General features: G+C 53.8%; 49 protein-coding genes, 2 tRNA genes and 1 pseudogene (2 of these 52 cut by a window edge). 27 read left to right on the plus strand and 25 right to left on the minus strand.

Features of this window, described 5'->3' with window-relative positions; genetic code table 11:
* A protein-coding gene (locus EJ361_RS02240) for a zinc-binding alcohol dehydrogenase family protein (RefSeq protein ID WP_126243714.1) crosses the window boundary here: on the minus strand, positions 1–508 show its 5' portion. The gene continues 503 nt to the left of window position 1, outside the view; only the first 508 of its 1,011 coding nucleotides appear in the window; the start codon lies at positions 506–508; its stop codon lies off the left edge, out of view.
* A gap of 87 nt (positions 509–595) precedes the next feature.
* Here EJ361_RS02240 and EJ361_RS02245 point away from each other — a divergent pair, with 87 nt between their 5' ends.
* Together EJ361_RS02245 and EJ361_RS02250 are read left to right on the plus strand one after the other, a co-directional pair.
* A complete protein-coding gene (locus tag EJ361_RS02245; protein ID WP_126243715.1) occupies positions 596–1,453 on the plus strand; it encodes an AraC family transcriptional regulator in 858 nt (285 codons plus the stop codon).
* A 79-nt stretch (positions 1,454–1,532) separates the two neighbouring features.
* Positions 1,533–2,450, plus strand: a complete 918-nt coding sequence (locus EJ361_RS02250; RefSeq protein ID WP_164714044.1) for a glycerophosphodiester phosphodiesterase family protein — start codon at positions 1,533–1,535, stop codon at positions 2,448–2,450.
* Here EJ361_RS02250 and rph read toward each other — a convergent pair.
* Both rph and EJ361_RS02260 read right to left on the minus strand, forming a co-directional pair.
* Complete coding sequence (gene rph / locus EJ361_RS02255; protein WP_126243717.1) at positions 2,388–4,988, minus strand: rifamycin-inactivating phosphotransferase; 2,601 nt, start codon at positions 4,986–4,988, stop codon at positions 2,388–2,390. The genes EJ361_RS02250 and rph overlap by 63 nt on opposite strands.
* The gene (locus EJ361_RS02260; RefSeq protein ID WP_126243718.1) at positions 4,978–5,463 is read right to left on the minus strand and encodes a MarR family winged helix-turn-helix transcriptional regulator; all 486 of its coding nucleotides are present in this window, start codon (positions 5,461–5,463) and stop codon (positions 4,978–4,980) included. The genes rph and EJ361_RS02260 overlap by 11 nt, the downstream gene beginning before the upstream one ends.
* A 209-nt stretch (positions 5,464–5,672) precedes the next feature.
* On the opposite strand from EJ361_RS02260, the gene EJ361_RS02265 reads away from it, so the two are divergent.
* The 5 genes from EJ361_RS02265 (at position 5,673) to EJ361_RS02285 (ending at position 12,425) form a co-directional block, all read left to right on the plus strand.
* On the plus strand, positions 5,673–6,404 hold the full coding sequence (locus EJ361_RS02265; protein WP_126243719.1) for an ImuA family protein: 732 nt from the start codon (positions 5,673–5,675) through the stop codon (positions 6,402–6,404).
* Position 6,405: 1 nt separating this feature from the next.
* Positions 6,406–7,905: a Y-family DNA polymerase gene (locus tag EJ361_RS02270; protein WP_126243720.1), complete on the plus strand. Its 1,500-nt coding sequence runs from the start codon at positions 6,406–6,408 to the stop codon at positions 7,903–7,905.
* 17 nt (positions 7,906–7,922) lie between these two features.
* Positions 7,923–11,090 carry an error-prone DNA polymerase gene (locus EJ361_RS02275; RefSeq protein ID WP_126243721.1) on the plus strand — a complete coding sequence of 1,056 codons (3,168 nt, stop codon included), beginning with the start codon at positions 7,923–7,925 and terminating at the stop codon, positions 11,088–11,090.
* A gap of 94 nt (positions 11,091–11,184) precedes the next feature.
* The gene (locus EJ361_RS02280) at positions 11,185–12,114 is read left to right on the plus strand and encodes an alpha/beta fold hydrolase (RefSeq protein WP_126243722.1); all 930 of its coding nucleotides are present in this window, start codon (positions 11,185–11,187) and stop codon (positions 12,112–12,114) included.
* 77 nt (positions 12,115–12,191) lie between these two features.
* Complete coding sequence (locus EJ361_RS02285; protein WP_126243723.1) at positions 12,192–12,425, plus strand: hypothetical protein; 234 nt, start codon at positions 12,192–12,194, stop codon at positions 12,423–12,425.
* Here the strand turns inward: EJ361_RS02285 and EJ361_RS02290 are convergent.
* Positions 12,422–12,985: a DUF1003 domain-containing protein gene (locus tag EJ361_RS02290; protein ID WP_126243724.1), complete on the minus strand. Its 564-nt coding sequence runs from the start codon at positions 12,983–12,985 to the stop codon at positions 12,422–12,424. The two genes, EJ361_RS02285 and EJ361_RS02290, sit on opposite strands and share 4 nt — an antisense overlap.
* Before the next feature lie 177 nt (positions 12,986–13,162).
* On the opposite strand from EJ361_RS02290, the gene EJ361_RS02295 reads away from it, so the two are divergent.
* The 3 genes from EJ361_RS02295 to EJ361_RS02305 are packed head-to-tail and all read left to right on the plus strand — an operon-like array spanning position 13,163 to position 16,576.
* Positions 13,163–14,338 (plus strand): hypothetical protein, encoded by a 1,176-nt coding sequence (locus EJ361_RS02295; protein WP_126243725.1) that lies wholly within the window; start codon positions 13,163–13,165, stop codon positions 14,336–14,338.
* Positions 14,335–14,793, plus strand: coding sequence for a DUF72 domain-containing protein (locus EJ361_RS02300; protein WP_126243726.1), 459 nt, complete (start codon positions 14,335–14,337; stop codon positions 14,791–14,793). The genes EJ361_RS02295 and EJ361_RS02300 overlap by 4 nt, the downstream gene beginning before the upstream one ends.
* 4 nt (positions 14,794–14,797) lie before the next feature.
* Positions 14,798–16,576 carry a DUF4091 domain-containing protein gene (locus EJ361_RS02305; protein WP_205686905.1) on the plus strand — a complete coding sequence of 593 codons (1,779 nt, stop codon included), beginning with the start codon at positions 14,798–14,800 and terminating at the stop codon, positions 16,574–16,576.
* Between the two features lie 64 nt (positions 16,577–16,640).
* On the opposite strand, the gene EJ361_RS02310 is transcribed toward EJ361_RS02305, so the two are convergent.
* From EJ361_RS02310 to EJ361_RS02345, 7 genes are all read right to left on the minus strand, one after another.
* The gene (locus EJ361_RS02310) at positions 16,641–17,564 is read right to left on the minus strand and encodes a molybdate ABC transporter substrate-binding protein (protein ID WP_240646523.1); all 924 of its coding nucleotides are present in this window, start codon (positions 17,562–17,564) and stop codon (positions 16,641–16,643) included.
* Between the two features lie 11 nt (positions 17,565–17,575).
* Complete coding sequence (locus EJ361_RS02315) at positions 17,576–18,046, minus strand: DsrE family protein (RefSeq protein WP_126243727.1); 471 nt, start codon at positions 18,044–18,046, stop codon at positions 17,576–17,578.
* A 5-nt stretch (positions 18,047–18,051) separates the two neighbouring features.
* Complete coding sequence (locus tag EJ361_RS02320; RefSeq protein ID WP_240646524.1) at positions 18,052–19,074, minus strand: c-type cytochrome; 1,023 nt, start codon at positions 19,072–19,074, stop codon at positions 18,052–18,054.
* A 434-nt stretch (positions 19,075–19,508) separates the two neighbouring features.
* Positions 19,509–20,795 (minus strand): efflux RND transporter periplasmic adaptor subunit, encoded by a 1,287-nt coding sequence (locus EJ361_RS02330; protein ID WP_240646525.1) that lies wholly within the window; start codon positions 20,793–20,795, stop codon positions 19,509–19,511.
* A gap of 19 nt (positions 20,796–20,814) precedes the next feature.
* Positions 20,815–25,137 (minus strand): CusA/CzcA family heavy metal efflux RND transporter, encoded by a 4,323-nt coding sequence (locus tag EJ361_RS02335; RefSeq protein WP_126243729.1) that lies wholly within the window; start codon positions 25,135–25,137, stop codon positions 20,815–20,817.
* A gap of 188 nt (positions 25,138–25,325) precedes the next feature.
* Positions 25,326–25,637, minus strand: coding sequence for a DUF6660 family protein (locus EJ361_RS02340; RefSeq protein ID WP_126243730.1), 312 nt, complete (start codon positions 25,635–25,637; stop codon positions 25,326–25,328).
* A 70-nt stretch (positions 25,638–25,707) separates the two neighbouring features.
* The gene (locus tag EJ361_RS02345) at positions 25,708–27,111 is read right to left on the minus strand and encodes a S41 family peptidase (RefSeq protein ID WP_126243731.1); all 1,404 of its coding nucleotides are present in this window, start codon (positions 27,109–27,111) and stop codon (positions 25,708–25,710) included.
* A gap of 264 nt (positions 27,112–27,375) precedes the next feature.
* Between EJ361_RS02345 and EJ361_RS02350 the strand changes: the two genes are divergently transcribed.
* The 3 genes from EJ361_RS02350 (at position 27,376) to EJ361_RS02360 (ending at position 29,959) form a co-directional block, all read left to right on the plus strand.
* Positions 27,376–28,266, plus strand: coding sequence for a lysophospholipid acyltransferase family protein (locus EJ361_RS02350; protein ID WP_126243732.1), 891 nt, complete (start codon positions 27,376–27,378; stop codon positions 28,264–28,266).
* A gap of 9 nt (positions 28,267–28,275) precedes the next feature.
* Positions 28,276–29,295 carry a fatty acid desaturase family protein gene (locus EJ361_RS02355; protein ID WP_126243733.1) on the plus strand — a complete coding sequence of 340 codons (1,020 nt, stop codon included), beginning with the start codon at positions 28,276–28,278 and terminating at the stop codon, positions 29,293–29,295.
* 154 nt (positions 29,296–29,449) lie between these two features.
* Entirely contained in the window at positions 29,450–29,959 is a 510-nt protein-coding gene (locus EJ361_RS02360; RefSeq protein ID WP_164714046.1) for a VOC family protein, read from the plus strand.
* Positions 29,960–29,994: 35 nt separating this feature from the next.
* Here the strand turns inward: EJ361_RS02360 and EJ361_RS02365 are convergent, their stop codons facing one another.
* Positions 29,995–30,480: a transposase gene (locus EJ361_RS02365; RefSeq protein ID WP_126243735.1), complete on the minus strand. Its 486-nt coding sequence runs from the start codon at positions 30,478–30,480 to the stop codon at positions 29,995–29,997.
* A 131-nt stretch (positions 30,481–30,611) separates the two neighbouring features.
* On the opposite strand from EJ361_RS02365, the gene EJ361_RS02370 reads away from it, so the two are divergent.
* Together EJ361_RS02370 and EJ361_RS02375 are read left to right on the plus strand one after the other, a co-directional pair.
* On the plus strand, positions 30,612–31,313 hold the full coding sequence (locus EJ361_RS02370) for a MarR family winged helix-turn-helix transcriptional regulator (RefSeq protein ID WP_126243736.1): 702 nt from the start codon (positions 30,612–30,614) through the stop codon (positions 31,311–31,313).
* Between the two features lie 33 nt (positions 31,314–31,346).
* Positions 31,347–31,883: an NADPH-dependent FMN reductase gene (locus EJ361_RS02375; RefSeq protein ID WP_126243737.1), complete on the plus strand. Its 537-nt coding sequence runs from the start codon at positions 31,347–31,349 to the stop codon at positions 31,881–31,883.
* Between the two features lie 13 nt (positions 31,884–31,896).
* On the opposite strand, the gene pdxR is transcribed toward EJ361_RS02375, so the two are convergent.
* Positions 31,897–33,345, minus strand: a complete 1,449-nt coding sequence (gene pdxR, locus EJ361_RS02380) for a MocR-like pyridoxine biosynthesis transcription factor PdxR (protein ID WP_126243738.1) — start codon at positions 33,343–33,345, stop codon at positions 31,897–31,899.
* An 87-nt stretch (positions 33,346–33,432) separates the two neighbouring features.
* Between pdxR and EJ361_RS02385 the strand changes: the two genes are divergently transcribed.
* The 6 genes from EJ361_RS02385 to EJ361_RS02410 all read left to right on the plus strand — a co-directional run bounded on the left by EJ361_RS02385 (position 33,433) and on the right by EJ361_RS02410 (position 37,390).
* On the plus strand, positions 33,433–33,879 hold the full coding sequence (locus tag EJ361_RS02385) for a GNAT family N-acetyltransferase (protein ID WP_126243739.1): 447 nt from the start codon (positions 33,433–33,435) through the stop codon (positions 33,877–33,879).
* A 14-nt stretch (positions 33,880–33,893) separates the two neighbouring features.
* Positions 33,894–33,967: transfer RNA gene (locus tag EJ361_RS02390), tRNA-Cys, on the plus strand.
* A 6-nt stretch (positions 33,968–33,973) separates the two neighbouring features.
* The gene (gene pdxY, locus EJ361_RS02395) at positions 33,974–34,837 is read left to right on the plus strand and encodes a pyridoxal kinase (protein ID WP_126243740.1); all 864 of its coding nucleotides are present in this window, start codon (positions 33,974–33,976) and stop codon (positions 34,835–34,837) included.
* A 21-nt stretch (positions 34,838–34,858) separates the two neighbouring features.
* Complete coding sequence (locus EJ361_RS02400; RefSeq protein WP_126243741.1) at positions 34,859–35,596, plus strand: AAA family ATPase; 738 nt, start codon at positions 34,859–34,861, stop codon at positions 35,594–35,596.
* Positions 35,597–36,016: 420 nt separating this feature from the next.
* The gene (locus tag EJ361_RS02405; protein ID WP_240646526.1) at positions 36,017–36,385 is read left to right on the plus strand and encodes a cold-shock protein; all 369 of its coding nucleotides are present in this window, start codon (positions 36,017–36,019) and stop codon (positions 36,383–36,385) included.
* 141 nt (positions 36,386–36,526) lie between these two features.
* Positions 36,527–37,390, plus strand: coding sequence for a glycerophosphodiester phosphodiesterase family protein (locus EJ361_RS02410; protein ID WP_164714047.1), 864 nt, complete (start codon positions 36,527–36,529; stop codon positions 37,388–37,390).
* Positions 37,391–37,400: 10 nt separating this feature from the next.
* Here EJ361_RS02410 and EJ361_RS02415 read toward each other — a convergent pair whose 3' ends face one another.
* The 5 genes from EJ361_RS02415 to EJ361_RS02435 are packed head-to-tail and all read right to left on the minus strand — an operon-like array spanning position 37,401 to position 41,354.
* On the minus strand, positions 37,401–37,814 hold the full coding sequence (locus EJ361_RS02415) for an arsenate reductase ArsC (RefSeq protein WP_126243744.1): 414 nt from the start codon (positions 37,812–37,814) through the stop codon (positions 37,401–37,403).
* Positions 37,815–37,830: 16 nt separating this feature from the next.
* Entirely contained in the window at positions 37,831–38,913 is a 1,083-nt protein-coding gene (arsB, locus tag EJ361_RS02420) for an ACR3 family arsenite efflux transporter (RefSeq protein WP_126243745.1), read from the minus strand.
* A 32-nt stretch (positions 38,914–38,945) separates the two neighbouring features.
* Positions 38,946–39,791 (minus strand): arsenite methyltransferase, encoded by an 846-nt coding sequence (locus tag EJ361_RS02425; RefSeq protein ID WP_126243746.1) that lies wholly within the window; start codon positions 39,789–39,791, stop codon positions 38,946–38,948.
* Between the two features lie 54 nt (positions 39,792–39,845).
* Positions 39,846–40,175: an ArsR/SmtB family transcription factor gene (locus tag EJ361_RS02430; protein ID WP_126243747.1), complete on the minus strand. Its 330-nt coding sequence runs from the start codon at positions 40,173–40,175 to the stop codon at positions 39,846–39,848.
* A 54-nt stretch (positions 40,176–40,229) separates the two neighbouring features.
* Entirely contained in the window at positions 40,230–41,354 is a 1,125-nt protein-coding gene (locus EJ361_RS02435) for a hypothetical protein (protein ID WP_126243748.1), read from the minus strand.
* 39 nt (positions 41,355–41,393) lie between these two features.
* On the opposite strand from EJ361_RS02435, the gene EJ361_RS02440 reads away from it, so the two are divergent.
* The gene (locus tag EJ361_RS02440) at positions 41,394–41,852 is read left to right on the plus strand and encodes a hypothetical protein (protein WP_126243749.1); all 459 of its coding nucleotides are present in this window, start codon (positions 41,394–41,396) and stop codon (positions 41,850–41,852) included.
* A gap of 504 nt (positions 41,853–42,356) precedes the next feature.
* Positions 42,357–42,602, plus strand: a complete 246-nt coding sequence (locus EJ361_RS02445; protein WP_126243750.1) for a cysteine-rich CWC family protein — start codon at positions 42,357–42,359, stop codon at positions 42,600–42,602.
* A gap of 158 nt (positions 42,603–42,760) precedes the next feature.
* On the opposite strand, the pseudogene EJ361_RS26115 reads toward EJ361_RS02445, so the two are convergent.
* The 5 genes and pseudogenes from EJ361_RS26115 to EJ361_RS02470 form a co-directional block, all read right to left on the minus strand.
* A pseudogene (locus tag EJ361_RS26115) lies at positions 42,761–43,143 on the minus strand (hypothetical protein).
* Between the two features lie 121 nt (positions 43,144–43,264).
* Positions 43,265–43,525 carry an Imm32 family immunity protein gene (locus tag EJ361_RS02455; protein ID WP_126243751.1) on the minus strand — a complete coding sequence of 87 codons (261 nt, stop codon included), beginning with the start codon at positions 43,523–43,525 and terminating at the stop codon, positions 43,265–43,267.
* A gap of 8 nt (positions 43,526–43,533) precedes the next feature.
* On the minus strand, positions 43,534–49,062 hold the full coding sequence (locus tag EJ361_RS02460; protein WP_126243752.1) for a DUF6443 domain-containing protein: 5,529 nt from the start codon (positions 49,060–49,062) through the stop codon (positions 43,534–43,536).
* A 9-nt stretch (positions 49,063–49,071) separates the two neighbouring features.
* Positions 49,072–52,440, minus strand: a complete 3,369-nt coding sequence (locus EJ361_RS02465; protein ID WP_164714048.1) for a hypothetical protein — start codon at positions 52,438–52,440, stop codon at positions 49,072–49,074.
* A gap of 463 nt (positions 52,441–52,903) precedes the next feature.
* Complete coding sequence (locus tag EJ361_RS02470) at positions 52,904–53,722, minus strand: exo-beta-N-acetylmuramidase NamZ family protein (protein WP_126243754.1); 819 nt, start codon at positions 53,720–53,722, stop codon at positions 52,904–52,906.
* Between the two features lie 32 nt (positions 53,723–53,754).
* On the opposite strand from EJ361_RS02470, the gene EJ361_RS02475 reads away from it, so the two are divergent.
* The gene (locus EJ361_RS02475; RefSeq protein WP_126243755.1) at positions 53,755–54,075 is read left to right on the plus strand and encodes a hypothetical protein; all 321 of its coding nucleotides are present in this window, start codon (positions 53,755–53,757) and stop codon (positions 54,073–54,075) included.
* Between the two features lie 173 nt (positions 54,076–54,248).
* On the opposite strand, the gene EJ361_RS02480 is transcribed toward EJ361_RS02475, so the two are convergent.
* Both EJ361_RS02480 and EJ361_RS02485 read right to left on the minus strand, forming a co-directional pair.
* Positions 54,249–54,321: transfer RNA gene (locus tag EJ361_RS02480), tRNA-Lys, on the minus strand.
* Positions 54,322–54,411: 90 nt separating this feature from the next.
* Positions 54,412–55,353: an alpha/beta hydrolase gene (locus tag EJ361_RS02485; protein ID WP_164714049.1), complete on the minus strand. Its 942-nt coding sequence runs from the start codon at positions 55,351–55,353 to the stop codon at positions 54,412–54,414.
* A gap of 123 nt (positions 55,354–55,476) precedes the next feature.
* Here EJ361_RS02485 and EJ361_RS02490 point away from each other — a divergent pair, with 123 nt between their 5' ends.
* The 3 genes from EJ361_RS02490 to EJ361_RS02500 form a co-directional block, all read left to right on the plus strand.
* Complete coding sequence (locus tag EJ361_RS02490; RefSeq protein ID WP_126243757.1) at positions 55,477–56,013, plus strand: GNAT family N-acetyltransferase; 537 nt, start codon at positions 55,477–55,479, stop codon at positions 56,011–56,013.
* A gap of 94 nt (positions 56,014–56,107) precedes the next feature.
* A complete protein-coding gene (locus EJ361_RS02495) occupies positions 56,108–57,481 on the plus strand; it encodes an alpha-L-fucosidase (protein ID WP_126243758.1) in 1,374 nt (457 codons plus the stop codon).
* A gap of 115 nt (positions 57,482–57,596) precedes the next feature.
* On the plus strand, positions 57,597–57,671 hold the 5' portion of the coding sequence (locus EJ361_RS02500; protein ID WP_126243759.1) for an XrtN system VIT domain-containing protein. Its footprint extends 2,424 nt past the window's final position; the window shows 75 of its 2,499 coding nt (coding positions 1–75); it begins with the start codon at positions 57,597–57,599; the stop codon falls past the right edge of the window.

Consider the following 57,671-nt stretch of genomic DNA (forward strand, 5'->3'; position numbering starts at 1 on the left):
CCAGCTGGATGGCGATGGACCCCACGCCGCCGGCGCCGCCGATGAAGAGGATGGTTTTGCCTTTGTCGCGCCCGCCGATCCCCATGCGGTCGAACAGCAATTCCCAGGCCGTTAGCGCGGTAAGGGGAATGGCGGCGGCCTCCGCAGCACCAAGCCGCGCCGGCGCTTTCCCCACGATCCTTTCGTCCACAAGCTGGTATTCGGCGTTGCTGCCGGGCTTGCGGATGTCTCCGGCATAATACACGGCATCTCCCGGCTGGAAGAGCGACGCCGCCTCGCCAACGGCTTCTACCACACCGTACGCGTCCCAGCCGATGATCTTCGGTACGGGTAAGGGCTGGTCTTTGGCGGCATTGCGGCGTACTTTATAATCGACCGGGTTCACGGAGGCCGCGACAATCTTCACGAGGAGTTGCCGGCCGGAGGGCACCGGTTTATCGGTTTCGAATTCGATGAAACTGTCTGTCCCGGTAATGGGCAACGATTGCCTGAATCCTATGGCTTTCATGTGTGCTAGTTATTTTAAGCAAATTTATACCAGTAAACATGATGTTTATCAGTACTATTCTACCATAATATTGTATAATTTCGCTCCATGCGCACACAACAATTATACGGGCCTTACGCTTTCCAGGTGGAAACGCTGGATGAAATGCCGGTATTGATGCCCAACAAGCACTTTTTCGAACTGGTATATATCCTGTCCGGAACGGGCCGGCATTGCATCAACCAGCATACATTCGATTACGGCGCCAATCATATGTTCCTCATCACCCCGCAAGATCGCAGCCGGATAGACATCGCGTCTACCACCACGTTTTTCTTCCTCCGGTTCAGCAATATCTACCTCAAAACGAACGCCCTCGCCACGGAAAACATCCGGCGGCTGGAGTTCATCCTGCAAAACGCCAACCACAAACCCGGTTGCATTCTGAAAAACCTGGCCGACAAGCAGCTCATCCGCCCCATGATCGAGGGCATCATCCGCGAGTCCGTGAACCAGGACCTGTACGACCGCGAAATCATCCACCAGCTCGTCAACAGCATCATTTTGCTGGTAGCCAGGAACATCGCCAAATACCTCCCCGAAAAGGTGGACGCCAATTCGGAAGAGAAAATCCAGGATATCATCGGCTACATCCAGCAACATATCTACGAGCCGGAAGCCCTGCGCACCGCGGCCATCGCACAGCATTTCGGGATGTCGGAAAATTACCTGGGGAAATACTTCAGGAAGCACTGCAACGAAACGCTGCAATCCTACACCGCCAATTACAAACTCACGCTCATCGAGCACCGCCTCCGCCACAGCGACCGGCGGATCAACGAGATCGTGCATGAACTGGGGTTTAACGACGAAAGCCACCTTAATAAGTTCTTCAAACAGAGAAAGGGCGTCAGCCCCCGGCAATACCGGCTGGAGCTGCAAAACGCGGCCGGTCATGAATCTTAACAGGAAATAAACATTTCCCGGCAAAACTTTCCCGAAAAAGTTCCGCATCTTGGGAAGAGAAACAATGCTTCGCGCTATCATGAAAACGATCCTCTTTTCCCTGGTGGCACTTTTCGCCGCCTATACCGCCAACGCACAGACATCCCGTGCAGACAGCATCCTGAAAGATTTCAAGAAAAACCCAAACCACGTGCTGGTAGCCGCCCACCGTGCCGCACATACGCACTTTCCCGAAAATTCCATCCCGGCGATCCGGGAAGCCATCCGGCTCGGGGTCGATATCGCCGAACTGGATGTACAGCGCACGAAAGACAGCGTTTTCGTGTTGATGCACGACCGCACCATTACGCGCACCACCGGCCAGCCGGGCTCCGTGGCCGACTACACGCTTGCCGAACTGCAAAAATTCCCGCTGCTCCATAATGGTCGGCCGACGAAAGAACGCATCCCCACTTTCCGCGAGGCATTGCTGGCCGCGAAAGGCAAAATACTGGTAGATGTGGATTTTAAGGTAGACGGGACCGGCGCTGCGAAAGACTGCTTCGTCCTCATCCATAAAACCGGCATGGCGCCATATGTTCTTTTCTTCCTGTACGACCACCCCGATGCGGCCATCCTGCGCGCGCACGACGCTTCCATCCCCATCATGCCGCGCGTCCGCGATGCGGCGAGCACGCATGAAACGCTGGGATATGGCAAGTTTCCGGCGCTGCATCTCGACGAGACCTTCTATTCCGACCGCCTGGCAGACAGCGTCCGCGCCACCGGCGCGCGTGTATGGATGAACGCGCTGGGCGATTTCGATAAAGCGGAACAGGCACAACCAGGCGCAGGGTTCGACAGGTTCTTCCAATCCTTTCCCCGCACCGGCATCGTGCAAACCGATTTACCCGGCGAGCTGATCAAATATCTCCGCAAGAAAGGGAAACACCGTTTACAGCATCTCGATAAACCCGTCCGTTCCGTTCACGCGGATCCGCTGCCCGTCGGCAATTAGGCGGGTAGCATTGTCTACGCCCACCACGGCCGGCAATCCATATTCCCGGGCGATGACGGCGCCATGGGTCATGAGCCCGCCTACTTCGGTGACGAGGCCGCTGATGGCGACGAACAGGGGCGTCCAGCTGGGGTCGGTGAACGTGGTAACGAGAATGTCTCCCGGTTCGAGGACGGCGGCTTCCATATCGAGGACCACGCGGGCGCGGCCTTCGATGATGCCGGAAGACACCGGCAATCCGGCGATGGCGCCTGCAGGGAGATTTTCGCGACGGTAATTGCCGGTCAGTACTTCGCCTTCGGAAGTGATAACGCGGGGCGGCATAAGTTTTTCGTAAGCGATAAAATCGTCCTTTCTTTTCCGGAGAAGCTGTTTGTCGAATCGACGGGTGCGGATGAGTTCCCGGATTTCTTCCAGCGAACAATAGAAAATATCTTCTTTTTCAGCTAAAACCTGCGCCTGCACCAGCTTCTCCGCTTCTTTCAGCAATGCTTTCTTATACAGGGAATAATGGCTTACGATGGTGTATTTCGGGTATTCCCGGAAGCCGATGAGGTTGCGCATGAGGCGGATCATACGATGCGTTTCGGCAGCTTTCCTGTCGCCGTCGGGCAAAGTACGCAGTTTTTGGAGGAGGCGCCGCTCCGTGTCTTCCGCTTCCCGGCGGCCCTGTTCGAACTTTTGGCGTGCGGCGCCGTGGGTAAAAGCGCGGACGTTGCCAAGCAGGATCGGGACCAGCGCTGCGGGATGCTCGTGCCAGCGGGGCCTGGTGATGTCGATTTCGCCGGGGCACCGCATGCCGTAGGTTTCCAGGAAAGCTAAGAGTGCTTCGTGTACCCCGGCACCGCCTTCAAGCTGTAAAAGGGAATCGGGAAATCCGTCCAGCCGTCCTTTTTCGAGGTAGCCGACAATTGCCGGAAAAGGGCGGATCGTGTCGGCCACGTCCATCAGGGCCAGCCCCATTTCGGAAGTGATGTTGTTGGGGACGGATTGGGTGAGCATATCGGCCACGTTCGTTTCCCCGAGCCATTCTTTTATATGGTCGTTGATCCAGTGCGTGGCGTTCATACCCGTCATCACGACACCGAAAAAATCAGGGGCGGAGCGGCGCTCTTTCGCCCGGCGGCTGTCTTCCACGATAAAATCGATCAGCTCCACACCGGATTTCGTACTGATCGTTTCCGCCAGTTCGGCGATGGCTTTGTTCCCGCTTTCCATGAGCGCCGTTACGATCGCCGGATCGTAGGTGTTTAGCGTTTCGTAATCGGGCGGCTGGATGCCGGGGCCGGGAGCGGGGAGGGGTTCGCTTTCGGGACCGGGGATGAAATTGCCGCGGTCGATGAGGGATTGAAGGGCGTCGCGCATGAGGGGGTCGGATTTCCCGAAAAGGTTGAGCATGAATGCACGCCGGGGCGAGGCCAGCTCGGGCATCACATCCACGAAAATCCTGCCGCCGGCCGTGGCCATGGGCCTCCCGGCGGTTTGCATGAAGAACGATATGCCGAGGGGTTTCATCGCGTCGGTCATCATTTGCTGGTGGCCGGTAGATAGATACACGCGATTTGCGTCGTCGTTTTCTTCCGGGACCGGGTACAGCGTGGTGATGGGCCGGCTTTGCACGATGTAGCATTTCCCGTCAGACAAACACCATTCGATGTCCTGCGGTGCTTTAAAATGCGCTTCGATCCGTTTGCCCGTGCGCGCCAGTTCCCCGATTTCATCGTCGGTCAAAGCCTGTTCCCGCTGGCGTTCCGGAGCGATCGGCCGTTCTTCGGTGCCGCCGTTTTCCACAGCGAAAATCCCCAGTTGCTTGGCGGCAATATGCTTTTCCAGGATCCGCCCATCCCTTACCTTGTACACATCCGGGTTCACTTTTCCGCCAACGAGGGCTTCGCCCAGGCCGAAACCCGCGTCGATAGACACTACTTTCCTGTTTCCGGACACCGGATCAGCCGTGAACATGATCCCCGATACTTCCGGGAAGATCATTTCCTGTACAACTACCGCCAGCAACACTTTCCGGTGACCGAATCCGTGCTGTATCCGGTAAACGGCAGCCCTTTCCGTAAACAGCGAAGCCCAGCATTTGCGGATGTTCGCAAGGATGTTTCCCATGCCGGAGATGTTGAGGAACGTGTCTTGCTGCCCCGCGAAAGACGCCGTGGGAAGGTCTTCCGCCGTTGCGCTGGACCGTATGGCGAAGGCTGTTCCTTCGCTGTAATCCGCCAGTTTTTTTGTTATCGCAGCGATAAGCTGTTCAGATAGCGGTGCGGTTTCGATGGATGAACGTATCGCGGCGCTGATGCGGGCGATGGACGGGTGGTCGCCGGGTCGGGCGCGTTCGAGTGCCGCAATTTCCATTTGGATATCTGTATGTCCGGCGATGAGGGATCGGAAGGCTTCCGTTGTGACACAAAAGCCCCGCGGCACGCGGAGCCCTTCAATTTTTCCCAATTCCCCGAGGTTGGCGCCTTTGCCGCCGGCCAGGGAAACCATGGAAGCGTTCGCATCCTGCAAATCGAGAAGGTTACTTTCCATTTGTTTGTTGGGTTTTGGTAGGTGGATGATTGAGCGATTGCGTGGTGGATTCCATAAGCGCGATCGCCTTTTCGAAATACGTTGCGATGACCTGCTGTTCCGCTTCCGAAAATGAAGCCAGGAGCGCCGTGGATTCCTGGCGAAAATCCCGGTAGAGGGGCTCCAGGAGCTGCTGTATTTTTTGGGTGACGGGCTCGATGATCACTTTACGGCGGTCATTTTCCGCGAAGCGCCGCTTCACCAGTTTTCTTTTTTCGAACCGGTCGATCAGACCCGTTACGGCGCCCGTGGTGAGCCCGGTAAGGGCAGCAAGCTCGCCGGCCGTCATTTGCCCTTTCTGGATGAGGAAGCCCAGGTACTTATGGTCCGTCCCCGATAGACCCGCTTTACGGGCCACTGCTTCGTGCAGCTGGATCGACGAAAAAGCGAAGTGCTGGCTGAGTTTCCGGAGGAAGGAGATATCGCCTGTTTCCATATTTTATCTTATTGAATTAATATCTTTGTTACTAAGATAATATTTTCCGGTGACAAAAGGGGAGATTAACGGATAAAATCTTCATAAACCCGGGATTTTCGAATCAACTGAAGCTACTGCTGGGTCAAAGCCCAATTTCTGCAAACAACTTTGAATTGCTAATATTTTTAGTATTTTTGCTAAAGAATCACGTAAGTGATCATTGGCGCATGGGACCGGCAAAACACGATATCATCCAGGATTTGCGGAGGGAGATCCTCCGGCTCCAGGGCTTAAAGGCAGCCACCACCGAAATCCCGGAAGATTTTGGTCTCGGCGCTATCAGCCATGTTTTCCCGCAAGGCGTTTTCCCGACCGGAGTAATTCATGAACTAACAACTGCCGAATCACCCATGTCCGCCACCAGCGGCTTCGCCTGTTATCTACTGAGCCACCTCATGCGCAGGGGCACCGTTTCCGCCTGGGTCTCCACACACCGCACCTTATTCCCGCCCGCGCTGGCCGGCTACGGCATCGAGCCAGACCGCATTCTATTTATCGACGCCGCCAGCGGCCGCGATGCGCTCTGGGCCATGGAAGAAGCCCTTCGTTGCTATCAGCTGGCCGCCGTGGTCGGAGAAGTCCGCGACCTCGATTTCACCGCCTCCCGCCGGTTACAACTCGCGGTGGAGAAAAGCAAAGTCACCGGCCTGGTATTACGCCCCCACGGCAGCCCGCTCGTACAAAACTCCTGCGTTTCGCGATGGCACATTTCCTCCCTGCCCAGCACACCTACTGCCGGCCTCCCCGGCGTCGGGCACGCCCGCTGGAAAGTGGAACTCCTTAAAATGAGAGGCGGCAAAACCGGGATGTGGGAAATGGAATGGTCGCCCGAAACATTGCACATCCTTCCTCCGGCCCAAACACCGGCCACCGCAGCCGAATGGAGAAAAATCGGGTAGCATGGAACAGCGGTACGTTTCAATATGGTTCCGTCACCTCCTGACGGACTGGAAGGCCATCCGCACCCCCGCGCTCGCGGGAACAGCCTTCGTATTCACCACCAAAGACAGGGGCAGGAACATGGTTTCCCATGCCAGTGCCGCTGCGCAATCCGCCGGCATTGCGCCCGGCATGCTGCTCACCGATGCGCGGGCACGGGTGAACGGGCTGCAGGATTTCGAATTGCCCGAAAACCAGGAAACGCACATCCTCCGGAAAATCGCCAACTGGTGCCTGCGGTTCACGCCTGCCGTGGCCCTGGACGCGCCCGATGGACTGTTGATGAACGTGACCGGGTGTGCGCATCTGTGGGGCGGGGAAGCGGCTTACCTTGCTGATTTGATGGAAAAACTCACCGCATTCGGGTACATCCTGAACGCGGGCATGGCGCCTGCGCCCGGGAGCGCCTGGGCGATAGCGCGTTTCGGCACCGCCGGACAGATCATTCCCAACGGCGATCAGCTCAAAGCTTTGAGCGGTTTGCCCCCCGCTGCATTGCGCCTCCAGCAGCACACCGTAAACCGCCTCTATCAACTGGGCCTGGAGCGGATCGAAGATTTCATCAAAATGCCGCGCCCCATGCTCCGCCGCCGGTTCGGACCGTTGCTGCTCACCCGGATCGACCAGGCGCTGGGGTACGGGGAGGAACCGCTGACTTACATCCAGCCACCTGTTCCTTACAACGAGCGCCTCCCGTGCCTGGAGCCAATCATGACCGCCACCGGCGTCACCATTGCACTGGAGCGCCTGCTCGAACACCTTTGCGCGCGCCTCCAGGCCGAAGGTCAGGGCCTCCGGAAAGCTACGCTGCTGGGCTACCGCATCGACGGCAAAACCGTTTCCATCCAAATCACCAGCAATCATGCTTCCAGCCATGCCGCGCACCTGCTGCACCTGTTTTCCATCCGCATCCCGCAACTGGAGCCAGGCCCCGGCATCGAAACCTTCGTATTGCAAGCCGAACGCGTACAACCCGTAGCCTCCACCCAGGAAGGGATATGGCGCAGCAACGGCGGCTTGCAGGATGTGGCGATCGCTGAAATGCTGGACAGGGTTTCCGCCAAGCTCGGGCCCAGCGTCATCCGCCGGTACATGCCGCAAGCGCAGCATTGGCCGGAACAATCGTTCCGGGTTACCGACAGTCTGACCGACAATCCATCCATCCCCTGGCCGGAAAAACTGCGCCCGGTTTCCCTGCTCGCAAAACCCCAGCCCATCACCGTCACCGCCCCGATCCCGGATTATCCGCCCATGCTCTTCATCATGAACGGAAAAATCCACACCATCAAAAATGCCGACGGACCGGAACGCATCGAACGGGCGTGGTGGACAGACGCCGGCGAACACCGTGATTACTACATCGTGGAAGACCAGGAAGGCCGGCGCTTCTGGATTTTCCGGCTGGGGCATTACGATCCTGAAAAACCCGCCGGGTGGTTCGTCCATGGTTATTTCCCCTGAATCGAAAAAATAACGGTATGGCATATACGGAATTACAAGTCACCAGCAACTTCTCCTTCCTGCAGGGGGCCAGCCACCCCGATGAACTGGTGGAAGAATCGGCGATCCTGAAGTATGGCGCGCTCGCTATTACCGACCACAATACCATGGCCGGCATCGTGCGGGCGCATACGGCTGCGAAGGCTTTCGGCATCCGGCTCATCGTGGGCTGCAGGCTCAACCTGACGGACGGGCCCAGCCTGCTGGCATTTCCGACGGACGCAGCAGCCTACGGCAATATTTCAACGCTGCTGTCTACCGGGAACATGCGCGCAGAAAAGGGGAGATGTGATATTTCGCGGTCGGACCTGACAAAATATGCGAAGGGAAGCCGTTTCATCGTTATTCCCCCGGCCACCCTCAACCGCTCCTACACCTTCGATCCCGTTTTCGAACAGCAAATGGGCGATTACCACGATCTCCTCGGCGATCAGCTCTACATTGCGGCCAGCCATGGTTATATGGGAAACGACCGCAAGCGGATTTTCCGCATCCAGCAATTGGCGGAACGCTTCAAAGCGCCTATGGTGGCTACGAACGACGTACATTACCATATTGCCGAAAGGCGCCAGTTGCAGGACGTGCTGACCTGTATCCGTAACAAATGTACCATCGCTACGGCGGGCTACCTGCTGCATCCCAACGCGGAGCGGCATCTGAAGGCTTCGCATGAGATGGAGCGCCTGTTCCGCCAATACCCCGACGCCATTGCGCGGACGCAGGAGATCGCGGAGGCGGCGCGCTTTTCACTCGACCAGCTCACTTACGTATATCCCCGGGAAATCACGCGGGAAGGGCGTTCCCCGCAAGCGGAACTGGAAGTGCTGGCCTGGGAGGGCGCGCATGAACGGTATGGACAAATCATCCCCCAACAAATCCAGACCGACATCCGGAAGGAGCTGGATTTCATCGAAAAAATGGAATATGCACCGTTTTTCCTCACCGTGTACGATGTGGTCCGGTATTGCAAAGCGAATGAAATCCTTTGTCAGGGGCGGGGATCGGCGGCCAATTCCACCGTTTGTTTCGTAACGGGCATTACGTCCGTCGACCCTACCAAATTCTCCCTGCTGTTCGAACGCTTCGCATCCGCCGCCCGCCGCGAACCGCCCGATATCGATCTCGACATCGAGCACGAGCGGCGGGAAGAAGTGATCCAATACCTCTACAACAAATACGGCCGGCACAGGGCCGCCATCATCGCTACCGTTACCCAACAACGCACCAAAGGCGCCATTCTCGATGTGGGCAAGGCGATGGGACTTTCCACGGAAACGACCGGCAAGCTCGGCGGCCTCGTCCATGAAGAAGATGACGAACATGCCGGTGAAGTGGCGATGAAGGAACTGGGCCTCAACGCCAAAGACCCGCATCTGCAGAAAGTGCTCGCCATTACCCGGCAGTATGTCGGTTTTCCGCGGCAATTGGGCCAGCACGTCGGCGGGTTCGTGATCACGGACGGCAGGCTGTCTGACCTCTGTCCCGTTTTCCCGGCGCGCATGGAAAACCGCAGCAACATCGAATGGAACAAAGACGATATCGATGAGCTGGGTTTCGTGAAGGTGGATGTGCTGGCGCTGGGGATGCTGACCTGCATCCGTAAATCGTTCCAGCTGCTGAAAGCACATTATGGACAGGACCTCACGCTGGCCACTGTTCCGCAAGACGATCCGGCGGTATACAAAATGATCAGTGCGGCGGATACGATCGGGGTTTTCCAGATCGAAAGCCGTGCGCAGATGTCGATGCTCCCCCGGCTGGCGCCTAAAACATTCTACGACCTCGTGGTGGAAGTAGCGATCGTACGGCCCGGGCCCATCCAGGGCAACATGGTACATCCGTATCTGCGGAGGCGCATGGGCCTGGAGCCGGTCAGCTATCCGTCGCCGGAGCTGGAGCAGATTTTGGGGCGTACTCTCGGCATCCCGCTCTTCCAGGAACAGGCCATGAAAATCGCCATCGTGGCGGCGGGGTTCACGGCAGAGGAGGCAGACCTGTTGCGCCGCAGTATGGCCAGTTTCAAGGTGAACGGAACGTTATTCAAGTTTGAAAAGAAATTGGTGGAAGGGATGACTTCCCGCGGGTACGACCGCGAATTTGCGCAAAATATCTTCGAGCAGTTGAAAGGGTTCGGGAGCTATGGGTTCCCGGAAAGCCATGCCGCATCTTTCGCGCTGCTGGTTTACATTTCAGCCTGGATCAAATGCCATTACCCGGATGTGTTCGCCTGTGCTTTGCTCAACGCCCAGCCCATGGGTTTTTACGCGCCCGCCCAGATCGTCGCCGATGCGAAACGGCATGGGGTAGAGGTGCTGCCTGTTGACGTGAATATCTCCGAATGGGACAATACCCTTGAGCCCTCCAACGGAAAATACCATGCCATGCGCCTGGGCCTCCGGCAGGTGAAAGGCGTGCAGCAGGCGGAGATGGAAGTAATGGTAGCGCACCGCAAAACCGGCTATCAGCGCGTTTCACAACTACGGGACGCAGGCGTAAGCCAGGCCATGATCGAAAAGCTCGCCGAAGCCGACGCGTTCCGGTCTGTCGGCATCGACCGGAGGCGGGCGCTGTGGGAAGCCGCGGCGTTGACAGACCGGCCAACGGGCATGTTCGCCGGTCAGGCCGTAGAAACGAAACCGGAATCGCAACTGTCGCTGCCGCTGATGACCGACGCCCAGCACGTGGTGCAGGATTACGCCACCACCTCGCTTTCCCTCAAAGCCCATCCGCTGAACTTTTTACGCCCGCGGCTGGAGATGCTGGGCGCCGTCACCTCCGCCGCGCTCGGCGCCCTGGGCCAGGGCGCCTTCGTTAAGCTGGCGGGCCTGGTGCTGGTACGCCAGCGCCCGCCCACTGCCAAAAACGTCACGTTCATTACACTCGAAGATGAATCGGGAAGCTGCAACCTCATCGTTTATGAAACCGTTTTCGAAAAGTTCAGGCATGCAATTTTGCAGGCGGATTTATTGCTGATCGAAGGGAAAGTGCAGCGGGAGCAAAAAGTGATGCACATCGTGGTAAGCGCGGCGCATGACATTAGCAAAATGCTGGCGGGATTATCGAAATCCGGCAAACGTGTATACGACGGCGGCGGGGAAGAACGGCCGAAAGGGAAGGTGTTCCCAGGGTCGAGGGACTTCAAATAAAGCTGTCGTTTTCAACCCCGGTAATTGTCGCATCTGCACAGTAACCAATAGGAGATAGTTCACGAGTTTTGTTGCATCATTTAAACGAAACTATATGAACAAGCACATCCTGGCCCGCATCGTCCTCATCCTCACGGTAGCGGCCGTTTCCTGCCAACAGGCCACTAAAGAAAACCCGGCCGGCGTATCCAAAGGTCCCGCCACCGATCAACAGCCGCTCAAACCCTCAGACAGTGGTTTTGCGGACGTCAACGGGATCAAACTCTATTACGAAGTATATGGCGAAGGGAAGCCCATCGTGCTGCTCCACGGCTCCTTTATGACCATCCCGCTCAACTGGTCGCAGATGATCCCCATGCTGAAAGGCCGGAAAGTGATCGCCGCGGAAATGCAGGGGCACGGCCGCACGAAAGACACAGACCGGGCATTTAACTACGAAAACATGGCAGACGATGTTTCCGGGCTGCTCAAACACCTGAAAATCGATAGCGCGGACGTGCTCGGATACAGCATGGGCGGCGGCGTAGCTTTCCAGCTGGCCGTGCGTCACCCGGAACAGGTGCGCCGGCTCATCGTTTTGTCTGGCTCTTATGCGCACGACGGCTGGTGGCCCGATGTAGAAGCGAGCTTCGCGACCATGAACGCGGATATTTTCAAAGGCAGCCCCATCGAGCAGCAATACCTCGCTAACGGCAACGATCCCGCCAAATTCCCGGCGTACGTCGATAAAGTGATGAGCCCCGATCTGACTTCCTACGACTGGAGTAAAGACGTGAAAAACATTAAAGCCCCGCTGTTTTTCGTGATCGGCGATGCAGACGGGATCCGTTACGAACATGCGATCGAGCTGTTCAAAGCCAAAGGCGGCGGCAAGATGGGCGACATGTACGGCCTGCCCCAATCTCGCCTCGCGATCCTGCCCGGCACCACGCATATCGGGATGATGCAGCGGACCGGCTGGCTGATCCCCATGGTGACGGATTTCCTGGATTCCAACCTGGACCCCACGCCGCCGACGTTCTAAACATCTGTGGAGAAAATATGGACCGTGATGGGCTGAAGGCCAGCTGAAAACCCCAGTGTTTTCAGCACTTTTGGCCCATGACGGTCATTCGTTTTTCAGCTACTTTCGGACATGAGATCAAAACCGTGGAACTCAAGGAAGTTTCCGGGACGGGCGGGCTTTGGTTCCTGCTGATCGATAATTTTTACGTTGCTTCTTTAAGGAAAAACGCGGCCGCCTGGGAATGCGGGTTCCAGGAACCTCCGGGCTGGGTGACTTCGGCCGACATGCAGATCCTTTGCGACATGATCACTTCAAACCCGGACTGCTAGCGCGATTTCGCTTCCAGCTTTTCTACTTTCGTCATTAATTCTTTCAGCAGCACGAGTTGCGCTTCCTGCGACTTGTAAAGCTCCTGCACCTGTTCTTCCAGGAGGATGTCGAGCTTCTGGTGCAGGCTGCGGATTTCCAGTTCGGCTTTCAGGTTCACCAGGTAATCGTTCTCATTCCGCATGCGGTCTTTCTCCTCCTGACGGTTCTGGCTCATCATGATGATGGGCGCCTGCAGCGCCGCGATGCACGACAGCACGAGGTTCATGAGGATGAAAGGGTAGGGATCGAACCGGTCGGACAGCGGGCTGAGCACGTTAAAGAGCACCCAAACCACCAAAATCACCGCAAAGGAGGAGATGAACGCCCAACTGCCGCCGAAGCGGGCTACCTTGTCGGAAATCCGTTGCCCGCGGGAGAGGGTTTCCTTCGGCGGATGCAGCAGGTTATTGACGATCAGTTCTTCTTCTTCCATCGTTTTCTGCACGATATCGTGGAGCTTCCTTACCTGTTCGTTGCTCTGGCCGATCATGCCGGTGATTTCTTTTTCAACCTGTTCCATAGTTCGAGGGTTAGTGAGGTGATTATCAAATGTAGGAAATCTGCCGTATCGCCGCAGCCGATTTGGCCGCTTGCCCGAAATTTCGTAATCTTTGTGCGTTGCAGCCCCGATAGCAAGCCCCATTTCCAAACAGGCAGGATCAAGCCCCGGTATTTCTTTCCATCCATCGTTCATGACATGAAAAACAACCCCTCCACCGCTACACCGCAGGTTCAACCCAAAACGCCCGCACCGTTTTTCCCCGCTGCAGGCACATCCTTTTTCGCGCCCGCCGCGCCTGTTGCGCCACAAGCCCAATTGCTGCAACGCGTTCCGGAAGATACCGGCACCATGCATGAAGGTATTGCGGAAGAATACCGCCGCTCGCACGGGTTAACGGACGAAGACGGGCTTTCCACCGCAGAGATCGTTTATCATTTGAGCGACCCCGTATACGTGCTGAACCACGACGCCTGGACTTCCCCCAACTATTCCGCGACCGTGCAGGCCTGGCAAGACAGCCGGCCCATCTGGCCCGAGTTGAACAGTCCTTCCACGAAGATCAATTTCCTCCGTTTCATCCTTCATTTCGACCAGACGAACTGCCGTCCGTACCGGACCGGGGGCGCCAGTTCTGGCGGGAGCTGCGATGCAACGGCCACAGCGCTGCAGACTTTCGAGAACGTTTGCCAGGGCTTTGCCACGCAGATGTACGCCCGGTACACATCGGCCGCCCGGATGGACGATGCAACGACGGCGCGGATGTCGTCGCTCGCGCGGATAGACGTGGGCACCGTGCCGCAGAAGTTCCACATTCCCATCTTCATCGCCACTGTTCCGGGACATGCCTTCAACGCCGTACAGATCGCCGATAACCCCGCCGATATTCACTCCTACGTTTTCTTCGAGCCGCAGAACGACCAGATCATGACGGCCGACGACCCGCAGCTCCGCTCCAGCATTTACGCCACGGCCGGCACGTTTACACTGAGCCGGCTGACCGGTTTCAATGATCGGGGGCAATATGAGCAGGAATCCACACACACCTTCATTATGGATGCCACGAATACATTTACAGGGCTCCTGTTGCGGGCAGACCAGCGGATGCACGTGAGCCGCCTGTTGCGGGATATATTCATGGTGGAAGACCACCATGCCTGGGCTTTCCTGCAAAACGAACGGCCCGGCACTACAATCGATACCGTGGTGCAGGAAGCGATCCGCGGGATGCCGGACGATACGCTGGCCATGATATTCCCCTTCCTCAACGGCCGGCAATTCCGCAGAAGCAGCGGCGGGGCCATGGAAACGATCGACAGGACGGTCTACCTGGGGTTGATGAACAGGCCCGGGCTGGAGGCGTTGATTCCTTGAATTCAGATCATGCCGGAACCTTTTTTGCTGCATTTCCTACAAACCAGCCTTATTACGGCTCCCTCTTCAACGGTATCGAAATCAACCGTCCGTTTTACACCATTCCCCTGGCGGGCACGGTGAAACGTTGGGTGGAAGAAGTTCCCCAGCAATTCACGTTCACCTTCAAATTGTGGCGGGGCATCACGCATGTGAAAGCACTGGCTTATTTCGATGAAGACCTACATCGTTTTATGCAGGCCATCCGGCGGCGCCTTTCGTTTATCCGCGCCTACACGGCCCTACTGGTGATTATAAAGGAGGATACGACCCAACGCACCTGCGGTTCCGATACCGGCAAATCCGCTGTCGATGTCCCCATCGGCAAAATCTTGCCGTCAATCGAAATGAATTGCAATAAAAAGCAAGTTTTACTAGCTTTAAACGAAACTTCATCCAATTACTTACCAATTTAATCTAATGAACGCAAGACGACAGATGTACCGTTTCATTTGCTTCGGCGCCCTCACAGCGGTCGCCACAGCAGGTTACAGCCAGCAGCAGTGGGATAGGGGACAAACATTTATCGAAGCTCCGGACCCCGTCAAGGTCAACGATGCAGCCTGGCATTCCGTAAAATCCGGACTGCACAGCTCTTTCGCCTCGCTCGACAAGCGCTATGCCAAATCGGAAGTGCCCGCGGTCAAAACCACCCGCGCCATCAAACTGAAAGGCTGGAAAGGCGAGCGTATTTCCGCGCAGATCGTACTATGGACGGGCGATTCCATCTCCAATGTAAAAGTACAGGTGGGCGATTTCATCGACAGGAACGGCCAGAAACTCGGGCCCATCGGATATGCGCGGTTCGAAAGGTACGTGATGACCGACGAATACGGCCCGGGTTGCGGCTACCGCAAGAACGGCGACTTCCCGGCTTCGCTTTCGCCCGATATGCTGGACGATCTGTCTGCCTTCAGCCTCGAAAAAAACAAAACCCGCCCGGTCTGGATCACGATAAACGTGCCAGCGGACGCAGACAAAGGCACCTATTCCTCCAAAGTCTCCATCACGTCCGACAAAGGAAAAAAACAGGAACTGAGCATTTCCCTGGATGTGATCGACCTCGTACTGCCGCCGGCCTCCGCCTGGAAATTCCATCTCGACCAATGGCAACACCCCTCCGCCGTGGCCCGTATCAATAACCTGCCCCTGTGGAGCGATGCACACTTCGAAGCCATGAAACCGCAGATGAAAATGCTCGCCGACGCCGGGCAGAAAGTGATCACCGCCACGCTGAACAAAGACCCCTGGCACGTGCAAACCCTCGATCCATATGCAGACATGATCATCTGGACGAAAGAAGCGAACGGCGCCTGGTCTTACGACTACCGCGTGTTCGACCGGTGGATTTCCTTCATGATGGACCTCGGCGTTCGCCAGATGATCGACTGCTACTCGATCGTTCCCTGGAACAACGAAATCCATTACAAAGACGCCAAAACCGGCAGGTTCATCGATGTGATCGCCAAACCCGGCACCGAAACTTTCCGGGTGATGTGGGAACCGTTCCTGAAAGATTTCGCCAAACACCTGAAAGAAAAAGGATGGCTGGAGATCACGAACATCGCGCTGGATGAGCGGAACAAGGAAGAAATGGGCGCCGCCTTCGACCTCATCGCCAAAGTGGCCCCTGAACTGGGCGTTGCCTATGCCGACAACCAGCAAACCTACAAACGCTACACCAACAGCGATAACGTGAGCACGGCCGTGCAGCACCCCATCGATCCGAAAGACCTCGCGGAGCGCCGCGCCAAAGGCCTGAACACGACGTTTTACGTTTACTGTGGCAACCGCTTTCCCAACCAGTTCACCTTCTCCGCACCCGCAGAATCCGCTTACATGGGCTGGTATGCCGAAGCAGCGGGGTACGACGGCGTTTTGCGCTGGGCATTCAACTCCTGGGTGGAAAACCCGCTGGTGGAATCCCGGTTCCGGACTTGGCCCGCTGGCGACACCTACATCGTGTATCCGCAGGCCCGCAGTTCCATCCGCTACGAACGCATGATCGAAGGCATCCAGGATTATGAGAAAATCCAGATCGTGAAGAAAAAGCTCGAAGAAAAAAACGACACCGCACGCCTGAAAGCCCTGCAGACCGCGATCGCCAAACTGAGCGACATTAAAAACACCCGCTGGAACGAAGACCTCAACGCAGCGAAAGCCTTGCTGGACGAAGCTTCCGCTTCACTGACAAAATAATCTGAGCACAGGTCCATACAACGACAAAGGGAGCCAACGCGGCTCCCTTTGTCGTTGGAAAACATTATCCTCCCGTCGTAAAACCGTACTTCCGGTAAATTCCCCGGGCGGTTTCGCTGGTGAGGAACCGCATGAAATCCGTTGCCGCCTGTTGATGGGGCGCGTTTTTCAGCCGGCCGGCCATATATGTGGCTTTTATATTTTCCGAATCGGGCACGGTGACCATTTCCACCGGATGACCGATCATGCGCTGGTAGTGCGCTTCGGAATACCAGACCGGTCCTGCATCGCTGGTGCCGTACAGCATGCGCATGGGCGTCTGGCGGTGGTGGATCTGCGTCAGGTAGGTAGAACTGTCTGCCACTTTATATTGCATGATCTGATCCTTCAGCGTTGTACCGCCCGCTTTCACGTACGCTTCCTCGATCCGCCGGCCGATACCTTCCCAGGCGGGGTTGGGCATGCTCACGCGCACATCTTTCCGGGCGAGGTCTTTCCATCCGCGGATCGCTTTGGGATTGCCTTTGGCCACCATGATGGCGAGTTTGTTGTAAGCGTAGGTAACCGTGTCCGAAAATTTATCTGCCATCTGATCGATGCGGGTTTTGCCGGCAGTGTAAACGTCGGGTTGCAGCGTGATGCGCATATTCCCGATCGTGATCGATCCGCCTTCGATCTGTTTGGCGAGGATCCCGGGCGGGAGGGTTTCGGCGAAAATCCGCTGGTATTGCGGATGCGCTTTTTTGAAAGCCGCCAGCAGATCGTCTATCACCATAAACTGGTTCCCTGCGAAAAAGATGACGAGCTGGGGATCGTTGATGTCTCCGAACAAATCGGGCACATTGTCGACGCCGGGTACCGTAAACATGACTTTACTCTCCGGGGGCGTATTCCAGGGCGGGTCGAACCGGTATTCCTGGGCAAAGGCGTGGCCTGCGGCGGCCGTCATCAGTACGGCCGCCGTTATTTTTCGTATGAATTTTTGCATGATTTTTTCTTTTATGGTTTGATGACGGACCAGCCTTCCGCCTGGCGGATGATCAGTTCGCCGTTGCCGCTGGGAACGAGGGCGATGAAATCGAATAACAGGTTGCGGTCGATTTTACGCTCGCGGAGGGTATTGCTGCACTGGGCAACGATGACGCCTTTCTCCGCCAGCGCCTTGATCTGTTCCTGGTATTTGCCGGACAGCAGGTAGGCGTCCGTTCCGCCGCTGAAGGCCACCAGCTCCACTTCCAGTTTGCCGGCCAGGCGAGGGTCTGTCATGGCGTTGTTGACGTTGCGGATCGTTTTTTCGATGATCTTCGGGTCGTTACTGTCGAGCTGATAAATGACGCGATACTTCTTTCCGTTCGCTTTCGCGCCCGTGTACGCCGCGTTCTTCTGCAAAACGGATGAATTTTCCTGCTGCGCCGTCGCTGTTCCCATACACAGGCCGAAACCCAGGAAGAGCATTGCCAATTGTTTCATAATTCTCATTTTGATGTGTGATGATTTGCTTTCCAAACTTCCCGCGCGATCTCGATCGGGCCGAACGGACCGTACTTATGCTGCTCCTCCGTAAAGGAATCCACATACGGGCCAAACGGGTAATCTACGGGCTTTTTTTCAATGTCGTGCCAATCCGCCCGCTGATCTTTGTGCGGACGGGGCTGGCTGTTGATGAACGCGGCCACGTCCCACGCTTCTTCCACGGTCAACAGCGGCTGGTGGTAATCGATGCCGTGGGGCATGTTGTTCCGTACGAAACCCGCCATGTTGCCCAGCCGGTGAAGTCCGGCGCCGTCGTTGAAGCTGTGCGGCCCCCAAACGGGCGGATAGGTGTAGCCGGACGCATCGGCATTGCGTTGTCCCTCTCCATTTGCACCATGGCAGCGTTGACAGTTGGCGCTGTAAACGAGTTGCCCGGCGGCCGGGGAGGCAGGACGTTTCAGATAGGGGAGCTTCGCCAGGCGGGTGCCGCCGCGCACGGTGCCTTTCGGGATATCCTCGCCCAACCAGCGGATATAGGCGTTGATGGCCTGCATTTCGCGGGTGGTGCTATCCATCGGCGAACCGTTGAGGCTGCGTTCCAGGCAATCGTTGATACGGTCGTAGATAGATTGCACGCCGTTGTTGCGCGCCCGGAACTGGGGGTAAGTGGCGGCCACTTTCCCGAAGTTGTTGCCGAAGGGAATGGTACCGCCTGCGAGGTGGCAATTTTGACAATTCATGCCGTTGGTGATACGGCGTACCGTGCCGTTGGGGCCCAGGTACTTCGATGTGTTTTCGATGAGCTGCGCGCCGTACCAGATCAGTTCTCCGGCCGCTGTGCCGCGGGGGATCTGGTATTTATTCCATCCCCGCCAGACGGTGTCTGTGGGCAGGGAAGCTTTGTAGGCGGCAATTTCACGGTTGATCGCTAACTGTTTACTGTGGCTTTTTGCGTATTCACTGCCGGCAACGATCGAAGTGATCAGTATGATCGAGCCCGGCAGCCAGGAATGCTTCATCATCATGGTTGCGTTTTTGTTGCATACAATTGCAGGCTGGTTACTGAAAGAATAGTCAACAAACGGCGCCGTGTCGAATGGTCAGTTTCCTTATTTCCTGATTTCCGTATTGCAAATATGAATTGCAATTGCATGGAAAGGAAATGATTAATTGCAATCCCGGATAACCAGAAGTTATTGATTTCCAGAAAATACCGTACAGGCAACGGTTACACGAAAAAACCGGTCATCAAAATAAATGACGCGGTCAGCTTTGCAGCATTCACGCCCCCTGGTGCAGCGTAAAGAAGGCCAGGTTGGGCCATTGGCCGGGGAGGTATTCCCGGATTTCGTCGTCCAGCCCCAATTGTTGATCCAGTTGCGCCTTCGGTAGCACAATGCCGGTAAACGACTTGGTGATGGAACCGGTTCCATAGTCGGTTCAATGATTTGCGATCAGGTTAGTGCGCGTGCGCCTCGCCGGCATTCGTCATTTTCGCCAGTACGAAAAACGCACCTTTTACGACGATCCTCGCATTGGCGGGTATCTCCTTCAGCAGCGTAATTTCCGTATAACCGATGTCTGTTGTGCCTTTCACAACAGGTATCTTCTCGAACGTAACGCCATCCACGGATACGGCAGGCTTTCCCTCCTTATGATCGTGCGCTTCGCCTTCGTCGTGCGTATGCCCGTTGACTTTTTCGTCGTGATGTTCTTCTTCCGTGTGCGCGTCTGTCACGACAAAAACGAAATCCCGGCCCTGATAATTCACGATCGCTTCCGTCGGCACCGCGGGCACACTGGCTTTTTCGAGGCTGATGATGGCGGTAATGCTCATCCCGTCTATCAATCCGGTTTTATCGCCTTTCACTTTCGCGTGAACGGATACTGCTTTCGCTTCGCCTTCGAAGGTGGAGCCGAGCGAAAAGATCTCCGCATCGTATTCCTTCCCGGGGTTGTTCGTCAGCGTGAAATGGATCACCTGGCCGTTGCGGAGTTTCGACAGGTCTTTCTCATACACGAACAGATCGAGGTGCAGCTGAGTGTTGTCGACGATATCGGCGATGGGCGAAGTCAGGTCCACATAACTACCCATCTGCACGCCCACGCTGCTCACCACGCCGCTGATCGGACTGCGTACCGCCAGTTCCGACACCAGTTTCCCGTTGGAAATAGACGCCGGTCCGATGCCCATCATCCGGAGCTGCTGGCCCAGGTTCGACTGCTGGGTTTGCAGGGTTTTTAGCTCCGCTTCGGCCGCCTGGAGGTTCTTCAGCGCGCCGGCGTTACCCGCCGTTAGTTCGCGTTGCCGGTTCAATTCCTGTTCCGCCAGTTTGATCCGCGTCTGCACCGTCAGGTATTCGCTTTGGGATTGGGCGAAAGCAGGGTTACCGATCGTGGCGATGACCTGTCCCTTTTTCACCGTATTTCCCGGCTGCACGAGCAGTGAGCGGATGACGCCGCTGTATAGGGAATTGACGATCGCTTTGTTCTGGTTCGGCACCCGCAGCACACCGTTCGTTTTCAGGGAAGCCGTGAGCTGCTTGGTTTCGAGCGATCCGGTGGTCAGCCCGATAGATCTGACCTGTTCCGCCGTAAACGAAACGGTATTGGGATTTTCATGTGCGTGTTCTTCGGGTTCACCCGGCTGCGCTTCCTTTTCCGCGTCCTTTTTACCGGAAGGGGAACAGGCGGCGAGCCACAGGGCGCCGGCGCAAAGCATGGAGATAATGATATTGCTGCTCATTGTATACAAGCTTGAATTTTTACAAATTATTAAAGTAGTTGTACTGGATAACGGCCTGGTTATAGTTATTGAGCACGTCCAGGTAGTTTTGGCGGATGGTGATGGCCTGCGTCATGAACTGCGACAGTTCCGCGAAGCTGATTTCACCCGAACGGTAGGCGAGGGCAGCGGCGCTGATGATCTGATCGGCCTGCTTCAGCCCGGAAGTTTCGTAAAATGCCAGCATGCGCCCGTTTTTCTCGACCTCTTTCATCATTTGCGCCTGCTGCGTCGAAAACACCTGCCGGTCGTACTCCAGCTGTTTCTGCTGAACATCGGCTTCTGCGCGGGCTGCGCGCACTTTGTTGCGATATGCGCCCATGCCGAACAGCGGCACCGAAGCCGTTACCGAAAAACCGCTGAACGGATCGTTCACACCATATAACCTTTGACTGAAAAACCTGCCGGAAAACTCTGGCCGGTTCTCATTTTTCGCCACCGCCACACCGGCCGAGGCGATGTTCACGTTCTGCTGTTGCAGCGCCAGCGTAGGATGCAGGCTATCCGGTCCCGGCACCACGAAATTAAACGCCATTTTTTCCAGCGGTTGCGCCACGGGAAGGATAGACGCTCCGGTATTCAGAATCTGCCGGAGCGATTGCTGCTGTATCGTGATATCGTCTTTCACCTGCGCCAGTTGCGCCTGCAGCTCCCGGAGCTTCGCCTGCGCGGAAATACTGTCCAGCCCCGGGTTTTCGCCTGTTCTTACGCGGAGTACGGCGGCATCGGACATGGATTTGTAAAGACTATCGAGCTGCCGGAAGAGGTTTTCCTTATCATTGAGGTACCAGAGTTGATAATACACCTGCCGGATGTCGCGCTTCACGGCAATGTCCAGCAATGCGCCGTTGGCCTGGAAGTACCGCGCCTGTTCGGTATACAGCTGCTTCTGCGCCTTGTAAAGCCCCGGCCAGGCGATGGCCTGGGTGATGCCGACTTTCAGGATACCGGTATGGTCTGTGGGCCGGAGGTCTTCATTTTCCGCGAAAACGCCCGTTTTGGGCAGCATACCGGCAGATTTGACCTGCACGTTGGCTTTATTGAGCTGTGCGGCGTTGATGCCGAATTGCCGGTTCTGCTGCGCCATTCCCATCACTTCACCGATCCCCATCCGTTTGCCGGGATCCTGTGCAGACGCGCCCCGCGGGACCGTCAACAGCCCCAGCACAAAAATGGATACTACGGCAGGAGGGAACTTCCGCTTCCAGCCGCCGGAAAACAGGATGTACAATAAAGGCAACACGACCAGCGTGAGGAAGGTGGCGGAAGCGAGGCCGCCGATCACCACCGTCGCCAAAGGCCGCTGCACTTCCGCGCCCGCACCGCTCGACAATGCCATCGGTAAAAACCCGAACGAGGCCACCATGGCGGTCATCAGCACCGGCCGCAATCGGATCTTCGTTCCCTCGATCACCCGTTTCACCACATCGGCAATGCCATCTTTTTCCAGCTGGTTGAACGTACTGATCAGCACGATCCCGTTCAGCACCGCCACGCCGAACAGCGCAATGAACCCTACACCGGCGGATATACTGAACGGCATCCCGCGCAGCAGCAACGCAAATACGCCGCCGATGGCGCTCATGGGGATGGCCGCGAAAATCAGCACCGATTCTTTCACGGAACGGAACGTAAAATATAACAACATAAATATCATTGCCAATGCGATCGGAACGGCGATCATCAACCGGCCGGACGCTTCCTGCAGGTTTTCGAACGTACCTCCGTAAGTATAATAATAACCTTCGGGCAGGATGTTTGCAGCGGTCAGTTGCTGCTGGATTTCCTCCACAACGCTCTGCACATCGCGGTCGCGCACGTTGAAGCCCACCACGATCCGCCGGCGGCCTTCCTCCCGGCTGATCTGCGCCGGGCCTTCGCGGAACGAAATGTCTGCCAGCTGCGAAAGCGGCACCTGGTTGTTGTTGGGAAGGGGCACGAAGAGATCGCGCACATCGTCGATAGAGGAGCGGCTGGCACTGTCTAGCCGCACCACGAGGTCGAACTTCCGTTCGTTCTCGAAAACCACGCCCGCTGTTTGACCGGCAAACGCGGTGCGGACGGTCTGGTTGATATCGGCGATGTTCATCCCGTAAGCCGCGATCCTGGCGCGGTCGTACAGAACGGTAATTTGCGGCAATCCGGTGGTTTTCTCGACCTGGGGCGCTGTGGCGCCGCGGACCGATTGCACCACAGCCGCTACCCTCGGTGCCAGGGCGGCGAGGGTATCGATGTTTTCGCCGAAGATTTTCACGGCCACGTCTTGCCGAACGCCCGTCATCAGCTCGTTGAACCGCATCTGGATAGGTTGGTTGTATTCGAAGAACACGCCGGGGATCGCTTCCAGCTTTTCAAGCATCGCTTCCGCGAGGCCTTCGTAGGTTTTGGCCGTCGTCCATTCCGACTTGGGTTTGAGGAGGATCATCACGTCTGTGGCTTCGGGGGGCATGGGATCGGTAGGTACTTCGGCGCTGCCGGTTTTGCCTACCACCATTTTCACTTCCGGGAACTGGCGGACGATCCGGCTCGCCTGCATGGAGGTTTCAATACTTTGCGACAGCGATGTTCCCTGCGGCAGGATGCAATGGAAGGCGAAATCGCCCTCTTCCAGCTGCGGGATAAACTCGCCGCCCATCCGGTTGAAAAGCATGACGGTCAATATAAAAACCGCTACAGTTACCGCTACCACGGCTACTTTGAACCGGATCGCCCAATCGAGGACAGGCCTGTACAGCCGGTGGAAGAAATCCATCATCCCGTCGGAGAAATTCTTTTTGCGGGATAATTGTTTGGGAAGGATGAGCGCGCTCATCATGGGGATGTACGTCAGGGAAAGGATGAGCGCGCCGAGGATGGCGAAGGCCACGGTTTGCGCCATGGGTTTGAACATCTTGCCCTCGATGCCCACCAGCGTGAGGATGGGGATGTAAACGATCATGATGATGATTTCTCCGAAAGCGGCACTGTTCCTGATTTTGGAGGCCGACACGAATACTTCCTCGTCCATTTCCGCCTGGGTGAGGCGGTGCGTGGTTTTCCGGAGGCCGAGGTGATGGAGGGTCGCTTCCACGATGATCACCGCCCCGTCCACGATCAATCCGAAATCGATCGCGCCGAGGCTCATTAGGTTGGCGCTCACCCCGAAAAGCCGCATCATGCCCAGGGCGAACAACATCGCCAGCGGGATGGCAGACGCTACGATAAGGCCCGCCCTGAAATTCCCCAGGAACAGCACCAATACGAATATCACGATGAGCGCCCCTTCGATGAGGTTGGTCTTCACCGTACTGATGGCGCGGTCTACCAGGTCTGTCCGGTCGAGGAAAGCCTCCACCACCACATCGTCCGGCAATGATTTCTGGATGGTGACGAGCTTCTCCTTTACACGGTTCACCACATCGGCGCTGTTGGCGCCTTTCAGCATCATGACGATGCCGCCGACCACTTCCTTCTCTCCATTGTATGTCACGGAGCCGTAGCGGATGGCGCTGCCGAGCTTCACTTCCGCCACGTCGCGCACCAGCACGGGAATGCCGTTGACGGTTTTCACGACGATGTTGCGGATGTCTTCCATATTGCCTACCAGCCCGATGCCGCGGATGAAATAGGCGCTGGGTTTCTTATCGATATAGGCGCCGCCGGTATTTTCGTTGTTTTTGGCCAGCGCATTGAAGATCTCTGCGATGGTGACGTTCATGCCCTTGAGCTGCGCCGGGTTCACGGACACTTCATATTGCTTGAGCATCCCGCCGAAGCTGTTCACTTCCGCGACGCCTTTGGTGCCGTAGAGCTGGCGGGCCACGATCCAGTCCTGCATCGTGCGCAGGTCCATGGCGGAATATTTGTCTTCCGACCCTTTTTTGGGGTGCAGGATGTATTGATACACTTCCCCCAATCCCGTGCTCACCGGCGCCAGTTCCGGGGAACCGATGCCTTTGGGGATATTTTCCTCCGCCTCCTTCAATCTTTCGCCGATCAGCTGCCGCGCGAAATAAATATCGACTTCATCGTCGAATACGACTGTCACCACGGAAAGCCCGAACCGCGAAATGGAGCGCATCTCCACGAGATCGGGGAGGTTGGCCAGGCACTGTTCGATTGGATAGGTCACCAGTTGTTCGGTTTCCTGGGCGGCGAGGGTAGGCGTTTGGGTGAGGATCTGCACCTGGTTGTTGGTGATGTCCGGCACGGCATCCACCGGCAGGCGCATCGCGCTCCAGGTGCCCCAGGCCACCAGCGCCAGCGTGAACAGGCCGATCATCAGCTTGTTCTTTATACTGAAATGGATAATTCTGTTGAGCATAGTCAATAAATCGATGAATAAATCGGGGTACGCGGCGTGCGATCGAAGATCGAAGCACGTCCTTGCGAAAACGGGCACCAGCGTCATGCGCAGCTATCGCCAAAACGAAGTTCTCACTTCGAAATTTGGCGGATACGCGATCACATATTGCCGGTGACGGCAAATACAAACTTGTTGGTTAGATAAGATTAAGCCTGGGGAGGTTGCCACACGGCCGGAGACACATCGGTAATGATGCCGGTGGGCATTTCGGAGTAGTTAAAAGCGGAATGGCCGGATTGAACGGGGATGAGATACCCGACCGGCAGAATTACGGACGCCGCACAGCAACCGCAGGCGCAGAGGGGCGAACAGAAGTCCACATGTTCGTGATGCTCCGTTCCCGCATCCGCCAGCGTATAACCGCTGGCATCGGTCACCCGCACCGTCGGCTCGTCGCTGCAGGTAGTAGTGCTGAATGCCAGGATCACAATGCTCAATATGAGGGCGATAATTCTCACTGGAACAAAAATAAGTCAATTTGCCAACCGGTGTTTTTTTATTATAATAACCATGTTGCAATTTTAACGCTCATCGCTGCGGCGCAGCCGCCGTTGTTCCGGTTTTATGTTTGTCGAGTATGCGTTTGATGAGCTGCGCCTTATCGTCCGACAATGGTACCGGCAAATCGGGTATCAGCTGGTTGTTTCGAGTATCTCCGCTGGGCCGCAACCACCGTTTCACGCCGAAAAGCAATCTCACTTTGGTGTTTGGCAGTTGCGTATTGTACATTTCCCCGAATTTGTTGGGATGCCCGAGCGTGGGCGTTTCTCCCGCGATGGCGGCCAGGTGGTTGTCTTTAATGATCGTCGCGAACATCATGGCGCTGCTGAAAGTACCGTTGCCCACCACGATGAACACCTTGCCGGCAAAGCGCCCCGGTCTTTCTTCGGGGCGGACGGTGTCTCCGCTGATATGGATCAGATCGCCTTCGTTGGCGGTTTTGTAATAGTCGGGCGCTTCCATGCCCCAGGATTTCAGGAGTTTGATGTACGATTCGCTCCGCCTGAAATCGACACTGTACCCGCGGTAAGGTTTGGAGCTGAAACCGTCGATGAGCATATTGCCTACGACCGATTGCCCGCCGCTGTTTTTGCTCACATCGATGAAAAGATATTTCGGCGCATCGGCGTTCACGCGTTCGAAAATCGAGTCGATCCGGCGCCGGACGGCGTCGAGGTCCTGGTGCGGAACGTTGAAGGAACAGGCATTGATATATCCGGCGTCGCCGATTTTTTCATAATACACATAATCTTTGCATTGAACGTTCCATCCGGATTGCCGGTCGAGCTCCGCTTTCCATGTATTTGCGGAAACCCCGGTCAGGCGGACCGTTTTTCCGTTCCGGGTCGTTACTTTAAAATGCGGGCGGGCATCGGGGAGCGTCCAGGTGTAGAGGTAGCCGAATTGTTTGAGGGCTTTTTCCAACCGTTGTTCGGGATATCCGGATGAATAGCCGGCGGACCGTTCCACCAGTTTATCTATGTCAACGAAGTCGATTTGCGTGATGGCGTCTCCCGGCTGAAGGGAGCTTCCTTCACCCAGCACCTTGTCGATCCGGTAATTTTCCCCATCGAAAACCAGGGAGATGGGAAGAAACGCGCCGCCGGTCCGGTAGGGAGTTTCCAGCAGGGTGTCCGGCAAAAATACCTGGGCGTGCTCGTCGCACAGCCTGGCGAAAAGCGGTTTTATTTTCTTCATGAAAGCCGTGGCCGTGAGGGAATCCGTCAGGCCGTTACCGATCTCCGTAAAAAGCTGTTCATATGCCGGCTTGCCGATTTCCGTGTAAGGATATGCGTGCACGTTATACATCTGTTGCTTGACGAACGCGAGATCGTCGCGGAGCTGGCGAGGCGAGAATTTTGCGTCTTGCTGGCCAAAAGCATGGTATGCTGCGAGTAGCAGGGGAAAGAATGCAAAAGCGGATTTCTTCATGATATAACGGGAGAATGGCTACATATAAAAATTTCTTCCGGCCAATTTTCATTCCCCAATGCAGGTCCCTACACTCGACAAATAGAAAATAACAGCCGGCGACGCTGGATAAAACGCCACGAACGTGCAAAAATTATCCCTGAAAACAGGTAGCTGATATAATTTTAACACAATATTATCATGTGAATCACACTAAAGTATTACGATATTCAGTTAAAGGAAGGTAATTTCACAATTTAATTGCAACCTACAACTTTTGCCATTTTGAGTATTATTCTCTACTACCTTTTGCTACCGGTGGTTTACTTCATCAGTATCCTGCCGTTTCCGCTCCTTTACGGGTTGTCAGACGTATTTTTCTGTCTGCTGTATTACGTAGTGGGTTACCGTAAGAAAGTTGTACTGCAAAACCTGGCGAATTCCTTTCCGGACAAGTCGCCGGAAGAGCGCGCCCGGATCTGTCGGGATTTCTATCGTTATTTCTGCGACCTTTTCCTGGAGACCTTCAAAACCCTGACCATCAGCAAAGCGGCCATGTTGCGCCATTGTGCGCTCACGCCGGAAACCGTTGCGCTGTTCGAACGGCTGCATGCCGAAGGCAAAAGCGTGGTGCTGGTGATGGGGCATAAGGGCAACTGGGAATGGGCGGGCAATTCGTTCAGCATTTTGTGCCCGCAGCAATTGTACGTGGTGTACCATCCGCTGGCCAACAAACATTATGATGGTTTGATGTACAGGATGCGCACGCGTTTCGGCACCAGGCTCATTGCCATGCAGGACACGTTCCGGGAAATGGTGAAGCTCCGGGGCGAAATCAATGCCACGGCGCTGATCGCCGACCAAAGCCCCCCGCCAGACACCGCCCAGTGGGTGAATTTCCTGCACCAGGATACGCCGGTGTTCACTGGTACGGAAAGGATCGCGTCGAAAATGAATTACCAGGTGGTATATGTTTCCGTTACCCGTACCAAACGCGGTTACTATTCCGTATCCGCGGAAGTATTGGTGGAATCTCCCGCGAAGGAGGCCCCGGGGAACATCACCACGCTTCATACCGCACGGTTGGAAGCCGACATCGTAGACCAGCCCGCCACCTGGCTCTGGTCGCACCGCCGCTGGAAACACAAGAGAAAAATGGAACCCGCCACAGTTTAAAATATCGTGATGTTAGAAGGAAAACAACTCATTTTGGCCACCAAGCCTTTTGCCCAGGAAAAACGTGCCCTCAGCTGGTGGTACACTTTGTCTACGCTATGCCTGCTCATTGCGTCGCTCGCCGCTACGGTGGCAGTGCCATGGCTGGGATTGCGGATCGCTTTCAGTGTATTGTCTGGCCTGCTGATCGTCCGCATGTTCGTCATTTATCACGATTACCAGCATCATTCCATCTTAAAGAACAGCCCGGCGGCCAATGCCATCATGACCATCTTCGGTATTTATATTCTCGCCCCTTCCAGCATCTGGAAGCGGTCGCACGATTACCATCACCAGCATAATTCGAAACTATATAGCGCCAGCATCGGATCTTACCCCATCGCTACGATCGACGGGTTCCTGGCCATGAGCCGCGGCGAGCGCCGGATGTACCTGTTTACGCGCCATCCGCTCACCATCCTGTTCGGCTACCTGTTCATGTTCATCATCGGGATGTGCGTGAACTCTTTCTTCGCCAGTCCCCGTCGCCATTACGACGCCCTTATCGCGCTGGTGGCGCATGTGGCATTGACGGTCGCCGTTATTCTGACGGCCGGCTGGCTGACGTGGCTCCTGCTGGTACTGGCGCCCGTTTTCATCGCCTGCGCGATCGGGACTTACCTTTTCTATGCGCAACATAATTTCCCCGGCGTGGTCTTCAATACGAAAGAAGAGTGGTGTTACGACGATGCGGCGCTGCTGTCGTCCAGCCACATGGTGATGAGCCCCGTCATGGCCTGGTTTACCGGCAATATCGGCCTTCATCACATCCACCACCTCAACGCCCGGATACCTTTTTACCGTTTGCCGGAGGCTTATGCGAAGATCCCCGAGCTGCAGGCCGCCGTTACCACCACTTTATGGCCGAAAGATATCCGTGCCTGTTTACGGCTGAAGGTTTGGGACCCGAAAACCCGGATGATGACAGGGGTTAAGGCGCTTCGGAAAGACGAGGCGTATGCCGCAAAATTCCGCCCTTCCGCATTGTAGGCTGAATGCTGATAAGAAAGCCACGCCGGTCTCCAGGGCCCGCGTGGCTTTCCTGTTTTCCGTCCGGCGCAAACTGCCTTCGGATTGGCATAAAAGCACCGTGGAATTGCCCCTGAACCGCGTTACATTTGTGACCACACAAAACCCGACAATCATGAAAACCATGCCATCAACGCTCGCCAAACTGGAATTCGCACAGGTAGGCTGGGTGGTGCCCGACATCCGGAAAGCGGCGGATTTCCTGTCGAAAACCCTCGGGATCGCGGGCTTCCCGCCGCCGGAACACTTCCGGGCGCAGGACCTGGGGATGACGTATTACGGCCAAAACGTTGCGGGCGACTGGCTGACCACCCAAACCTGCAACGGCGGGACTTTTATCGAGCTTATCCAGCCACTGACCGGCCAAAGCATGTTCCACGACTACCTTGCACGCCACCCCGAAGGCGGCACACAGCACATGGCTTTCCGCCTGCCGATCCTTGAATTCGCGCAGATTACCGGGGAATTGCGGGCACAGGGATACGCCGTCATCAGTGAAGTGGACCACCCCATCGCCAGCATGGCATTTTTCGATACCTACCAAACGCTGGGCGTTGCCACCGAGATCATGGGGATCACGCCGGAAGGGTGGGAAGCGATCCGGAAGATGGAAGGGAAACGGTAGCATCCCATAATTCGCTGTCGGTTGGCGCCTTTCCGTTAATGCCGCAGGTTAAAGACACGCATGCACAGGGGAACGAGGCCGATGGAAACCGCGATGAAAATAGCCACCCGCACGTAGTTAAGCGTTTGCCAGCGGGATACTTTGGCCACAAGGTCTGCCGCCCCGGCCTCCGTTTCCGCGATCTGCTGAAACTGAATGATGTTTGGCGCGAAGAAAGCCAGCGTCCAGGCGCGTACGGCAACATGCACCGCAAACGAAACCAGCAGCCAGTTCCGCGCGAAATCGATCTTCCAGCAGAAAATAATAGCGAGGATAAAAGTGATTTCGTGAATGGAATGGAATACGATCCAGAAAAACTTCAGGCTGGCACCGGGCCCCAGCAAAAGGTTGAAATGCTGCGGCGGGGCGTCTGCCCACTTCGGGACGAACACCAGCGTTTCGAATACCTGCGCCCCGTTCATGAGAAAATATAACAATGTGGTAATGAAAAGCCAGATTTCGGCCCGGGTGATGCTGTCCATATAGTTAGGTCGTTTTCGATATTGATTTAAATCATTTACATCTTTTCCGATGCAATAATACGGATATTCTGGAATCCGACAAGGATTTTCGCTATTTTTCCTATAGTTTTACATCGAAACCGACATAACTCATGAGCGAACTTGTTAAATTGATCAGCGCGTGGGAAGCGTATGCGCATAAAAGCCCGCATGCCTCCGCCACTGAATTCTGCATGCATTTCCTCGCGCAGGAAAGCAATAACCAACTTTTCGGCGGCCTCACACCACCCGATCTCGACACCGTTTTCGCCAAACTGATCGGCCGGCTCGCGGGGATGCAAACCGTTTATTCCAAAATGGCCCTGCAGGAAATCCCGGGGTTCGAACTGGAATGGTTTTACTTCCTCAGTTCCATTTATCATTTGAAAGAGGTCAAAAAGACACAGATCATCCAATACAATTTCACGGAACAAACCACCGGCATCGATACCCTGAACAAATTGAAAAACCAGGGATTTATCGCCGAAAGGCCAGACCCTGAAGACAAGCGGGCCAAACTCGTCAGCCTTACGACAGCAGGGGAGCAGGTCCTTTTCAGGATTTACCAGCTGCTGCACAAACCCACGCTGCTCATGTATCACGATATCGACCCAAAAGACAAACAGGTGGTCATCAATATCCTGAAAAACACCGAGCAAAAGCACCAGGAGCTATTGTCGAATGCGCGGAACAAAACGCTGGACGAGTTGCTGGCAGCCGAATTGGGCGAAGAAAAACTCGCGGAGAAGGCGCAGGAACAGCAAATCAGGATCTCGCAGTTTTCCGAAGCGAAACGGGGTAACAAACATCCATAAACACCTATCTTCAGCAAAATTTTCACCTTTCAAATGGCCATCAACATCCTTGCGATTTCCGGCAGTACCCGGCTGCAATCCACGAATCATACGCTCATCGGCATCATCGCCGCGATGTACGCGGGAATAGCGGACATCGCGCGATTCGACGGGCTTTCCCAACTGCCACATTTCAACCCCGACGATGACAACGATACACCACCGCCCCCGGTAACCGCCTTCCGCGACCGCCTGCGCGCGGCCGACGGTATCCTCATCTGTACGCCGGAATACGCGATGGGCGTGCCCGGCAGCCTGAAGAACGCGCTCGACTGGGTGGTTTCTTCCATGGAAATGTCCCAAAAACCGGTTGCCCTCATCACGGCATCGTCTATGGGCGAACTGGCGCACCAGTCGCTCACGGGCACCTTGCGGGTTATTGAAGCCGGCTTGCCGGATGCCTCGCGCCTGCTGATCCCTTTCGTGAAAGCGAAAGTCCGTGATGGCGCTATCGTTGACGCACCTACGCTGGAAGGCGTGAAAGGCGTCATGGAATCCCTGTTGCGGGGGATTGAAATGTCGCGCAGCTAACCATACAGCAACCTCATAACCCCGCCAGGATGGAATATATCCCGTCCACCGCGTTTTCCAGCTCTTCCTCGTTCATCGACGCGAAACCGAAGCGGAACGCGTTCTCCGGGGCATACATTCCCTTGATATGCAGCTGGCGCGAATGTTCCAGCGCAGTCACCGGGAACGCCGGGTGCAACCGCACCCAGATCGCCATGCCGCCCGAAGGCAACGTATAATCCAGGAACCGGCCGAGTTTTTGATGCATCAATCCATCCAGGAAATCCCGGCGCTGGTGATAAATCTTCCGCGCGCGCTTCAGGTGCCGGCTCAGTTCGCCTTCCATCATCAAACCTGCCAGCGCATTCTGCATGTAACTGTCGTTCCCCACGTCGATGATCATTCGCAGCGCCGCGCACTGCTCAACGAAGTTCTTCGGCGCGATCATGAAACCGATCCGGATAGACGGCCCCAGAATTTTGGAAAACGACCCGATATAGATCACGTTGCCATGATGCCCGGCGCTCGCCAGCGGCAGGTATGGCGCGGAATTGTAATGGTACTCGAAATCGTAATCGTCTTCGATGATGGTAAAGTTGTATTGGCGGGACAGCTCCAGCAGTTTCATCCGCCTTTCCACGCTCAGCGTCACCGTTGTAGGGTAATGGTGATGGGGGATGACGTACACCGCCGCTATTTTTTTCTTTTGACAGATACGCCCGATCGCTTCCGTATCGATGCCGTTTTCGTCGACCTCCACTTCCAGGATATTGGCGCCGGTTACCCCGAAAGCCATATTGGCGACGGGGTAACCCGGCTTCCCGACGATCACGTTGGCACCTGCGCCCAGCAACAATTGCGCGGACAGGTAAATGCTCATCTGCGCACCGTGCGTGACGAGGATATTGTCCATCGAAATATGAAGCCCGCGGCTTTCCGACAGATATTTGACCATCTCTTCGCGCAGCAGGTGCGTGCCCTGCGCGGAGCCGACGTTCGCGCTTTTGACCGCGTACCGTCGCGTGGTATAGGCGCGGTAGGTTTTAAGGAGGGGATCGATGGGAGAGAGCCGGATATCGGGATGCCCGTCGTCTATCACCAGCTCCGGCACTGCGGCGCCCGTTTCCCCGTTCGTTGCTTCGAAGATCGTTCTGAAAGGTAGTCCGAAAGGGCGCTGGTACCCTTCGCGGACGTCGTCCGGTTTCCAGCTGGCGGGCTCCAGCTCCGGGATGCGATCCGAAACGGTGATCCGCTTCCGGGGCACCACCGTGATCCATTCCTGGGCCGACAGCTCTTCGTACGCCGCCACCACCGTTTTCCGGTGAACACCGAGGTCTTTGGCCAGTTCGCGGCTCCCCGGCAGCGGAGCATTGGCCGTCAATGTGCCGTTCCGCACAGCCAGGATGATAGACACGGCGATCTGCCGGTAAACCGGTAGATTGCTTTCCTTGTTGATGGATATAAGAGGCGCTATCGGGATCATCTGGACTACTTGATACTTATAATCTGGACCCCAAATATAGTCCAATAACCCCATAGCTTTGCCTTCGTAATCAAAACTTTATACCCAATGGAATTCAACATCAGGAAAGCCAGCCTGGAAGAACTGGACGACGCCGCGGCATTGTTCGACAGCTACCGTGTTTTTTACCGACAGGCGCCGGACCTCGAAAAAGGGAAAGCTTTCCTAAAGGAACGTCTCCTCAACAATGAATCCGATATTTTTCTCGCCTATGCGGATGGGAAGGCAGTGGGGTTCGTCCAGCTCTACAAACTCTTCCATTACACCAAACTGCAAAAGCAATGGCTGCTGAGCGATCTGTTCGTTCACCCGGATTACCGCGGCAAGGGCCTTTCCGTAGCCCTGATCGACCGCAGCAAGGAATGGAGCCGGGAAACCGGCGCCTGCGGCCTCATGCTGGAAACGGAAAAAACAAACGACATCGGGAACAACCTGTATCCCCGTTGCGGGTTCGAGTACGATGGTTTGCATAATTATTATCATTGGTGGGGCTGATAACTGATTCCCCAGGCCGGATAGCCGAGTGGCGAGGCGTGGGATGGCACATCCCTTCACAATGGTTCGATTCCATTTCCGGCCTCCATAAATCATGACGACCATGCCCGTAAAGCGCGACAAAACGATCATCATCCACAGCAAGGTTTCCTATGGCTATGTTGGCAGCAGCACCACCGCCCTGGTATTGCAAACCGGCCGGCAAGACGTGATAACGGTGCCCACCGTATTATATAGCAACCGGCTGGGCCTGGCTTCCGTGGGCGGAGACGTGCTCCCCACTGCGCTCTTCGCTTCCATCCTGGACGGCATCCTGCAGCTGGACATCCTGGCCGAAGTGACTTCCATCATCACCGGGTTCATCGGTTCGGCGGAGCAGGTGGGCATCACGGCCGGATTCGTGGAAAAAGTGAAAGCGCAGCACCCGGAGATCATCTACCTCTGCGACCCCGTGATGGGCGATGCGGACGAATTCTACGTGGCGCCCGGCGTACCCGGGGCGATGATCAACCGGCTCATTCCGCTGGCAGATGTGCTCACGCCGAATTTCTTCGAATTGCAGCAGATGCTGGGCGGCCATTTCTCCTCGCTCGAAGAAATGGCCGCCGCGATCCGGGAGAACGGCCGGTTTTCGGAACAGGAACTGGTGGTGACGAGCTGCCGGTTCGCGGATACGCCCCCAGGGTGGCTCGACATTGTTTCGCTGGACAACGGCCAGCTTCACCTGGAACGGACGCCCCGCGTGGCCGTAGACCCGCCCGGCACCGGCGAGCTCTTTGCCGCGCACATGCACCTGCAAATGCTCCATGGCGTGGCATTCCCCACGGCCATCCGGCGGGCGGCGCGGGTCATGCAGGCCGTGCTGACCGGGATAAAGACGGACAACCGTAGGGAAATGGCGCTGCAAGACATCCTGCATTCCATGGAGATCGCGGGGAGGGAAGCTGCGGGTCGATAAATTTTACGAATTTTGCGAACTATGAACGTACTGGACCTGATCATCAACGACCCGGAGAAAGTGCTGCTGGACAGTATTTTCCTCGACGATCACAGCAAAAACATGTGCGCACAGCTCATCAAGGAGCGGTTGTATTTCGAAGAACTGCGGCAATACGGTTTGCCGGTCAATAATAAGGTATTGCTGCACGGCGCGTCCGGCTGCGGAAAAACGATGACGGCGAAAGCGTTGGCCCATGCGTTGAACAAACCCATCCTCATCCTGAATCTCAGCAACATCGTCAGCGCCAAAATCGGGGAAACGCCGCAGCAGCTGAAAATGGTGTTCGACAAAGCCGCGCGGGACGGGGCCGTCCTGTTCCTCGACGAGTTCGACCAGATCGGGAAATCGCGGACAGACGACAAAGACGTAGGGGAGATGCGCCGGCTGGTGAACACGTTGCTGCAACTGATCGATTATTTCCCCGAAAAAGCCCTGCTCGTCTGCGCCACCAACCACCCCGAGGTTATCGATACCGCCTTGCTCAGGAGGTTCCAGCTGCGGATAGATTTCCAGATGCCTGCGGCCAGCGTGCTCGATACCTACTACGATCAGCTGCTGGCGCCCTTCCCCGAAGAAATGCGCGGAATTGCACGCCGGTACGATGTTTCGTTCGCCGAAGCGAGGGATTATTGCTTCACCCTCGTCAAATCCTTATTGATCGCCAAACTGGAAAAGGAGCGGGAAGCGGTTGCCATCGCTCCGCTGTGCCCTTCCTGATGGCTCCGGACCGCCTGTAATGCACCACGATGCACCGTCTCACGCATCGTGGCGCATCATCCGACTCCCATATCCATGGCGTTTTCCCACCCAAACTGCTTTACTTCGCCAATTGTCGATTAATAATCGTATCTTTGCAACGATTTACTACAGGCTCCTGCCTCTGCTTCTTCTGAATTAGTCTGGATTATTCTTTTCTTCCTCAGTCTTCGCTTTTCCAGCTGCCGCCGACCCTGATAGCATCCAGAGGCCCAGTACTGAAATCAAACGGCTCACCTGTACGCACAGTAAGCCCAAACGCTACATATCGCATAACGCAATAACGCACCATAACTAAAACCACACAACATGGGTGAATCTTTTTCAAAAAAGGAAAAGAAAAACAAAAAAGCAAAAGCCAAAATTGAAAAGGCACAAAAAATGCTCGATCGAAAGTCGAACAACGACAAAGGCAAGCCGCTTGAAGAAATGCTCGCTTTCGTCGATGAAAACGGCAACCTTAGTTCCGTTCCTCCAAGACAGGGCAACGAAGACGTGACGATGCAGGAATTGACTGCCGTCGCGAAAAGCAGGCACCGGCCAGTGGTGGAAGCCACCCGGACAGGATTCGTTTCCTACTTCAACCAGGCAAAGGGTTTCGGTTTCATCACCGACGACAATGCCCGGGAAAATGTCTTCTTCCACGCCAACCAGTTATCGGAGCTCCTGAAAGAAAAGGACAGGGTTTCCTTCACCCGGGAGAAGACGCCGAGAGGCTTTAGCGCCGTGGATCTGAAAAGGATCGGATGATTTGCGACGAAAAAAGAATTTAGATATAAAAAACACCTGCAACCCGCAGGTGTTTTTTTGTGGCAGGAAATGCCGGGAATTCCCCTTATCTTGAATTTACCTTCCGAAGTTTCATTATCACCTGTACCACCAGCATCGACTATGAAAAGTTTCATTTTTCTCGCCGGATGTTTACTCCTCCATGCCAACAGCTTCGCACAGCGGCCGGTGCTCCCCGCTCAAAAACACGGGTTCGTTGTGATCGCCCACCGCGGGAATCATGAAAACGTTCCTGAAAACACGGTCGCATCCGTGGAAGCGGCATACCAATGCGGCGCCGACTATGCCGAGCTCGACCTTCGCACTACCAAAGACGGGCACCTCGTGCTCATGCACGACGCTACCGTAAACCGCACCACCAACGGAAAGGGGGCCGTGGCAGACTATACGTTCGCCGCGCTCCGCCAGCTGACCGTCAACAGCAAAGATGGTAAAATTTACCGGGTCCCCACGTTCGCGGAAGCCCTGGAAGCCGCCAGGGGCAAGGTGCATATCTACCTCGACTTCAAGGAGGCCGATGTAGCACAGGCCTGGCAGCAAATCCGGGAAGCAGGGATGGAAAAACAGGTGATCGTGTACATCAACAAAAAGGAGCAATACCAACCCTGGCGGGAGATCGCGCCGCAAATGCCGCTCATGGCCAGCCTGCCAGACGATGCCCACACGCCCGCGCAAATGGAACAGTTCCTGGATACATATACTTTTGCGGTGCTGGACAATATTACCGACAGCAGCCGCTTGACCATCGCCCGCCGCCGTCAAATATCCGTTTGGCTGGACGCGCAATCGGCCAACGAAGGCCCCGATGCATGGAATGCAGTGCTGGAGCGGAAAGTGCAGGGCATGCAGAGCGATCATCCGGGCGCGCTGGTCCGCTATCTCCGCGATCACAGGCTGCGCGACGGACTAAAAAAAGTTACAGGCGGGAAACGGTTATCGGCGTACAGCCAACCCGTCGTTCAATGATAAATATCGCTTACAATTGTTGGGCTACGAACCGTTCGCAATAATTGCGGATGATTTCCCGTACATCGCGGAATTGCTGCATGATCTCGGCTTCCGTTCCAGTGGCTTTCGCCGGGTCGGGGAAGTTTTCATGGAATTTTTCGGCGCGGGAAGGGAATACGGGGCAGCGTTCCTTCGCGTTGTCGCAAACGGTGATCACATAATCGAAATCAATACCGGTATATTCCGCAACGTTGTTGGACGTGTGCCCGGAAATATCGATCCCTGCTTCTGCCATGGTGGCGATGGCCCGGGGGTTCACGCCGTGCGTTTCAACGCCTGCGCTGTAAATTTCGGCGGCGTTTCCCGCGAAATGACGGAGAAAGCCTTCTGCGATCTGGCTGCGGCAGCTATTGCCTGTACACAGCACCAGGATTTTTTTCATTTGGATTGAGTTGTTTTTAATGATGCGAAAGGGTAGAGGCGGATACGGGGCCATACCAGCGCCTGCGAAGCCAGAAGGCTACGTTTACCAGGGCGATCAGGGCGGGCACTTCCACCAGTGGACCGATCACCCCGGCAAAGGCTTGTCCGCTGTTGATACCGAACACCCCGATAGCCACGGCGATCGCCAGTTCAAAATTGTTGCCTGCCGCCGTGAATGCTATCGAGGTGTTTTTGGCGTAATCGGCGCCCAGGGCTTTTCCGATCCCAAAACTGATCCCGAACATCAACACGAAATATATAGCAAGCGGTAGGGCGATGCGCAGCACGTCCATCGGGATCTGTACGATCAATCCGCCTTTCAAACTGAACATCACCACAATGGTGAACAGCAGCGCGATCAGCGTGACGGGAGAAATCAGCGGGACGAATTTTTCCCGGAACCATTCCTCACCTTTCCACCGGATCAGCACAAGGCGGCTCAGGATGCCGGCCGCGAAGGGAATACCGAGATAGATGGCCACGCTTTCCGCGATCCTGCCGATCGTCACGTTCACTTCCAGGCCCTTCAATCCGAATACCGGCGGCAATACCGTGATGAAGAACCATGCATACACGCTGTACAACAGCACCTGGAACACACTGTTCAGGGCCACGAGCCCGGCGGCGTACTCGCGGTTGCCTTCCGCCAGTTCGTTCCACACGATCACCATCGCGATGCACCGGGCCAGCCCGATCAGGATGAGGCCGATCATGTATTCGGGGTAACCGTGCAGGAAAAGCAAGGCGAGGCCGAACATCAGCACCGGGCCTATCACCCAGTTCAGCAGCAGCGACGCGCCGAGGACCTTCGTATTCCGGAACACTTCCCCCATTTTTCCGTAATTCACCTTGGCCAGCGGCGGGTACATCATGAGGATGAGGCCGACGGCCAGCGGGATGTTGGTGGTTCCCGCGGAAAAGGAGTGGATGACCGTTGCGCTGGACGGTACAAAATAGCCGAGGGCTACGCCGGCCAGCATCGCCAGTAATATCCAGATCGTCAGGTATCTGTCGAGAAAGCCCAGGCTTTTCCGCCGGGCGGGATTGCATTGCTGCATATTATTCTTTCTGTTTGGTTTGAATGGCTTCGTTATGAGCAGCAATCCGGTCCGCAGCAGGCAGCGGCAGGCGCGGGCTTTTCGGCGTAAACCGTGATGCTCAGGATGCCGGTCTTTTCCGATTTGAACGCCGAGAGCTGTTCCGGGGTGAGATATTTGCGCAGAATGTCTTCCGGGATGTTGATGGCTTTTTCCTGTTGGACCTTCACGTTCCGGAACCCGTTGGCGGAGATCAGCGCGAGGTAATCGGATTGCTGGCTGGCGCCGGATACGCAACCGGCGTACATTTCCGCCACTTCCTTCAGGCTGGCGGGGAGCGTACCGGAAAGCACCACGTCGGAGATGCTGAAATGACCACCGGGTTTGAGGACGCGAAAGATTTCAGCGAAGACGCCGTTTTTGTTGGGGACGAGGTTCAGCACGCAGTTGCTGACCACTACGTCGGCCACGTCGTTGCTCAGCGGCATCTGCTCTATGTCTCCCTGGCGGAATTCGACGTTATGGAAGCCACGGGCCTCCGCGTTCCGGCGCGCCTTCGCGATCATGGCGTCTGTAAAATCGATCCCGATCACTTTCCCGGTTTCACCGGTTTCTGCGCGGGCGATGAACGCATCGTTCCCGGCACCGGAGCCGAGGTCGACAACCACATCGCCGGGCCGGATGTTGGCGAACTGCGTGGGCAGGCCGCATCCCAGGCCGAGGTCGGCATCGGCGTTATAGCCCTCCAGCTGTGAATAGTCTTCGCTCATGATATTATAAACTTCGGTGGAGCAGCAGCTGGCTCCGCAGCAGGAGGAGGCGTTCGTTTCCTTGTCCTGCAGCGCGATCTCTTCGTATTTCCCGCGGACGAGATCTTTCAGTTCCTGGTCTGTAGGCATTGTTGATAATTAATCGTTTAATTGCAATATTGCGATAAAAAGAAGCAAAAAAAATCAGCAGCAGTTACCGTTGGCCACGCTGCAATCGAAGAATTTCCCGAACAGGTCGCGGTATTGCTTCCAGGTTTCGGGGTTGATGCAATAGCAGATGGAGGTACCTTCCACCGTGCCCTGTATCAGCCCGACCGCTTTCAGTTCTTTCAAATGCTGGGAGATGGTAGCCTGGGCAAGACCGAGCTCTTCCACCAGATCGCCGCAGATACAGGCGTTGATCTTCACGAGATGCTGCAAAATGGCGATCCGCGCCGGGTGTGCCAGCGCCTTGGCCAAATTGGCGGCGTCGTTCTGCTGTTTGGTAAATAAACCGGTCTTCGTAGCTCCCATATATTGCAATATTACGATGAATGGATTCAATTATCCAAATTTATTTTTCCGGTCCTATTGGTTCGACGCCACGAACGAACGTACCAGGAACAGTTGCACCGTATCGATCCCGATTTGATATTTCCAGATCATCGTGTTATTATTGACATGGTTGACATGGATGTGCAGGTTCCGGGCAGGGTTGAACATCCGCACCGTCAACGAATTGTCGCCCGGGTTCACTGCATATTCACCCGTTTGCGATCTTTTCACGTCGGCGAAAAAGGGGTTGGGGGAACAGGTGATCCACTTGTAGTGTTCGATATAGATATTCTGCCAGGCGGAATTATCGGTGAGCCAATCGTTGCCGGATACTTCGATATTATTCCTGACCGTTTTCGTTACCCTCCATTTCCCGGCGATGGACTGTTTGGGGAGCAAGTACGCATTGACGTACATGAAAAACCCGAGGCTGCAACCGATCACCAGTACCCTGACCAGCAGCTTCAGCGGTTGCGCAACCAGGACGGGCCGGAGCAGGGTTTTCGTGAAAACGGGTTTGATAATGTCCCAATGCAGGAAGAACAGGTACGCCAATCCCACCGTAAAATAAATCGCATTGAGGGTGGCCGGAACCGGGATCCCGTAAAACAGGTCGATCAGTACGATATTGACCATCACCGGCAACAGGATCAGCACGCCGGGCAAGGTCGTTCTCCTGAAAAGCAGCATGACGGACCCGGCGACCTGTACCACCGCGATGATGCTGCTGAAAACATACGAATGCCCGAAATAATTCCAGGTGAGGTTGAAGCCGGACAATCCGCCCACGATGCTATCGTTCCGGACGAACGATTCCCCGAACTGAATGCCCAACAATTTGCTGAACCCATATCCGCTTATTTCCAGTGCCAGCCAATATCGCACGATGGCTACCAGGACCGCCTGTACCTTCTCCGAACCGATCTTTCCCGATTTCTCCCGGAACTGCCAGTAGAAGGGAAACCCGCACGCGAATACGATCCCCAGCACGATCAGCGAAGGGTACATATATTTGTAAAGGGTATAGATACCTTCCCAACTGGTAACCATCGTCAACCGGGAAAAAAATACGGAAGAAAAAATATTTACACAGGCGAGGGCCACCAAAATCGACAGGATCGACTTGTGCCACCAGGGATTTTTTGCGGTTTGAGGCATAATCGGGAAATTCCCCATTAATTTAGCAATTTACCCGGTATGGAAGAAAAACTCGCCCACAAACTTTTACTGAAACAATTCTGCGAACAGGTGATCCTGCAACGCATCGCCATTTCGCGCCAGGCGATGGACGAAGCCCAGGCCGCCGCCAACCAGGAAGGCAAAAGTTCGGCGGGCGACAAATACGAAACCTCCCGGGCCATGGGCCACCTCGAAAAGGATATGCACGCCCGGCAACTGGTGGCGCATCAACAGGAACTGGCCGCGCTGCGTGCCGTTAACGTGCAAACGATCTGCCTCGTTCCTGCAGCCGGCGCCTTCGTGCGGTCGGCCACCGCCGGTTTCTTTATCGGCGCGGGTTTGGGCAAACAAATCGTCAACGGGGAAACGGTTATTTTCCTATCGCCCGCGTCTCCGCTGGCGCAGCAGCTCATGCGCAGGAAAGTTGGGGATACCTTCGATTTCAAAGGGAAAGACCAAATACTGGAAATATATTGACATTGAAAACCTGGTCGCGATGCCCCGTTTTCCTTTCATATTATACTTCGCAACTACTTCCGCAGCCATTGTATTATCCGCATAAAAGAATGCCAGCGCGCCCAGCAGCGATTGTTTGGTGATGACTTTACACGAAAGTAGCAGCAACGAGATGCCCGGAACTTGACCTGGGTCAAGTTCCCCGATAAATTTTCCACGTTACTGCAATTTGATGTCCAGTTTTTTCAGCATGCGGTTGAAGAAAGACGGCGTAACGCCGGTGTAGGAAGCGAAGTGAAATCTGTACAAACTTCCCCTTCGCGCAACTGGTGTTTTTCCGGGCGTAATGGCCGGGTTTCAGCAGGCTGGTGAAATAATCGCCTTTCTCCTGCATGAGGGGGGGGGATGTGCTTGCGGATGTTGCTGCGCATCAGCTCGAGGGGACCGTTCATCTACTTGCGCGTTGCTCGCCACATGAAAGTAAGGAGTAGGCGCGAAACAAATATTTTGGTTTAAATTGCAATTATGTGCGAACACGAGCAAAAACATTGTCCAAAGTGTAACGCCTCCTTTGAATGCAAGGTGGGATCGATCCTGCTTTGCCAATGCACCGCCGTGACATTATCGCAGGACGAACGCGATTTTATAGCTGCGCAATACGCCGATTGCCTGTGCGCCGCTTGTCTCAAAGACATGAAATCCAGCTACCATCAGCAGCTGCATCACGACAAATTGCATACGATCTCCCCGCTGTTGTTCCCGAAAAAATAAGGGAGATACGCTAATACAGCAGGTATGGCGCAATGGAGTGCTCCCAATCTCCGGGATCCGTAAACTTTCCGATACTTTCTAACGCTCCTGATCCCGTTACCAGCGATCCGGCATTTTTTACGCCCAATAGCAAATCGAGGTGCCCTTCCCGCCGGGATTTACATGCGTAGGGTAGGGCGCCCAGTCGAAATGAGTGGGTGAAGTTGCTGAACGAGGCGGATCAACAGCCATCCGAGTCCGACTGGCCTGAAAACTGCCGGGTTATGGACATGCAACATGATGCCATTGCATTGCTGCCCCAGGTATTTCCCCTCGGCGGGCGTGAAATTGACCGGCCTGGCATGCAGTCCATCGGGATGATATTCACATGCGCTGCGAGAAGCGGCCCGTTTATCCAGGGCGCACCGGCAATGCGGAAGGGTGTTGCCGTTCCCCTGCCTTCGCTGATGTTGGTGGCTTCCTGCAGGCCGAGGCCCGGATAAGTAATGCGGATTCGCAAGCGGGAATGGCCGGGGATATGGGGACGAAAGACGGGTTCCATTCGGGATGGAACATTGTGCGCCGCCAGTGTTGGCAAGGTTCCGGAAGGTGGCGCCGGGATTGTTAGTCATAAAAGAGCCGCGCACTGCGCAGCTCTTTTATTAGCGAAATTACTGAGCGGATTACTTTTTGACGATCACCAAAGCCACTGAGCCATCCTCCAGTGCATTCAGATCATCCAGGTGGATGTGATACCCACCAGGTACTTCCTCCTGCGCTAAATTCAACAGATGATTTGCTAAAGAAATCAGTCCAGCTGCGTTTCCTTCTATCTGGATTTCTCCGTTCACAACTTTTGTCTCGATTTCAAACCCGGCTTCCCATTTGAATTCCAATCCCTTTTGAGCGTTATAAGGGAGGATGGATATTGTGATATTCTTCATATTTATTATTAATTAATTAAGTATATATGGAAATTCATATCGATTTTCATCTTTCCTGGCTTCAGTGGATTGGGAATGAGCGTTTCAAAATTCACATGAGGCCCACCGCCATGAGCACCGGTGATGTCGTTTACACCCATCCTGAAAACCCGTTGTCCATCTGCCGATACAAACCGGCCTGTGCCATGCCCTACTTCGGTATATCCTTTACCCAGGAAAGCTTCTCCCATTTCAAGCGCCCTGCTGGATGACATGCTCATCCCATCGGTCAAGCCCAGTTCGGCTAATGTTTTGAAGCCTTTATCCGAGGCCATTGCAACATTCCTCCCTTCCGAGAAGGTCGCTAAAGAAGACTCTAAGGTAGGCAAATTCTTGGCTGGCTGCAGCATACTCGGCTTGACCATTGGCTTTTCCAATGTAGCATAGGCTGGTGCCTGCATGGTTCGCAACATGGCGATGTGAGGTACCCATGACAACACCAACAGTTCCGTTGTAGAATAAAGTTTAGCCTTCGCCTCTTCATTCGTAAGAATCGTCAGGTTGGGATCTCTGCCCGGATACATCGCTGCATAAATTTCCCTCAGCGTGGGCAACATTTGCAAGTCGGATTGAATTCTGATACGATCGATCGCCTCCGGAGTTAAGCCGCCATATATTCCCCTGGCATAAGTAGCCTCACGGGCCAGGTTATGTTTGAAAATTGATTCTCGGATTTTCGGAAGAAGACCGTTTGCAGCCAAACCGGAAGTAAATTTCACAAATTGTTCCTGGCCTTTAAAGTACGGGGTAGCATACTCTGTATAACTTACCAGCACCGGCAGTCCTGGTACAATATTTATGTCCGTGCTTTCAATACTATAAAGCTGGTCGTTATAATAGGTCTGTATCGCTCCATTAAGTCTGAATGAGAACCACGGGCCAATATTTTCAAAAAGTACACCATTACTAACTTCGTAAGCGGCGTTTGAATTAATCCATTTCACATTTCCCCGGATATCCCGAAAGTAATCGTCGCCCAAAGGATCAGCAAAGTTAACGGGATTATTTCCGCTAAGGCTCCATGGAGACTGTCCATTGTACTTTTCTGTCATAGGATCCCGCTGCCACCAGCGTCCGATCTGCGGGTCCAGGTTTCTGTATTCGGCATCATAAATTTCCAGATCGTGGTCATCAATCAATTCAATGCCGTTAAACAGATATTTGTTTACCAGTCTGTTAAGAGCTTTGGCACTTAACGCGCGGATACCAAGTCCGAAGGGATAATAGGTATCTTCTTGTAGTAAGGGGCCGGTGGTATGCTTAACCACCAGATCGTCGAAGCAAACATCGGTAGGACTTTCGTTGCTGACATAAACATACAGATAGCCGTTCTTATTTATATTGATCTGGGCAGCAAGAGGGGTGACGGCGTCCGGAGTTTGCACCCTTTGCACTCCTCCCGTGATCAGTTTAAAATTGTCATCGAACAGTGCATAATTCAGGTAAGCCTTTGGCACCTGTGAAGCGGGCTGTTGCTGCTGGTTGCTGCTGATGAAGCTGCTGAAATCGGCGGTATTCAACACCTGTTGATTAGCACTGCTTTGCACAAGATTATTGTGCCCATTGGGTATTACAGTGGTGGCCGGGCCCAACATAACATTCACCAATGCGGATACGATGCCATTCACCGGATCATTGGGTACATTGTTACCCGGTGAATTTTGCTGGTAATAATAATACACGCCCGTTTCCACCTTGTCGCCCGCCATTACCCGCAGTACCTTCGATGTTCCAATTTTACGACCATTCATGCCCGAATTGAGCTTCACGAATTTCCGGTTTATTCCATTATAATCATAAAATTTGTGGCCAGCCTGAATCACATCAACGTTTGGCGGAAAGTGGAATGCATCCCTTTCTTGAACAACCGGCGCGGCGGGCTGCGGATTATCTTCGTGCGTGGCTTTATAATAGGCGATATTGGATTCTTCCGTCAAAACAGTGCGAATGTTCCCCAGATTGTCATGAATGAAATAATCATATACGAACGTTCCATTCATATTTCTTCGTACTCTGCCTTGCTGATGTGGAAACATTTGCAGCACGTCATTTTTATATACAAATCCGTTAACATACGTATAAGTAGTTGTACCGGAGGCATCCTTTATGACCTGGCGTAGTTTCTCACCATTAATGGTATAAACGTATTCGATACTTTTTGCGGGGTCAGCATCGAATGTAATTTTTATCGGTTTGCTGATCAGGTAATCATAGGTGATACTGATCCCTCTGTTCCTATCCCGGATTATATTTCCGTCCTTATCATAGGAATAATCATCCTGTGCATCGTTAACATCTTTAAAATCTCCCTGATGCTGGTCTCCTTTCACGTCAGTTACTTTCAACAATTTGTTGCTGAAACCACCGTTCCCATATTGATAGGTCAGATCATCGAGTTCAGTTTTAACGTTGCCTAACAACATCCCATTTTGCTTCATCTTCAGGATATTCCCATTCTCGTCATAAGATGGGATTTTTACGTCGTAATCGGCGACGATATTATCCCAAATGGCACCGGCCTGTCTGGAATAATCTGCTTTCGTTAGTCTGGCCCCTCCATCATAGTCATAGCCATATGCATGATATTCTTCCGGATTTCCAAATCTCCGCCATTGCGTTCCGCTGATCATTCCGTCTCTCCGGCTTTTCTGAAAACCTTCGTCGTACTTCAATATTTGACCAAAATAGTGCCCTCCTGTGCCAGATTGGGCATAACCGGCATTGATGCCGGCCAGTTGGCCCAGTGGCGTATAGGAATATTCCAATGACTCAATGGAACCCAGGTTTTTCCTTATAAGCCGTCCTACTTCATCGTAGGTATAGGAAGTAAGATCTTTGGCTAGTATCCCGGATGCCTGGTATATTCTATGTTTAGATCCTATAGGCCGGCCGGAAGGAGTATATGCATTGCTAAAACCGATTTTTGTTTCAGGATTACTGGTACTTTCCGGGTTTTTGTGATGAACGTAGCCCGAGAGGAGCTTACCACTGAAATCGAACTGCCTGGTGATGACATCCCAACCTCCTGCGATATTTTCTTTATGAAATTGGATCGGATTACCCTTGTCGTCATAGTAAATAACGCTGGTAAGCATTTTATCTTGTCCAATAACTTTAGTTTTAAACCCGGTCAGCATTTCAAATGCCGAACTCCGCGGAGTGGCAGGCAAACTATGCAAATTACTTCCTGCATCCAGCTGGAATGACGTATTGAACCCTTTTACACCAGGCCAGTTGTAATTGTCGAAGTACAATACTGTCAAAATCTCGTATCCAGATACTCCAGGAACAGGATTGCTGACGGTGAAGGTTTCAGCATTACTACTCATCGAAGGGTTGATTATCGCATCAAAGGATGCATTTGTCTCGGATTCAAACCCGGCTGTAAAAGTGATAGATTCCTTTGCTTCATATTTCGAGGGCTGTCCATCCCTGCTATCAACCATCAGATGAATGGGGGCCGGAGTTGAAAGCTGTACCTGCGTAACACCAGAGGATTGATTCACCAACGTCTGCAAACTGGTATAAGTTGCAGATGCATTTTTATACAAGCCTATAATAACGGGCCGGTCCAGCGGATCGTACAACGTCAGCACCCATTCTCCGAGGTTTCTGGATCTCAGTTGTGCATTTCTGCTGAAAACCAATCGTCCCCTCGCATCGAAGATGAATTCATCTTCAAACTCGGCCCCAGGTTGCTGCTGACTAATTCTGTCACCTCTTTCGTTATAAACAAACTTGTAACAAAGCGATTTGGCCGTTGCGATGGTAGCCGCAGACGCGTTAAAATCCGGGTACTGACGACTATATTTTTCAGCCAGTGGGGGAATAATACAACGGATTTGATTCAATTCATTGTATACATAATAAGTTGTCAATGCCTGATGCTCTTCCGTGATGGCAGAAGGATATTCTCTGCTGCATATCAGCAATCCATTTTTCAACCGATATTCGCGCTTCCTGTTTCCTTCAGGATTCACGATCGTCGTAACTGTTAATGTACCTGTGGAGTATACCCCTGCGCCAACTGGATAATCTGCCGCGTTATCACCAATTGTCCAGATCCGCACTGCATCAACAGGCGTATTGAACCTTAATTCTTCTTTGCCACTTACATTGGAGCCTACGTATGCGTTGCCGGGAAGTTTAGATATACTATACCGGCTCTGTGGCCCGGACTCCGATTGCCGTGTACTGTAAAAATAGTTCTTGTCGGCTCCCATGAGAGTTTTCAGAAAATTGGGTTGAGCCGTATTCGCATCTGTCCTGAATGTGCCCGTGGTTTGCGAAGTAGTGGCAGCTACGTATGGGAGATGATCAACTTCAGATCGGCCGAACTGGTCAAAGACGTTCACAGACACTATGTCTTTCCCGGAAACGGAAGCCTGTTGCGCGATACTCTGGATCACCCGGCCCATGCCATCTGCATAGTGTACCGAGCGGCTGACCTTTCCACCTGGCGTTGCGTTCAATAATTGCGCTTCCGTAGTTATACCAGGCTGTGTAACAAAATGTTGCGTGATTGTGTTGAAATGTCCGGCAGTGAGCGACTGATAAGCCGGAATGGTTATCACTGGCTGTGTAGAGGCCTGTGTAGCTGATGCAGGGATGTTTCTCGCTGTAGTTCCGTTAACAAGTACCAAAACCACATTTGAGTATCTTGATTGGATGCCGGACACGATTTTACGACGGTAGTATTTCGTGTTGGCCGACGCCGGAGGCTGATATCCGCTGCCGGAAGCACCTACAATCGTTTGCCAGTTTTCATCATCTTCCGAACTTTCCCAGGAATAGACGTAAGTTGCCGAGTTGCCACCTGTCGGAAGCAATACGTTGCTGACGGGAGCAGCCGTGCCACCAGGTTGAATCTGCTGATGATAGCCAATAGTTCCTCCCTGCAATAAACTCACAGGTGAAACAGACAGCGTATTGGAATAATAATCAACAGTTTCAGACGTTGCTTTTCTCCGATAATAAGTTGTTTTGGTAATGTACTCGTTGTCCTGAACAGTGGGACCGGAATAATCCGCCAGTTTCGTCCAGGTTACATTGTCATAAGATTTCTCCCAACTAAGCTCAATATTCTGGCAGTACGGAAGGCTCTCCTGTACTACATTCAGCTTTACCATTTCAAAACCTTTTACAGGTGATGGATTGATGGCCGCAATCTGGGCAGGGGCAGGATTTTTGAATGTACCATGAAAAGTTTCCATGCTACTGCCACCATTCAGGTATGCTTTAATATAGAATGCATCAGGGTCTGGGTACCCCCAGAATTGAATGTCAACATGATAAATGCTGGAAGATGTGACATATCCTCCACTTACTTCCCAATCAATGCTCCTCACATCGTCACCGAAACTGATCATATAGGAAACCAGCTGACAACGTTCTACTTGAGTAGGGCCATCGATATACGGTGAATTTTGGGCAGAAGCGCCTTGATACCAAAACAGCAGGATAGTTACAAGTATACTGAAATATCTATTCGTATGCATGAAGTTGGGTTAAAGGGATTTTTGAGTATATTGATAAGCTTCCAGGATATTATTGTATTGATCACGACTGAAACGAAGGCGGTTCAAGCCGTCATATTCCTTCTTGACTGTTAAATCAGTACCCGTTGTTTCAGAAATAATATTTCCAGCAATATCATAGGTAAAAGTCTGGAGTACGGAATTGACGGGGTAGAGGCGCAATTCATCGATTATCCCTGTTCCGGTAAGAATAATTTCGGAATTCCCGGAGACGGTTAAATAGCGAATCGTCCAGCCATTGACCGTCCTGCCGGTCCTGCTCTCATGCACAGTACCATTGACTGATAACGAACCGCTTTTGGCCCAATAAGTGATCATGTATTTGCTAGTCGCATTCAGTCCGGCTTTACGGATGGAGGTAACTCCACTCATATCAAGCGAACGCAGCCCGGTTGGTGTAGTAACATCCTCAACAAAGGCGGGAGTACCAGTAATTGCCCAGTTCCCCGTCTGCCCTTCTTCGAAACTGCTGTAAGCGATTTGATTGCTTGCGCCATGTTCAACCCTCCCGATTATGGCAGTACCGGCATCGTTATATATCATCCCTACGATCCTTCCTCCACTATTGATATCGGAAATCTCGCCGTGCGAATTAAAAATGTGAGAAGTTACCTCCTTTATATAGTCTGTATTTCGAACAAGCGAAGCCGGGTTGAATTCGCCGATTGCCGCTACAGTGAGGGGCTTATTGGTCTTTAGTTCGAACTTTTTGGTAGCCCGGAAGTCTCCATTCGCTATTATTTGATAATCAAAAGCTTCGAAACTCAATAAACGCCTGTCTGTCTCGGATTTAACCAACCACGTTTCATTCGATACGGGTAAATTTTTTACATGGTTGGAACGTAAGACGCCCAATGCTCCCTGTGAAGACGTGAAGTCGGCGGCATAGTACACTTTCTTCTCTATCTTTTCTCCTTTTTCATTCATTGTGACCACCTTTTTCAACAACATCGTGGTTGGATCATAATTATAATCAACGACATCTTCTGAAAAATGGCCGTCCCTGCCATATATGCGCTGAATGGTACGTTTAAGTTCCGCTCTGCCAAAAAGCGTAGAAAAATTATCAATAGCAAATCTGATCCTGTGAAAATTCCCGTTGTAGTAGCCGACATCGGCTACCAAGGCTGTTTGCGGAGCTGCCACCATATTCGCGTGGTTGCTCCCTCCTTCCAGGGAAACAAGATTGTATTCGTTAATGGTTTCGCTGATCAATTCATTCTTGCTGTTGTAGTGGGCGGCGGATTTAAGTAAACCATATGCCCATGGCATATATCGGGGAATATTGGAATATGGAAGTTGCACGGTCGGGCGGGTAAGGGGTACGTCGGCATCAGAGGTAAATTCATATACGGTTTTACCCAGGTTACTCGTTTCTGTACCGTTAATCACTTCAATTCTGGAATACAGTTTAGGGATTGGGTTCAGGTTTGCATATCCATTCGGATGGTGCATAATCAGGTCATATTCTGTAGTGGTGCCGTTGCTGAACAACAATTTCAGGTACATGATAACATTCATCGCGATGTTCAGATATGTATTTACTGTCTGGGAAACGCCCAGTTTCTGATTTTGATCCGGCAGGCGGTTGCGTGAACTATACAATGACTGTATCTGCCCGGCAGTGCCAGCAATCATCTTGAAGGTGGAAGATGCGATTATGCCTGCGGAATTTGATGGTGTATGCATGATGATATGTCTGGTGGATGTAAATACAGGATCTTCATAGCCCCAGCCGGAAGTATTCCCGTCCTTTCGAACATATTTGTAAGTTGTAACAATAGGCTGGTTGCCTGGCATACCGTCAGTTATTTGCACGTTTTTTACGCGAACGCCCCCCATAATCGCAGTTCCATTCGGCCCTAGAGCTGTATTGCCTTCATATTCATACTCGATTTTACCGCCATTGGGCGTTGTCACCGATTTAACCATTCCGTTTTGGGAAAGTGCTGGCATGTTCTGGGGTGAACCGGGATGCCTGGCGGGGTCATTATAAGGAAGCTTCAACCGGTAATGAAACAGCCAGTTAAAGTTTTCGAAATGGCTGCTGTTAATTGTCCACTGATTTGTTTCGTTAATAGGTGCTTCCGTAATTGTGTTGAAATATCCCCAATAATCTCTGGACAACCCGGCACGGCGGGGGATCCAGTTATGATTTGCAGTTGCATTCCCTCTTGCGTAAGTAAATACATAGGGCGCTTCCGTTTCATTGTTTCTACCTGTTTTCCGGAAAGACGCAAGGCATAATCTCGCATATTGCTTTTCATCTGCAGGGAAGGCGTAGTTTTCCGCCCGCATATCCGCTTTTGAAAAATAACTGTATGTAAAATTATACCTGTACATTTCGGCAGCGCCATTCTTAACCGCCAGTTTCTGAAGAGAACCGGCACCGGCCAAATCTACCCTTTCTACAGGGTTATATGTTAATTCAACCGACAGATTATCCGGGAAAACAATATTCTTCAAGACCTTAATTATACCTTTAAATTTGTTTTCAGTTACCTGTATTACCTCGTCAGCCTCTCCATCAATCGTTTTGGTATATTTCATCGGATAAACCCCTTCCACATATTCCTGGTTGCTATCTTCGTATGTAAAAGTGATCTTCTTACCACTCAATGGATTCAGAATTTCGGACAGGTGCCAGCTGGTAACAATTGAGTTTTCAGTCAACTGCTGATTTTGCCAACCGAAATATTTGAATGCCTCGCCAGTTTTGCCTGATCCGCTCGAACCGAATCTGTATACCCTGGAAGTAGAGAGGTCCCTGAATTTATACTGGATGCCGTTTTCATCGGTGACAATAAACTGATTGATCCTTGTCAGGATATTATTGGCGGTCATATCCAGTTCAGTTTTCGTAATGGTAAATCTGCTTTGGATCAGGGTCCTGATTTCCCCGTTTCTGCCAATCACAAAAGAACCTGCATTTCCATTAATATTGAAGTGAAAAATATCCTGCTGCCTGTCGTCCAGGATCTCCGGCGTAAACCTTAAAGGATCGAAATCGGTGGAAAGGATAGTATAGCCAATCCATGGATGAACCGGACGAAGCGGGTCATAAGGTGTATTAAGGTATCCGTCAAACGCCGAGTTGATTCCAGGAACGTTCAATCTGCTTTGATCATCAGGTTCTCCCATCGTCTGCCGGTTTATGACACCGCCGAAAGAGATATCCCATCCCAGACCTACACAGGAAGCCATTTCGTTTACGGGAATCCCGCTCCCTGTTTTATAATTCAGCGAAATTTTCGTCGCCAGCCGGCTGGCGTCACTATATTCGAATAGCGGGAAATTGAGATCTACCGTTCCTGCAGGTAAACTTACCTGTGCAAACATCGATTGAGACAAAAAAATACAAATCGTTAAAATCCGGGTTAATGGGTTCTTTACGCAAAACATAGATAAGGGACTTAAAAATGAAGCAGCTAATTTAATGGAAGTTCATCATTTAGAATAATTTCACGGAAATAATTCCGAAAAGTAATGAACGGCTGGCTGGAAAAATTCGCCTACCGGATGCAATGCAGCGGGTGTATTTCCTTTGCGGCCGGGCTGATGTCTGTAGTGATCACTTTCTGACTATCGGGTACCAATCCCTGCAGGCGGCCCCACTGAACCCCGTCAAAAGCCTGAAAATGAATTAAGTTTCCGTCAATACAGCAGGTATGGTGCAATGGTGTGCTCCCAATCTCCGGGATCCGTAAACTTTCCGATACTTTCTAACGCTCCTGATCCCGTTACCAGCGATCCGGCATTTTTTACGCCCAATAGCAAATCGAGGTGCCCTTCCCGCCGGGATTTACATGCGTAGGGTAGGGCGCCCAGTCGAAATGAGTGGGTGAAGTTGCTGAACGAGGCGGATCAACAGCCATCCGAGTCCGACTGGCCTGAAAACTGCCGGGTTATGGACATGCAACATGATGCCGCTGCATTGCTGACCCAGGTATTTCCCCTCGGCGGGCGTGATATTGACCCGTCTGACATGCACTCCATCGGGATGATATTCATTCACATGCGCTGCGAGAAGCGGCCCGTTTATCCAGGGCGCACCGGCAATGCGGAAGGGTGTTGCCGTTCCCCTGCCTTCGCTGATGTTGGTGGCTTCCTGCAGGCCGAGACCCGGATACAGTAATGCGGATTCGCAAGCGGGGATGGCGGGGGATGTGGGGACGAAAGACGGGTTCCATTCGGGATGGAACATTGTGCGCCGCCAATGCTGGCAGTGGATTACGTCTAATTTCAATCCGGTCAGTGATGGTCTCGTTGCGCTCAAGTAGCGCGTCAGTTCGCCGAACGTGCAGGCGTGTCTGACGGGGATATCCCATCTTCCGATGAAGCTGCTGCAATGGGGTTCGTCGAGCCGCGGGCCTTCGGCGAGTTGCAGGCTGCCGGACAGGGGATTCGGTCTGTCTGCGATGATGAGTTGTTTGCCATGCGCGGTGCAGGCTTCCATGACGTGGGTCATCGTCCATAGATAGGTGTAGGAGCGGCAGCCGATGTCGGGGATATCGAACAGGACGATGTCGAGGTTGGACAGATTGTGCTGATCGAGCGCCAGTTTACTACCGTAGAGGCTGGTGACGGCGATGCGGGTAAGGGGATCGGTGCCGTCGGGCATTTCACGGCCGTCTTCACCAGTGTTTCAAGGCCATGTTCCGGGGAGAAAAGTTGGGTGATGTAATAGCCTGCGGCCAGCAGGGCTTACCGGGCGGGCCGGAAGGCTGCGGTGCAGGCCGCGTGATTGGTGGCCAGGCCTATCCTGCGGGATTTCCAGGCTGGAGGGTTTGCGATGATGACGTCGATTCCGGTCATTGGGAACTTGTGTGGTACAATTTAATGATTCCGGCGGTAGAAAATATGAAGCCCATTGGGCGATTGAGTGGTTTTGATCAGGCCAAAATATTCGAGTATGCCGGCTGGCAAAAGAAGTTCGATGAGTTGTTTATAGTTCTGGTCCACGGAGATCATTGATATAGCATGCAAAACAAAGCATTTTTTACTCTTTCCCCCAACTTTTCAACTTGATCCCTTTTATGCCACCATTTAGAGTGGTTTAACAAGGTTTAACAACACCTGATAAAAAGCGAAAAGCCGCGCCGATCATGCGATCTGCGCGGCTTTTACTTACTTTGATTTTCATCTTGTGATCCCGCTGGGACTCGAACCCAGGGCCCATACATTAAAAGTGTATTGCTCTACCAACTGAGCTACGGAATCATCCCTGTTTCGTTTGGGATTGCAAAGATAGGAATTAATTCATTCGCTCCAAATTTTCACATGAAAATATTTTTCACAACTCGCTCATCCTCACTTACGGCGCACGTTAAAATTCGTAATTTCCTGAATTAGCTGAGACCGCCCTTTCTCCGGACGGTCCAGGAATACATGATGCGTACCCTCAGGCAATGTCACGAACTGCTTGCGTGGACTATTCACCAGCCGGAGTTGCAACGCCAGCAAGTCCTGCTGACGGCTCCAGTTGTCGTACTTCCCGCGGATATAGAGCACCGGGATATGAATGTCTTTCGCATGCCACTGGCCACGGCCCTGCGCCGTATAAAACGCCTCGGCCCGGTATCCCCCCGGAACCGCCAGGATGCTGTCTTCATAAAACCCAACGGCCGTCTTGCCGTAAAGCTCCGCCAGCGCAGGATCGCGCCACAACGCTTTGTTGCTGTCGGGAATGCTGCGGTCCCAACTGTCGATCAGTTGGCTGCGGGTAGCACGGCGCAAAACCGGCGTAGACGCATAATTGAATTGCGAAGTATCTAGCGGGGAACGGAAGTAGTCGGTAAAATCCCAGGGCGCTTTTTCATTGTACAAACTGTTCAGCATGATCAGCGAAGCCACGCGATTGGGATAAATGCAGGAATAATATCCCATCCACTGCCCGCCGGTAGCCCAGCCGAAGAGCGTCACCTGCTTCACGCCGAGGCGCTCGCGGATGAAATCCACCGCGGCATTGATGTCATGCGAAACTTCGGCAGATGATCCGGTGATCGTCCAGCGGCGAAGCGTATCGTAATCGGGACGGGTAGAAGACTCCCAGCCACGGGCGTCCATAATATATACATGCTGTCCCTCTTTGGCCAGGTCTTCCGCCAGCGAACCGCCGGCAATGGGCAAATCGAACGAAGCCACCGCACCGGAACCTCCTCCGTGCAACATCAGGATCGGCGGTTTGCGGCTGCGCTTCTTCACGGTGATCTCCCTGACGAAGATCTTCACGCCGGGGTCGCTGTCTAACATAAAATCCTCACGATGCACCGTCTGGCCAAAAGCAACAAAGGGTAACAGCAAGGGTATTACGAGCAAGGTTCTCCACATAAGTTTTTCTGAGGTTCCACTGCAAAAATACTATAAATTGCGCGGATGACGGACACGTATATCCGCCGCGCCACGGAAGCCGACCTTCCGGCGCTGGCCGCACTCGAGCACCAAACCTTCGCCGATGCATTCCGCGAACAATATCCGCCCGCCGACTTCGAAGCATTCCTGCGCGATCATAAAAGCCCTGCCGCTGTGGAGAAAGCTTTCCGGCAGGAGGGGACGGAGTATTACGTCACCACCGACCATCATCAACTCACCGGATTCATCCAGCTGAACTTCAATAAACAGCCCGACAACGGAACGCTCTTGCCCGAGCCCGCCTGCGAGATCGAGAAAATCTACGTCAGCAAGGCCGGTCAGAACCGAGGCCTCGGTCAACAACTCCTCCGCTTTGCGGAAAAAACGGCGCGCGAGCGGAACGTGCGAACGCTCTGGCTCGGCGTCTGGGAACACAATCCCCGCGCCCGGGCGCTCTACGAACGCGAAGGGTTCTCCGCCTTCGGGGAACATACCTTCGTAGTAGGATCCCGCCGCGACCGCGATCTCCTCCTGGGCAAAGTACTTCCGTCCATCGGTTAAAATCCTACCACTATCCGGTAAAAATATCCAACCCGAATCCCGCAATTTATCCGAACTTGCCACAATGCAATCGTTTGCATTAAAATTGAATTCCATGAGAAAAACTGTCCTCCTGATGGCCGCACTGCTCGGCGCACAGGGCCTTTCAGCGCAACAAACCGATAAAAACGCCCGTATGCAATGGTGGCGCGAAGCCCGGTTCGGCATGTTCATCCACTGGGGCGTGTACGCCGTCCCCGCCGGCACCTACAACGGATTCCCCATGAACCGCGGCGGCGGAGAATGGATCATGAACCGCAGCAAGATCCCGGTGGCGGAATACCAGGCATACGCAAAACAGTTCAATCCCACCAAATACGACGCCGAACAATGGGTAAAAATGGCGAAAGCAGCCGGGATGAAGTATATCGTCATCACCGCCAAGCACCACGACGGCTTCGCACTGTTCGATTCCAAAGCCAGCGAATGGGACATCGCCGACGCCACGCCCTATAAAAAAGACCTCCTCAAACCCCTCGCGGAAGCCTGCCGCAAGCATGGCATCAAGCTTGGGTTCTACTACAGCCAGGCACAGGATTGGAATAACCCTGGCGGCTCGGTAGCACGAAAAGAAATGCGCGAAGGTTGGCCGAACCCTGACTCCAGCCGCATCGACGCCTACACGAAAGCACACGCCGGCCACTGGGACCCCGCGCAGGAAACAAAAACCTTCCAGCAATATATAGATGCCGTGGCCGTGCCCCAGGTAAAGGAACTCCTCGCCAATTACGGCGATGTAGCCGTGCTCTGGTGGGATACGCCCACAAACATGACCGACGAAGCCGCGCAAAAACTCCAGGCCGCGCTTGCCGCCCAGCCCAATATCATCACCAACGACCGCCTCAAACGGCCCAACTTCCCCGGCGATTACAAAACGCCGGAGCAGAAAATCCCCAACCTCAGCGAACTCGACGGTACCGACTGGGAAACCTGCATGACGATGAACGGCACCTGGGGCTACAAAAGCTACGACCATAAATGGAAATCCGTGGAAACGATGGTCCGCAACCTGGTAGACATCGCCTCGAAAGGCGGCAATTACCTGCTGAACATCGGCCCCATGGCCGACGGCAGTTTCCCCGAACCGAGCATCGAAAGCCTGAAAGGAATAGGGGAGTGGATGAAAATCAACGGCGAAGCGATCTACGGTACCCAGGGCAACCCGCTGCCCACCCAAAAATGGGGACGGATCACCCGGAAGCATAACGGTAACGGCACCACGCTCTACCTTTCCGTGTTCGAATGGCCGTCAGACGGGAAACTACTGGTCGAAGGCCTCACCGCCAAGGTTTACAAAAGCAGTATCCTGGGGGCCAAAGGCAAAGTGGCAGTAGCCTCCAGCGGTTCGGGCACCACGATTTCCGTACCCGCCAAAGGCACCAATGCCATCGCAACCGTCATCAAACTGGAACTGGAAGAAAAATTATAAACAGGTATTGTTTTATCCGGAAATTTGATTTTACTTTGTATTGCAAAGTGAAAAGAACGGGAGGCAACTCCCTTCTTTTTGATCTAATTACTTTGAATTACAAAGCACTTTTCAAATGAAGAATAGCTTATCCCTTCAACAACGGCTTACAGATTTTCGTTACCTCAGGTTTTTCTCCGTGCTGATAATG

The organism is Chitinophaga rhizosphaerae, assembly GCF_003958645.1.
GTDB lineage: Bacteria > Bacteroidota > Bacteroidia > Chitinophagales > Chitinophagaceae > Chitinophaga > Chitinophaga rhizosphaerae.

Bases quoted from the DNA above. Each gene is read 5' to 3' on its own strand.
- arsB (WP_126243745.1), bottom strand. From the start codon at position 38,913: ATGCAGCAATGCAATCCCGCCCGGCGGAAAAGCCTGGGCTTTCTCGAC.
- EJ361_RS02415 (WP_126243744.1), bottom strand. From the start codon at position 37,814: ATGAAAAAAATCCTGGTGCTGTGTACAGGCAATAGCTGCCGCAGCCAG.
- EJ361_RS02375 (WP_126243737.1), top strand. From the start codon at position 31,347: ATGGCCATCAACATCCTTGCGATTTCCGGCAGTACCCGGCTGCAATCC.
- EJ361_RS02290 (WP_126243724.1), bottom strand. From the start codon at position 12,985: ATGGAACAGGTTGAAAAAGAAATCACCGGCATGATCGGCCAGAGCAAC.
- EJ361_RS02280 (WP_126243722.1), top strand. From the start codon at position 11,185: ATGAACAAGCACATCCTGGCCCGCATCGTCCTCATCCTCACGGTAGCG.
- EJ361_RS02400 (WP_126243741.1), top strand. From the start codon at position 34,859: ATGAACGTACTGGACCTGATCATCAACGACCCGGAGAAAGTGCTGCTG.
- EJ361_RS02250 (WP_164714044.1), top strand. From the start codon at position 1,533: ATGAAAACGATCCTCTTTTCCCTGGTGGCACTTTTCGCCGCCTATACC.
- pdxY (WP_126243740.1), top strand. From the start codon at position 33,974: ATGACGACCATGCCCGTAAAGCGCGACAAAACGATCATCATCCACAGC.
- EJ361_RS02460 (WP_126243752.1), bottom strand. From the start codon at position 49,062: ATGCATACGAATAGATATTTCAGTATACTTGTAACTATCCTGCTGTTT.
- EJ361_RS02410 (WP_164714047.1), top strand. From the start codon at position 36,527: ATGAAAAGTTTCATTTTTCTCGCCGGATGTTTACTCCTCCATGCCAAC.
- EJ361_RS02360 (WP_164714046.1), top strand. From the start codon at position 29,450: ATGAAAACCATGCCATCAACGCTCGCCAAACTGGAATTCGCACAGGTA.
- EJ361_RS02430 (WP_126243747.1), bottom strand. From the start codon at position 40,175: ATGGGAGCTACGAAGACCGGTTTATTTACCAAACAGCAGAACGACGCC.
- EJ361_RS02495 (WP_126243758.1), top strand. From the start codon at position 56,108: ATGAGAAAAACTGTCCTCCTGATGGCCGCACTGCTCGGCGCACAGGGC.
- EJ361_RS02370 (WP_126243736.1), top strand. From the start codon at position 30,612: ATGAGCGAACTTGTTAAATTGATCAGCGCGTGGGAAGCGTATGCGCAT.
- EJ361_RS02425 (WP_126243746.1), bottom strand. From the start codon at position 39,791: ATGCCTACAGACCAGGAACTGAAAGATCTCGTCCGCGGGAAATACGAA.
- EJ361_RS02485 (WP_164714049.1), bottom strand. From the start codon at position 55,353: ATGTTAGACAGCGACCCCGGCGTGAAGATCTTCGTCAGGGAGATCACC.
- EJ361_RS02320 (WP_240646524.1), bottom strand. From the start codon at position 19,074: ATGATGATGAAGCATTCCTGGCTGCCGGGCTCGATCATACTGATCACT.
- EJ361_RS02330 (WP_240646525.1), bottom strand. From the start codon at position 20,795: ATGAGCAGCAATATCATTATCTCCATGCTTTGCGCCGGCGCCCTGTGG.
- EJ361_RS02310 (WP_240646523.1), bottom strand. From the start codon at position 17,564: ATGCAAAAATTCATACGAAAAATAACGGCGGCCGTACTGATGACGGCC.
- rph (WP_126243717.1), bottom strand. From the start codon at position 4,988: ATGGAAAGTAACCTTCTCGATTTGCAGGATGCGAACGCTTCCATGGTT.
- EJ361_RS02265 (WP_126243719.1), top strand. From the start codon at position 5,673: ATGGGACCGGCAAAACACGATATCATCCAGGATTTGCGGAGGGAGATC.
- EJ361_RS02440 (WP_126243749.1), top strand. From the start codon at position 41,394: ATGGAAGAAAAACTCGCCCACAAACTTTTACTGAAACAATTCTGCGAA.
- EJ361_RS02315 (WP_126243727.1), bottom strand. From the start codon at position 18,046: ATGAAACAATTGGCAATGCTCTTCCTGGGTTTCGGCCTGTGTATGGGA.
- EJ361_RS02465 (WP_164714048.1), bottom strand. From the start codon at position 52,440: ATGTTTGCACAGGTAAGTTTACCTGCAGGAACGGTAGATCTCAATTTC.
- EJ361_RS02385 (WP_126243739.1), top strand. From the start codon at position 33,433: ATGGAATTCAACATCAGGAAAGCCAGCCTGGAAGAACTGGACGACGCC.
- EJ361_RS02295 (WP_126243725.1), top strand. From the start codon at position 13,163: ATGAAAAACAACCCCTCCACCGCTACACCGCAGGTTCAACCCAAAACG.
- pdxR (WP_126243738.1), bottom strand. From the start codon at position 33,345: ATGATCCCGATAGCGCCTCTTATATCCATCAACAAGGAAAGCAATCTA.
- EJ361_RS02275 (WP_126243721.1), top strand. From the start codon at position 7,923: ATGGCATATACGGAATTACAAGTCACCAGCAACTTCTCCTTCCTGCAG.
- EJ361_RS02245 (WP_126243715.1), top strand. From the start codon at position 596: ATGCGCACACAACAATTATACGGGCCTTACGCTTTCCAGGTGGAAACG.
- EJ361_RS02365 (WP_126243735.1), bottom strand. From the start codon at position 30,480: ATGGACAGCATCACCCGGGCCGAAATCTGGCTTTTCATTACCACATTG.
- EJ361_RS02355 (WP_126243733.1), top strand. From the start codon at position 28,276: ATGTTAGAAGGAAAACAACTCATTTTGGCCACCAAGCCTTTTGCCCAG.
- EJ361_RS02445 (WP_126243750.1), top strand. From the start codon at position 42,357: ATGTGCGAACACGAGCAAAAACATTGTCCAAAGTGTAACGCCTCCTTT.
- EJ361_RS02435 (WP_126243748.1), bottom strand. From the start codon at position 41,354: ATGCCTCAAACCGCAAAAAATCCCTGGTGGCACAAGTCGATCCTGTCG.
- EJ361_RS02455 (WP_126243751.1), bottom strand. From the start codon at position 43,525: ATGAAGAATATCACAATATCCATCCTCCCTTATAACGCTCAAAAGGGA.
- EJ361_RS02345 (WP_126243731.1), bottom strand. From the start codon at position 27,111: ATGAAGAAATCCGCTTTTGCATTCTTTCCCCTGCTACTCGCAGCATAC.
- EJ361_RS02475 (WP_126243755.1), top strand. From the start codon at position 53,755: ATGTTCCGGGGAGAAAAGTTGGGTGATGTAATAGCCTGCGGCCAGCAG.
- EJ361_RS02490 (WP_126243757.1), top strand. From the start codon at position 55,477: ATGACGGACACGTATATCCGCCGCGCCACGGAAGCCGACCTTCCGGCG.
- EJ361_RS02305 (WP_205686905.1), top strand. From the start codon at position 14,798: ATGAACGCAAGACGACAGATGTACCGTTTCATTTGCTTCGGCGCCCTC.
- EJ361_RS02405 (WP_240646526.1), top strand. From the start codon at position 36,017: ATGCTCGATCGAAAGTCGAACAACGACAAAGGCAAGCCGCTTGAAGAA.
- EJ361_RS02470 (WP_126243754.1), bottom strand. From the start codon at position 53,722: ATGCCCGACGGCACCGATCCCCTTACCCGCATCGCCGTCACCAGCCTC.
- EJ361_RS02260 (WP_126243718.1), bottom strand. From the start codon at position 5,463: ATGGAAACAGGCGATATCTCCTTCCTCCGGAAACTCAGCCAGCACTTC.
- EJ361_RS02285 (WP_126243723.1), top strand. From the start codon at position 12,192: ATGACGGTCATTCGTTTTTCAGCTACTTTCGGACATGAGATCAAAACC.
- EJ361_RS02270 (WP_126243720.1), top strand. From the start codon at position 6,406: ATGGAACAGCGGTACGTTTCAATATGGTTCCGTCACCTCCTGACGGAC.
- EJ361_RS02335 (WP_126243729.1), bottom strand. From the start codon at position 25,137: ATGCTCAACAGAATTATCCATTTCAGTATAAAGAACAAGCTGATGATC.